Raw genomic sequence first — 57671 nt, forward strand, 5'->3', positions numbered from 1 at the left:
AAATGTACAGGCTGTAATAGCTGACCTGAAAGCGCTGGAAACGTTTCTGCTGAGCAGGCGTAAACAGGTTGCTGTTTTTGTATTCCTTCACTTCGCGGCAGTTCAGGCAGATAAAATGGTCGTGATTCTCATTGCCGTACGCCCGCTCATATTGCGAAACATTCGCCCCGAACTGGTGTTTGACGACCAATCCCGAGTCGAGCAGTAATTCTATCGTATTGTAGAGGGTTGCGCGGCTTACCCTGAAATTCGAATTCTTCATGGAATTGAAAAGGGTATCCATATCGAAATGACCTGATATCTGATAAATATGTTCTAATATAGCAAACCTTTCCGGCGTCTTACGATGCTTATGCATGGTGAGGTAGCCGGTAAATTCTGCTTTTACTTGCTCTTGCAATTTTGATTTATCCATTTATCAAAATATCATATAAATGAGCGGCAATAGGATATTGAAGAATCAATATTGCCAAACCAAACAAAAATACATCATTTTTAAGGAATATGCGACAATTTCGGGTAGAAAATTCCTGCTTATTTAAAATTGCGGGAGAGAGTGTTCTCACGAACATTCTCTCCCTGAAAGGAAATCAAAAAAGAATATCAATAAAGTATTCAAAAGTATTACTTAAGTATCTCAATAAATAATTGAGTTATTATGATTGTTATGGTTTATATTTGATTTGGTATGTTCTTTCTCCGTCCGGAGTTTTAAATTTGACGTTCAATGTCACTACATCATTCGTCTGCAATTGGAAGAACAGCGAGTTGAGGTCGAAACAAACAGTTTCCGTCTTTTTCCATCTGTCCGTATCACTTCCGGCATCGTGATAAAACTCTAACCCGACTTTGTTATCAGTCTGTGGTGATCCCAAAACAGACCTTCTCCTATACAATTCCACTTCGTGCGTCGATTGCGAGCCGTATGGGAAAGTGTATGTGACGTTGAGATACCCATCGCTCACGCTTATTTCATTCACTTCCACCGGATCGTTATCCATCGTTATGGGACTGCCTTGGTCGATTGTCTGGATTTCCTTTGTCAGGATATCCTTCATGCCGTTCAGTTTTATATAATATCCGTTCCTTTCTTCGAGCCAGCCGAGTAGAGTATAGTTTATCTTTACCCGTGAATATTCAGGCGTGATGTCCGGTATATTATTTGCGGCAACGACCAGTTTTGTCGAATCCCCGATACGAAAGGCGTAAACCCCTGTTTCGCCCGTCTCAAGAACAGTCGCAATATTTTCGGCTCGCTTATCTAATGAAAACTCTGCATCGTCGGAGCATGAATTAAAAATATATCCACTTGCCAACAAAGCAAATGCCAGAGCTATAATTCTCAAATTTTTCATAATGATGAATAATGAATTCCCTAATTCTGTTGCGAGCAATTTTGTCTTGATATAGATAAGATGCGGTATAGGGTAAATTGCTGCTTTGAAATTATGTTAAATTACGTTAAATTAATATTGTTAGCGTTTTGCCCGAAAAAAGTCTTTCATCAGACGGGCACATTCTTCTTCGAGTATTCCTCTTTTTATCTGTGTGCGCGGATGCAGCAAATTGGGTTTGAATGTCGAATATCCGCGTTTTTCGTCACTTGCCCCGAATACAAGAGCCGGAAGTTGTGCCCAAGCCAATCCTCCAGCGCACATCGGGCATGGTTCTAATGTAACGTACAAGGTGCAATCGGTCAGGTATTTGCCCCCGAGAACGTCTGCTGCTGCCGTGATTGCCTGAATTTCGGCGTGCGCCGTAACGTCGTTGAGCGTTTCCGTCAGGTTGTGTGCCCTCGCTATTATCCTGTCTTGACAGACTATTATGGCGCCCACGGGAATTTCGCCTTTGTCGAAAGCTTTTTGGGCTTCCTGCAATGCCTGCTGCATAAAGTATTCATCGTTCAGGATATTGCTCATCGGCGCATTTCGTTTTCGTCAAAGAGCGTAGGGTGGTCCTGCTCCAGATTCTTTAATATGAAACTGATTATCGTTTCCCTGAACCAGCGGGAACGATTCTCGATGCGATATTTGCGGATATAAGATTCGATAAGCGCATATTCCTTTTCGTTCAGTGAAAAAGTAACATGTTTATCCCTGTTTCCGCACTCTGATTTCTTTTTCAGATTCATAACAATGCAAAAATATATACTTTATCCGATATTGTAAGGAAAAGACAAGCAAAAATTCAACTAAAGTCGAAATCTATAGTCAATTGAATAGCGTCGTTCCAGTCGGTTTCGTCATTTCTCTTTACGGTCAATCCTATCAGCCGCACTTTGGGTGTAATGTCTACTTGCGCGAGCAATTCGACGCCTGTCTGGTATAGTGTGTCGTAATCTTCTACCGGATAAGGGAGTGTTTTGCTGCGGGTGATGATTTTGAAATCGGCATATTTGATTTTCAACGTGACGGTGCGCCCTTTAAAATCTTTTTTGCCGACGCGCTCTATCACCTCTTTGGCGATGGCTTGCAGTTCGAAGCTCAATTCGTCGAAAATGTCGATGTCCCGTTCGAATGTCGTTTCCGCGCCCAGCGATTTGCGTATGCGGAACGGCTCTACTGCCCGTTCGTCGATTCCCCGCGCGTTCTGGTAATATATATGCCCGGCTTTGCCGAAATGAGCGACTAATTCCTGCTCTGTCCGCATTTTCAGGTCGAGTCCCGTGCGTATGCCCATCTGGTGCATGTATTGGGCTGTTACCTTTCCCACGCCGAAGAATTGCTCTACGGCGAGTGTCTCGATAAAGCGTTCGGCAGCCTTCGGGCGAATGACGAATAGTCCGTCGGGCTTCTGGTAGTCGGAGGCTATTTTTGCCAGAAATTTGTTGTATGATACACCGGCGGAGGCTGTTAAGTTGGTCTGTTCCAGTATGCGGGCTTTTATTTCCTGTGCTATTTGTGTGGCTGAGGGGATGCCTTTGTGATTTTCCGTTACATCCAGAAAGGCTTCGTCCAGAGACAGGGGTTCGACTAAGTCGGTGTATTCGTGGAAAATTTCCATTATTTGTCGCGAAATGTCCCGGTAGACATCGAACCGGGCAGGGACAAAAATCAAATGTGGGCATTTTCGCAAAGCCATTTGCGACGACATGGCCGACCGCACGCCATAACGGCGTGCTTCGTAGCTGGCGGCAGCAACTACTCCGCGGGGGCCGGAATAGCCCACGGCTAATGCCTTGCCCCGGTAAGCTTCATTGTCGCGCTGCTCTATCGAAGCATAGAAGGCGTCCATATCGATGTGGATAATTTTTCTCATCCTTTTGTTGTGTAAACAAGCAAGTGCTTGTTTTAGTTGATTTTAGCGAAAAAAGTAAGGAATAGGAACAAAGGTAGATAACTTTTGGGAGTTTTGGGAATTGTTTGTTTTATTATTCTTTTAATTTTATCTATAAGTTGAAGAGTAGACAAGTTTATTAGTTACGAGTTACTTCGCCCTACGGGCAGTTACAAGTTACGAGTTACAAGAAGCTTTATCTATATAGGTAGCCTCCCCTTGTGGGGGAGGTTGGAGGGGGTGGAAAAAAAACACTGTATCGCGTCAAATCTGTCAAGAGTGTCAAGTTTTAACTAAATTTTGGTTGATTATCAGTGAAGTAAGGTTTTTGACAGAACTTGACAGCCATATCAGCCCTGTAAAGAAATGCTTTGCAACTTTCGTGGTTAAGTAGTAAAAAATAGATGACACTTTTGTTGCTTACAGCGAAATGCCGAACGCTGTTATTAACTAAAATAACTGTATTTAACATGCTATTATGCTGATAAACATTCTTTAGATATAGGTCTGATGAGCTTTTTTAAGATTTTTAAAGACCTGTTATTTAGAATAATTATAGTATATTTGCAAAAATATTTTCAAAATAACGTCGTTTATTTTGTTGGGTAAAAATAATTTTATGACAGAAAAAACATTGGTGATACTTAAACCATCTTGTATTCAACGCGGATTGATGGGGGCAGTTATCTCACGTTTCGAGCAGAAAGGCTTGCGTCTGGCAGGTATGAAAATGGTTCAGCTCGATGATGCTGTTTTGGATGAACATTATGCCCATCTCAAAGATAAACCGTTTTTTCAATGTGTCAAAAATTCGATGAAATCCATTCCGGTCGTTGTCCAGTGTTGGGCAGGGAAGGATGTTGCCAATGTTGTGCGCCGCCTGATAGGCGTGACGAACGGGCGCGACGCATCAGCCGGAACTATCAGGGGCGATTTCTCGGTGAGTATGCAAGAGAATATTGTGCATGCTTCCGATTCGGCACAGTCAGCCAAAGTCGAATTGAAACGATTTTTTAAAGAAACAGAGATCTACGAATATACGTTATCAGTAGAATCCAATTTATACTCAGAAGATGAAATTTAACAAGAACAACAAAACGAGAAAGACATTATTACGACGGTTTCTACCTGTGACGGTCGCTCTATTATTGGCAGCGCCGGCGTTTGCACAAGATGGAGCCGGAGACGAGACGAAAGATAGCAGGGCTATCGAATTTGAATACAAACAGCGCCACAGCAATATAGTGACATCACAACAGCACCTCTTTGCCGATGGTATCAAAATCAAACGTGACCTTTCGTTGTTGAAAGAAGTGCGTGAGCAGCGTGTTTTAGCGGCTGACGAGATTCCGGCGGAAGACCTTTACGGTGGTATCTGGGTGAGTAATAAGGTTGCTGCATATAATGATATTCTGAAACAATCGCCCGACACGTTCGATGTCGACCTGTCAGGTTTCACTATGCCTGCCATGGGGCATGTAACTTCGCCGTTCGGGATGCGCCGTCGCCGTATGCATTACGGTATGGATATAAAAGTGCAGACAGGCGATACGATATATGCCGCTTTCGACGGGAAAATCCGTGTACGTCAATACGAACGCCGTGGATATGGTTACTATCTCGTATTGAGACATCCGAATGGCTTGGAAACAGTTTATGGACACCTTTCTAAGTTCCTGGCCAATGTAGATGATGTAGTTAAATCAGGGCAGCCTATTGGGTTGGGAGGAAACACCGGACGTTCGTTCGGTTCGCATTTGCACTTCGAAGTCCGCTACTTAGGAAAGCACATGGACCCGCGCGAAATAATCGACTTCAACAACAAGGTATGCCACAAGGATAGTTACACGATAACTCCTTCGACCTTCAATTATTACGGTTCGAAATACCGCACATATGATCCGAAAGCTCCGAACAAATATACTTCGGGCGGAATGGCCTATCACCGTATAAAGAGCGGAGATACTTTAGGTGGTATTGCCCGTAAGTACGGAACAACCGTTTCGCAGCTTTGCCGCCTGAACGGGATGAAATCGACTTCGGTGCTGAGGATTGGAAAATCGATTCGGATATCTTAATCTGTCTTTGGATAGAATGAAATAGAGAGGCCGGAAAACATTTTCCGGCCTTTATTCTTACCACTCGATAGGTGTCAGTCCTTTTGATTCGAGGTATTCGTTCGCTAATTTGAAGTGATTGTTCCCCAAGAATCCGCGATGTACTGATAGTGGGGATGGATGCGGCGAAGCCAGTATCAGATGCTTATTCGGATCGATAAATGCCGTCTTCTTTTGGGCATATGAGCCCCATAGCATGAATACGATATGTTCGCCGTTTTTTGCCAGTTGACGTATGGCTGCATCGGTGAATGTCTCCCAGCCGCGTCCCTGATGAGAACCGGCCTTGTGCGCTTCTACGGTGAGGGTTGCATTCAGCAGCAACACGCCTTGATCTGCCCAGCGGATGAGGTTTCCCGATTGTGGGATAGGTGTGCCGAATTCTTGGTTTATCTCTTTGTAGATATTGACTAATGACGGAGGCACTTGTACGCCTTCATTTACGGAGAAAGCCAATCCGTGTGCCTGTCCGTCGTTGTGATAGGGATCTTGTCCGAGGATAACGACTTTTACTTTGTCGAAAGGTGTATGGTCGAACGCATTGAATATGAGTTTAGCCGGAGGGAATATCTTCTTTGAGCGGTATTCTTCATGTATAAATTTCACCAAATGCTGGAAATATACTTTCTCAAACTCTTCGGCAAGCTGGGCTTTCCAGCTCTCGTCAATTCTTACGTCCATAATTATATATAAAGTGAATCGTTAATTATGTAAAAGTATTCTCCGTCAAAAATACGGTTTTTTGTATAAAACTGGGAATTATTTTATACTTTTGTGCTTGTGAAAATGACGGCTCTGTAGTTTAATGGATAAAATGGAGGATTCCGGTTCCTTTGATGTGGGTTCGATTCCCGCCAGAGTCACGAGGTAAGCACGCTTAAAGGGCGTGCTTTCTTATTTAGGCTTCGCTGTGTAGTTACTCTAATTAAAGGAAGCGGAGAACTTAATCTGTCTTTTTGTTGTTTATTTAAGTAGAAAATAAACCAAATACAATAAGATATGAAAAAAGAGACGAAAGAAGAAACCGGAAAAGATACGAATGCTTTCGAAGAAGTAAAGAAAAGTGTTATGCAGGAGGATGAAAACGAAACTCCTGTAGAAGCCACTGATTGCGAAGTGGAAGAAGCCACTGATATTATCAACTTAGATAAAGAGACTTCGGACAGAGGATAAATATGTGCTCTACTTATTCCTTTTCGCTCTTGCCCATTCCAAAATATCTGTTAACTTTGCATCCGCTACAACCGTAAAGGACTGGAAAGGTGCTCGAGTGGTTGAAGAGGCATGCCTGGAAAGCATGTATACGGGTAACCGTATCGAGAGTTCGAATCTCTTCCTTTCCGCTGAAAGCAGACAATTCTATGGTCTGCTTTATTTTTTTACTAAAACTAAATCCTATTTATAGATAGATTATGGCTATATTAAACTAAAAATCTAAAACAATGAAAAAATTATTTTTTATCTGTATTTTCGTTTTATTTTCCACTTCAATTTTTGCGCAATGGAATAATAATGGAGATAATAACTCTTCGGGAAACTTAACCCTATATGGGCGATATATTGAGCTTGGAAAAGTATATCACAATACTTTATCTCAATTGTATCTGCATCTAAATAAAACTACAGGAGCATATGGTGAAATTGCTTTTCGATATGCAAATACAACAGATCCATATATAGAAAAATGTTTAATGCTGAGCAGGTATCGTGCTGATGGAGGTACTTTAGAGTTTTGTACAGCCCCCAAAGGAGCTACAGAATACCATCCTCGATTAGTTATAACATCTGATGGGAAAATAGGTATAGGAACATCCTATCCTAATACTAAATTAGACGTGTTAGGAGCTATAAGAAGTACTCAATTAGATGTTAATGGAACAATACGGGCGAAAGAGGTAAAAATTGAGCTAACAGGATGGTCAGATTTTGTTTTTGATAATAACTATAGGTTACCCAGTTTGAAAGAGGTAGAATCATATATCAATAGACATAATCATCTTCCGAATATACCATCTGAAAAAGAAGTGTTGGAAAACGGAATTGATGTGGGTGAAATGCAAGCTAAACTTCTTCAAAAGATAGAGGAGTTAACTTTGTATATGATAGAACAACAGAAGGAAATAAAAGATCTTCAAGAAGAGAACAAAAAGATAAACAAAGAATTAGATAATCTACGAATAAGCAATTATTAGATCTATATTATTAAATAGTAGTCTTCTTAATAAAAAAGGCACTTATTCCAAACATAAGGAATAAGTGCTTTTTAGTTATCTTACTTTGACTTTGTGAATACAAGCACAATGCTTCCACCTTGCGAGAAAGATAAAGCATCGCCGTCGATAGTCGCTTCTATAGGATTAGAAAGGAATGACAAGAACAACGTTTCGCCATCCATGTTCGGACAAGCCATCTTGGTAGATATGGCAGGGCCGAATGTCAATGTGTTATTGTTTGTAATATCCACTTTCGAGCGGAAATTGTTACAACCGGCATTTCCGGTGACAGCACCTTCTGCCGAGATTTCCACGAAAGGTGTTTTGTCTTTGAACATTTCTGAAACATTCACCTCGCCAATAGAAACCAGATTCCATTTACCTGCAAGATTTTCCATTGTTACGGGCTGCATTTCCTTTTGAGCAACTTCTTTCTCTCCCTGCACGAATTGCAAAGAGACTTTGTTGTTTTTAGTAAAAGTCAATACACCATTCTCAACCGACATAGTAGCTGTGTCGCCTAATGCCTTTAAGAAGTCGCCTTCCTTGTTAGCATGGATACACATCTTCATGGTAGAAGCTAAAGGAGGAGTAACCAATTTATTCTCGGCGTCGATAAAGAATTTGCCGAAATATCTGTTGCAACTTCCCGAACCGGCAATTGTAGAATCTGCGAAGTTGAATTCGAGTGTAGGAATAGGACCTTTGAAGGCCTCTTTAGCATCCTCCCCGTTTAGTTGGGTCAATACCCAATAACCTTCGAGCTTGGTCTTGTCTATTGGTGTTGTGCAGCTTTGCATACCCAAAATCATAGTTAATGTCGCTACCAATATTGTAGCAGAAAAGAATAACTTTTTCATAACTTTCTTTTTAAAGCAATTAGTATAATTAATAAATTAGTTTAAACTTGTCGGCATCTCTCCATGCCGGAAACTTACTCCTGAAATCGGTAAGCTTGTCTTTCGATATAGCAACCGTTGTTGCTGTCTCATCTGCATCTGATGCATCTAAAATGTTCCCTTTGAAGTCGATTAATTTAGATTCTCCTTTATATTTCAGCTTGTTACCATCCGTTCCACTTCTGTTTACTCCGCAAACGTAACACATGTTTTCGATAGCTCTTGCCTCGAGCAAAGTGTTCCATACCTTGCTTCTGGATTCGGGCCAGTTTGCTGCATAAACAAGTAAATCGTACTCATTGTCTACGTTACGTGCCCATACGGGAAATCGTAAATCGTAACATATTAACAAACAAATATTGAAGCCTTTATGTTCAACGATTAAGCGTTTATTTCCAGCCGAAAAGTAGTTTGCTTCTTCGCCCATTCGAAAAAGGTGACGTTTATCATAAAAATGGCTGGCTTCCGGTGTAATAAAAAATCCTCTATTGTAGTATTCACCGCCATCTTCGGCGATGAAGCTTCCGCAAATGGCTACGCTGTATTCTTTAGCCCAATGCTTCAGTTTATTTACCGTATTACCTTCGTTCGATTCTGCCAGTGCGTGGCTGTTCATCGAAAATCCGGTAGAGAACATTTCAGGCAGGACAAACAAATCGGTGACAGCTGCCTTTTCTTTGATAAAAGCATGTACTTTGTCGATATTCGCAGCTTTGTTTTCCCAGATAATGTCCAATTGTACTAAGGTGACCCTTAATATCGTTTCTGTCATAGAGTAAAATTTTTGCAAAGGTACTACAAAGAGATTGATTATAATAATCCGTCGGGACTAAAAAATATTTCTCCGATAAGGGAAAAATATTACCTTTGTCAACATTAATAAAAAATGAAGCATTATAAGATAAATAGTACCGGGTTGTACTATTAACACATTAATTTGATTATTAACATGCATGATTCTCCACATTGGATGTATCGCTGTAACACAATTAAAGTATTTATTTTATGGTATTTAAATTACGTCTTGTTGTAATTCTATTAGCCATGATTACAACTGTTAGTCTTTATTCTCAGAAGAAAGAGAATATCCTTGTTCCCGAAGTTCCATACGACAGTACAGCCAATTATCTTGGCGCTGATCCTGCCCAATACACAGGTCAGGAGTTGTGGTTGAAAAGAATGCCCGAAATACAACGGGAAATGGGCTATGGGAATTTTATCCTGAATTATAAGAAAGTTGCTGACATTAACGATTCGAAGAATGTCTACAAATGCTGCGACGGCTATAATTCGATGTATTATGAATTGCAAAATAAGCATTTCCTTGTTGAACAGGTCTTCAAGGAGAAAATCAAAGATAAAGAAGAATATTTCCTCAAACTGAAAGAGTTATCCGACGGCGATATTGTCTATTACCATTACGACCCCGAATCTGTTTACTCATTCCCTTTTGCGGTGATGGGTTATATTGAAAAGCAAAAAGAATTGCTGAAAGGAAAAGAGTTTGTCTTTTCAGATGCCGTTTTGCTGAATGCTGTCGATATGGAAACACTTGACCCCATTAAACCTGTTGTGGGGCAGAAATGGGTATATGAAGACGTAACGGTAGACAACTACCATTTCGAAGTATCTCTTATAGCAAAGAACTCGAATGGGACGAAAATTGCTGTTCCACTGGCGGATGTCTACAATGAGACTCTACCCAGAAAAGTGTATACATGGAAAGAGGCGAATGATATGCAGCAGAAATTCGGGATATACAACTATAAACGCATCCTTCAGCAGAAGATAGCATCTAACATGAACAAAGAATCGCTGCGATTATCCTGGGGCGAACCATTGGAAGTGATAAAGAAAGGAAATACCGAGGAATGGGTATATACTTCGGGTTCGGTCGTTTTTAATGGAAATAGTATCGCGAAAATAAATTAGAATAAGATGAAATAAGTTGTCTTTTTCCAATCTATATATAACCTCCGACGCTTGTTCGGAGGTTTATTCTTTCCATCCGCCGCCTAAAGCCTTATACAGTGTAACGGTCGAATTCAGTTCGTTGAGGATAGCGTTATTCAGCGCAATTTCGGCATCGAAAAGCTGACGCTGCGAGTCGAGGACGTCGATGTAGTTGACATACCCGTTGATATACTGCAAACGTGCCAGCTTGTAATACGAAAGAGCCGAGTTGTAAAGTTCCTCGTTCGACTTACGCACCTCCTTTGCCTTATCGAATGTAATAAGCGCGCCATTTACCTCTTTAAAGACATTCATAATCGTTTTCTCGTAATTATATGCCTCTTGCTCATAGGCAGCCTGTGCGGCGTTATATTGTGCCTTATTCTTGCCGAAATTGAAAAGCGGGCCGATCAGGCTTCCCGAAATCCACCATGCCGGATTGGAGAATAGTTGTGCAAACTCCCTGTTTTCGAATCCATACCTGCCTGTCAGTACGAAATTTGGGAATATATCCGTATAGGCAACTCCTACTTGGGCATTTGCCTGAATCAAGCGTTGTTCTGCTTGTAAGACATCCGGGCGGCGTTTCAGGATAGTCGTTGCCAGTCCGGCAGGCAATTCGGCAGGCATCCGCTGCTCTATCAGGTCTGTCCCGCGCGGGATGAGCGTAGACGGAAACTCGCCGACTAAAATAGCCAAATCGTTCTCTTTGAGCTTTATCTCATTCTCTAAGTTCGGGATAAGCGTCTCAGTACGTGCTAATTCTACCAAACTCTGCCGGTAAGGGATTTCGGAGGTCAATCCGCCTTCGAATCTCAGCTTGGCAAAATTAGCCCCTTCCTTGCGGGCTTCGAGGGTTTGGCGGACGATTTCCAACTCTCGGTCTAAAGCCTTCAGTTCGAAATACGTTTGAGCAACCTGCGATACCAGCGTGAGGTGCAATGCCCGCTGAGCCTCTACGGTCTGCATATAGGCGGCAATATCTGCATCCCTTTGCCAGCGTAGATTACCCCAGATATCCAATTCCCATGCTACGGTAAACTGTGCCCTTACTTCGCTGCTGTTGGACGTATAATTCAGCCCCTCCTTCTGGTAATAAGTGGTAATCCCGAATTCGGGTAGCAGGTTAGCCTCGCTTATGCGCTTGCTTGCCAGCATCTCCTTGATGCGGGCGGCGGCTATCTTCATATCCTTATTGTTAGCCAAAGCCCTTTCGATAAGAGACTGCAAAACCGTATCCTTATAAAGCGTACTCCAACCGATGTCGGCAACGGCTATCCCCGTCGAATCGTATCGCTCGAAATGTTGCGGCATGGTGGTTATCTCGGGCTGTTTGTAGCGATGCCCGATTTTGCACGATTGCACCGCAACCGATACGAGTATGATAAGCAATATATAGTTAAATCTGTTCATTATTTCTCTTTTTTAATCTTTTTCCAAAGTTTAGACGTGTCAGGAAACTTGATGTCGGGAATACTCAGTTTCTGCTTCAATTTGTACACCATGACAAAGAAGAACGGCACAAAAACAATTCCCACAGTGGTGGCTACAATCATCCCGAAGAATACGCCCGTACCTATCGAGTGGCGGCTCGCCGAACCCGGGCCGGATGCAATGACAAGTGGCAACAATCCTAAAACGAATGCCAGCGAAGTCATCAGAATCGGGCGGAAACGCAGCTTGGCTGCCTGCATGGCTGCGTGCATCGGCTGCATACCGTTGTCTACCTGTATCTTGGCAAATTCGACAATCAAAATCGCATTTTTAGCGGCTAATCCCATGAGTGTAATCAGTCCGATTTGGAAGTAAATATCGTTCTCCAATCCCAGAATCCGTATGCCTAAGAATGCGCCGAGCAAGGCAATCGGCAGCGAAAGCATCACCGAGATAGGCACTGTCCAGCTCTCGTATAAGGCTGACAGGAACAGGAATACGAAGATGAAAACTAATAGGAAAACTAAGCCTGTTTCGCCTCCTGCTTTTTGCTCTTGAAACGATAATCCACTCCATTCCAAGCCGATATTCTCGGGTAGTTTGTTTTTTACGATGCTCTCGATTTCTTCCATTGCTTTTCCCGAGCTATTTCCTCCGGCAGGAGAAGCCTGCATAGAGGCTGAGGTGTACATATTGAACCGCGTAATATTACCCGGGCCGGTGGTGTAGCTCGTCGTACCCAACGCCGTGAGCGGAATCATACTTCCTCCCAAACCTTTGACGTAGAACAGGTTGATGTCGTTGACATCCTTTCTGTACGATTCGTCGGCTTGTATATAGACCTTGTATATACGGTTGAACATATTGAAGTCGTTGACATAAACCGAACCTAAATAGGATTTCATTGTCGAAAAAATATCGGACATCGGCACTCCCAACAACATTGCCTGGTCACGGTCTACATCGAAGTACAGTTGCGGGATATTCGACTGCAAAGAGGTCGAAGTTCCGGTCAGTACATCCGATTTGTCGGCATAATAGAGGAAGGTATCGGTGGCCGCAACCAAATCATCCCATGAGGCACCCGAACGTGCCTGCAACTTAAATTCGGCTCCTCCGGCGCTACCCAATCCGGGTATGGATGCCGGACGGCTGAGGAAGGTGCGGGCTTCGGGATAATCGGCAAACTCGTTCCTTACATCCTCCATCACTTCTTCTACGCCCATATCCCGTTCTTTCCATGCTTTCAGGATAACGGTGAGGGTTGTACGTCCTTGATTGCTTCCTACGCGTGGGCTCGAACCGGTCACGTTCTGTACATATTCTACCGCCTCGTGATGGTCGAGATAGGCAAGCGCCCTATCTGTTATGACGCGTGTTCTTTCGAGGGTAGTACCTTCGGGCATTTCCAGCTCGACAGTGAAATATCCTTGGTCTTCCTGCGGGATAAAGCTGGAAGGGGTTATCTTGTTGAGGACAAAAATCAGGATTAATATCATCCCGAATGCAGCCAATGTACGGTGTGGATTATTCATCACCTTGGTCAGTATCTTGCTGTATTTTCCGTTTCCTTTATATAGCCATGCATTGATTTTGCGGAAGACTAATTTCTTTCTTTTATGGTTGGATGGGCGCAGTAAAATGGCGCACATAGCGGGGCTGAGCGTGAGTGCGACCACGCAGGAGATGAGTACGGAAACGACTATCGTGACCGAGAACTGACGATAGAGAGAACCCGTAATCCCGTCCAGAAAGCTTACGGGGACGAATACGGCTGCCAACACCATCGATGTGGCAATCAGTGCGCCTGTCAGTTCTTTCATGGCGAGGTGTGTTGCTTCGCGGGCGTTCAATCCTCTTTGCTCCATAATGCGCTCGACGTTTTCCACTACTACGATGGCATCGTCCACGACGATACCGATTGCCAGAATCAGTCCCAACAAGGTCAGCATATTGAGCGAGAAACCCATAATAAGCATAAAGCCGAATGTTCCAATCAGCGAGATAGGAACGGCTATAATCGGTATGACGGCTGCCCGCCAGTTTTGCAACGACAGGAATACTACGACGATAACCAGAAACAAGGCTTCGAATAACGTTTTATATACCTCGTGAATGGATTCGCCGATATACTCGGTCATATCGAAGGGGATGAGATACGTCATGCCTTCGGGGAAATCCTGTTCGATTACCTGCATTTCCTTTTTTATCTGTTCGGCTACCTCCATCGAGTTAGCACCCGGCAGGGTGTAGATGCTCAATATGGCGGCATTCCCGCCGTTTAAACCACTTTCGGTAGTGTAGGATGAAGCTTCGAGCGAAACACGGGCAATATCGCGTATGCGGATAAACGAGCCGTCGGGGTTGGCCTTTACGACAATCTCTTCGAACTCCTCGGCAGAGGAAAGCCTTCCTCTCGCCGTGATGGAAATAGCCACATCCACATTGCCTACCGGTTGCTTGCCCAGTTCGCCTGCTGCCGATTCGCGGTTCTGGTCTTTAAGGGCTTTTTGCAGGTCGGCGACAGTCAGCCCGAAACTGGCTAATTTATCAGGATAGACCCAAATCTGCATGCCATAGTAGCGGCTTCCGACATTGGATATACGCCCCACGCCCGGGATACGTTTCAGTACGTCTATCACGTTGATAGTGGCGTAGTTACTCAAATATATTTCGTCGTATTTGGGGTCGGAAGATACCAATGCTACGGTCATTAGCTGATTGGGAGCTTGTTTTTCTACGCTTATACCGTTTTGCAAAACCTCGGCGGGTAAACGGTTCTCGGCTAATTTTACCCTGTTTTGTATTTCTACGGCAGCCAAATCGGGATCTGTTCCTACGTCGAAGGTAACGGTTATACCTAATCCTCCCGAGTTGGAACTGCTCGATTCCATATAGATCATGCCCGGCGTTCCGTTCAGTTCCTGTTCGATAGGCGTTGCTACCGCTTCGGAAACGGTTGTCGCATTCGCTCCGGGATAGGAGGTGCTGATTCGGACAATAGGCGGCGTAATCTGCGGATACTGCTCGATTGGGAGCAATATCAGCCCGATAATCCCTATGATGACAATCAATATGGAAATGACTGTCGACAGAACGGGACGGTCTATAAAAAATCCGCCTTTCATTTCACTTCCTCCTTGTTTTCTAATTCTTTGGCTCTTTGCTCCAATATCTTTTGTTCCTCGTCGTGTGTACGAGGGATTACTTTCTGCCCTTGCGTCAGTTTCTGATAACCTTCGGTCACAATATGCTCCTTCGGAGATAAACCTCTGGTGACGACAACCATGTTATTCTGTTCGTTTCCGATTTCGATAAAACGTTTTTCGGCTATACTATCGGGGCGTATAACAAAAATATAGGCTCCCCCTTTATCTATAATCAAGGCTTTGCGTGGAACGACTGTCGCGTTTTCTACAACATCAATCAATAGCTTTACCCGTGTAAATTGTCCGGGTAACAATACCTGATTCGGGTTAGGCAACTCGGCACGCACGCCGAATGTGCCCGTTTCGGGATCTACCTGCGGCGAGGCAAAGTCTACTATCCCTCTTTCGCTGTATGGTGTATTATCGGCAAGGGTAATTTCTATACTCGGCTGCCACGAACGTGTAGAGTCCTGTTCGCCCAGATGGACGTTCCGGCGCTGGCTGCGCAGATAGTCCAATGCTGTCAGTTTGAAGTCGACCAAGACGGTGTCGCGCTTCACGACATTTGCCAATAACGAGGCATTGGAATTGCCCACCAGCGAGCCTATATCCACATATGCCTCGCTGATATAGCCTGTGAGCGGCGAACGGACAATGGTATAGCTCAATTCCAGCATTGCCTGATCCAAGTCGGCTTTACTCATCGCTACATCGGCCTGTGCGATATTATAAGCCGCGGTAGCATTGTCCAAGTCGAGCTGGCTGGCGGCATTGAGCTTATAGAGTGGCTCGATACGCTCCAGATCGCGTTTTGCTTTGGCTTCCTGCGCCTCGTTTCTTTTCAAGAGCGCTTTGGCTCTTTCGGCTTTTGCCTTATATTGTTTGTCGTTGATGTAGAAAAGTACCTCACCTTCATGTATAAGCTTTCCTTCGTCGAATGTTCTCCGTTCGAGGTAACCTTCTACACGTGCGTGTATTTCCACACTGCGCGAAGCCTTTATCAGCCCTACGTAGGAAGAGTAGATCTCGATATTCTGGGTTATGGCAGGTTCTACCTCCACCACGGGAAGCGGAGCGGTAGTTTCTTTACATGCATTGAATCCGGCTATTGCTGCAATGATGATGAATAATATGAAAGGTATGTTGGATTTGCCCATATTATTAAAATTCTAATGTTTAACTATATGAAATTAACATTTGACCTTCGCTTTTTGTTTTAAGCAAGGTAAAGAAATTGAAAGAATTGTAAAAAGTAAGGTAGTGGGGACTTACAGGCTTGCTCTGTTACTTCCCGAGAGCATCTCTCTGATGCTGTTATTCAGTTCGCTTGCAGCCGTCAGATCCTCTATGTTCAGGTGCATACGATAGCGCCAGTAGTGTTTCGGGTTGGCAGGTATATTGATTCTTTCTTCCTCCGGATTGGGATTTCTGTATTGTTCGCTCATCGAGAGCCAGTCCTGCAAAGGGATAATGGTCAGCATCGACGGCGAATTCAGGTGGTTGAGTAATATCTGGTGGCAAATACCGGTAGTACAATCTTTGGGGGCTTTGCCTTCTTTCCACAACACCTCGTTGTAGTAACGTTGTATCAGTTCTTTATCTTCGCGCCACCAAAGGCGTATAGGCGACATATCGTGTGTGGAAGTGGTGCATACGCTCAAGTAAGGCAATTCCCACAATTTGGCAAACGTAAGGTTCGTTTCTTTAGGCATCCGCTCGATTTCTAACGAGAGTATTTGCAAGTCCTTCATTACCGCGGGAACGCAATCGGGTATCATCCCCAAATCTTCGCCGCAGACAAGCATTTGAGTTGCATCGATAAGCTTAGGCAATTTCTTCATGGCGCTATCTGCCCAGAATTGGGTATGCCGGCGAAAGAAAAACTCATCGTGCAACTGCGTAAAGGCTTTTTGAGCAGCATCGTCCAAATCGCGGAACAAAAAAGTCTCCTGTCCTGCAATACGTGGATGGAACAGGTCTGGCGCACCCTTGTCGCGGATGAATAATACATCGTTGCAAAAATGGTATAAGGCATCTCTTAGCTGATTACTTTTATCATTTGTGCGCTCCTGAAAGATTTGCTGTATTTTGGACTGGGTATTACAAAACTCTTTTAATGAGAATAGCCCGTTTCCGTTAGGATGCAGATATGTTGCAAGGGCCTCGTCGGTATAATCGCCGAACAATTCATGCAGGTATTTCCCGTCTACATAAGCAGTTGTCATTCGCTCCGCTTCGAACGGGAAGCCGAAACTTCCTATTTCTTCGGCGGAATAGGGCAGTGCCGGATTGAAGTAGCCTAACAATCCTTGTACGGAAGTGACAGGAATCTCCCAGATGCGGAAGAATCCCAGAATATGGTCGATGCGGTAGGCGTCGAAAAAGTCCGCCATCTTCTGAAAGCGTTTCGACCACCAGCTGTATTCGTCCTTTGCTTTTTCCTCCCAGTTATAGGTCGGGAATCCCCAATTCTGCCCGTTTGTAGAAAAGGCATCCGGCGGAGCACCGGCCTGCGCATCGAGATGAAAAAGTTGTGGCTCTACCCACGTATCGACGCTTGTTTTATTCACCCCGATAGGAATATCACCTTTCAGGATGACGCCATTCCGGTGAGCGTATTCTTTCACCCCTTTCAGCTGTTTATCAAGCAAATATTGGGTGAAGTATATAAACTGGATGGCTTTTGTTGCCTCATTGTCATACGAAATCAGGGCGCTTAGTTTATCCCGGTCATACCCGGCATATTCGTTCCATTGCCAGTATTCGGCCGTATGGAAAAAGTCGCGCAGATAACAGAAACAGGCATAAGGAAATAACCAGTTTTCATTCTCCCGAAAGAATGTCTGATATTCCTCGCTTTGTAAGATGGCATCGCCTCTCTCTACAAAAAGCTCTTTCAAATAGCTTTGTTTCAGTCGCAAAGCTGCTTCGTAATCGACCACCTTTTGCTTGTTCAGCTCGGAAGCCCACGATTCGTAGCGGGCATAAGATTCTTTATTATGCAGCGGGTAATCCTTTATACCGAAATATATCGGATGCAGCGCATAGATGGATATAGCGCTGTAAGGGTAGGAGTCTGTCCAGCTATGCGTTACGGTAGTATCATTGATGGGCAATAGCTGTATCACTTTCATCCCTGTGGCGACTGCCCAGTCCACTAACTTCTTCAAATCCAAGAAGTCGCCTATGCCGAAGCTGTCGTGTGTCCGCAGCGAGAATACCGGAATAGCTACACCCGAAGTTTTGGGATAAATGGCGGGATGATGGAACAGGAATGTATTGACTGTTATCGTATTATTGGGAGAGCGAAAAGGATGTAATATCAACGCTTCCCCTTCCCACCAATAAGTTGTTTTTTGCTCGTTGGTATCGTATATCGCGAATTTGTAGGCAGTCTCGTGCTGTATGCAGTTGGCATCCAATGCTATCTGCCATTCGCCTTCGGTGTTGTAGGACAAGGATAGTGCCTTGGATTCGTCCCAATTGCCTAAATAATCGGAGCTGCCGGATATAATCAGCTTTTGTCCCCGTGCTACATACGGACATCTGACTTTCAGTAAAACAGCTTGCGGCGGGTAAGCGTCCGTCGCTTGCGAAGCGTGGCCGTAAAAGCCACTGGTGAAAGCGGAGGAATAGAGATACTTCTGTTCGGGAGTATCGAACCAGCTATCGTTCACCTGAAAAGTACAGCCTTTTTGTAGGTGTAGGGTATGTTTGAGCGCCCCCTCTTTGCGAAAGGTTCTGTTCTCCTTTTTTACGAGGTAATAGTAGGTAATGTCGGCTATATTGTCGGGTATTTCTATCGTTACCTGCCAACGGGAAAGCGAAGCGTATTCCATGCGGACGGCTTCTCTTTCGTTGTTATTGCCCAATGCAGCTACCGAACCACAGATATATAGTTCTTCGCCCCACTGCGTTTCGTAATCGATAGAAAATAGGATATTCATATTATATGATTTTACTTGTCAACTTGTAACTGTCCGTAGGACGAAGAAATAACATTGGCTCCGCCGATTTTCCAATTCGCCGAAGCGAAGGCGAGGCAAACTTGTAACTAAATATAAAATTCAATCGGGTCGTTATTGTCTAACATACTCCTTATGCGAACTTCGGATTTCTGCTGGACGAGCGAATAAGGCACTACGCTCCGTGTAATCCAGGCGTTACCGCCGATAATGGAATCGTGCCCGATGACCGTATTTCCGCCCAGAATGGTCGCCCCGGCATAGATGACGACGTTGTCCTCTATTGTCGGGTGGCGCTTGGTATTACTAAGTTCCTTTGTGACGAACAAAGCTCCTATGGTAACCCCCTGATATATTGTCACATTGTTTCCTATAATGGTCGATTCACCTATGACGATGCCCGTACCGTGGTCGATGTAGAACGAATCGCCTATCTGTGCGCCCGGATTGATGTCTATACCGACCTTGGAGTGCGCATATTCCGAGAAAAGACGCGGGATAATAGGCACATTTATGTTGTAAAACTCATGCGCTATGCGATACACTGTCAGGGCGAAAAATCCCGGATAGGTGATAATGACTTCTTCCACCGAGTTGGCTGCAGGGTCGTTCCGGCTGAATACCTCGGCTTCCTTGTGGAGTTGCCGTTGTATTTGCGGGAGCTTGCTCATAAAGTCGTCCATGACTTTATGCGCTTGCTTCTTCTCTATCAAAGCCGATATATTTTCAACCATCGTTGTATAGAAAAAGTTCAAAGCTTTCTCTACCGGCGTTTCGGTCGAACAAATCGGAAACAGGACATTATTGATAAGCACGTCGAGTGCATATTCCAACTGAGGCTTGTCTATGGACAAACATTTCGCATTGGGAATCAATTGTTTCGATATGTCGGAGAAATCGGTCATAACAGATACAAATGTAGCAATTCTTTTCTGCAATATAACAATAAAGAGGGACGAACCTTGGCCCGTCCCTTAGGATAATATTCCTAATGAATGATTACTTCATTTTAGCCAATGCCTGCTCTATATCGGCAATGATGTCACCGGCATTCTCGATACCCACCGATAGGCGTATCAGGTCGGGAGCGACACCTGCGGCAATCAATTGCTCGTCGCTTAATTGGCGGTGCGTATGGCTTGCCGGATGCAGCACACAGGTGCGGGCGTCGGCCACGTGCGTAACGATGGAAATGAAATCGAGGCTGTCCATAAATTTGACAGACTGGTTGCGCCCTCCTTTCAGTCCGAAGGTCATAACGCCACAAGTACCGTGAGGCATATATTTTTGCGCTAAATCGTAATATTTGTTGCCCTTCAATCCCGGATAATTCACCCAAGCGATTTCGGGACGGCTTTGCAGGTATTCGGCTACCTTTTGCGCATTCTCGCAATGACGGGGCATACGCAGGTGCAATGTTTCCAGTCCTATGTTGAGTAAGAAGGCGTTTTGTGGCGATTGTGCCGAACCTAAGTCGCGCATCAACTGAACAACCGCTTTCGTTAGGAATGCACTTTGTCCGAACGCTTTGGTATAAGTCAGCCCGTGATATGAATCGTCCGGCTGCGTCAATCCCGGGAATTTATCGGCATGAGCATCCCAGTCGAATTTTCCTCCGTCGACGATAGCTCCGCCGAGACTTACGGCATGACCGTCCATATACTTAGTCGTGGAATGGATAATAATATCGGCACCCCACTCGAATGGGTGGCAGTTGATTGGGGTAGGGAAGGTATTGTCTACAATAAGCGGCACACCTTCGCTATGAGCGATACGGGCGAATTTTTCAATGTCCAGTACATTCAGCGCCGGATTGGAGATGCTTTCTGCAAAGAGGGCTTTCGTATTTGGACGGAAGGCTTTGCGTATTTCCTCTTCCGATGCATCCTGATTGATGAACGTGAACTCGATGCCGAGTTTCTTCATCGTGACGGCAAACAGGTTGAATGTTCCGCCATAAATGGCCGAAGCGCTTACAATATGGTCGCCTGCACCGGCTATATTGAATATGGCATAGAACGTGGCCGCCTGCCCCGATGAGGTCAGCATAGCTCCCACGCCGCCTTCCAAAGCGGCTATCTTAGCAGCTACGGCGTCGTTTGTGGGGTTCTGCAAGCGGGTATAGAAATAGCCCGATTCTTCCAGGTCGAAGAGTTTGGCCATTTGTTCGCTCGTCTCATATTTGAAGGTTGTACTTTGATATATCGGCAGCACGCGTGGCTCGCCTTTCTTAGGTTGCCAGCCGCCTTGCACACAGATTGTTTCGGGGTTTTGTTTCTTTTTCATTGCCTCAGTATATTATTAATCATAAATATAGTAATTCTTGTAACTTGTAACTGTTTTTATTCTTTCAAATGAAGATACCAATAGACACATCCTACAAAAATAGCTCCGCCTGCCAGATTGCCCAACGTTGCGGGGAGCAGGTTTTGTATCAGAAAATCGCTCCATAGAATATCAGCACCCGAATAGATAGCCGCCGGAATAAAGAACATATTGGCTATGGAGTGTTCGTAGCCGAGGGTGACGAATATCATCACGGGTATCCAGATGCCGACGAATTTGCCTACCATATCTTTCGAGGCGTAGCCCATAAACATGCCTAAGCATACGAGCCAGTTGGCGCCGATACCTTTGACGAATACTTTCAGGAAGTCCTGATTGACTTTAGCCTCGGCGTAATGATGGAGGTAATCCTGCCATGGATTGATGTCGAAGAAACCCAGATTGGCAGAGAGCAGGTAAGCAATGAATTGCGCTCCTACAAAGTTGAAAACAAAGGAGAGGATTAATAGTTTGACGTAGCCGCCTGTTTTTATCTTCTTTTGCAGCAAAGGGATTGTAAATGCGGTACAATCGCTGGTGAACAGGTCAGCCCCTGTAACAGAAACCATAATCAGCCCGACAGGAAAGAGCGCTCCGGCAAGGAATTTTACGATGCCCGGATTTTCGGCTCCTATGCCCGGAATCCCGCCGGCAACCATGACCGATAACAACCCGCCGAGAGCGATAAATGCCCCGCCGAGGATAGCAATGATGCAGAATTTATGAATGGGTAGTTTACTTTTGTAGATGCCCGAATGGGCAAATAGCTCGGTTGTTTCGCGAGGGTCTCTGTAGTTTGTCATACTAAAATTTCAATCCGTATTCTTTAAATATGTTTTCTGTTTTCTCTATTTCTTCCTGTGTGGGTGGTTCTACGTTTTCCAACTTATAATCCGCTCCTATCTTTTGCCATTTATGGATGCCCATCTGATGGAAGGGCAGGATGTCGACACGCGCTACATTCGGATATTGCGAAACATGCTTCGCCCAATCGTGCAAATCTTTCTCATCGTCCGAATAGCCCGGAACTAAGACGTAGCGCAGCCAAACGGGCTTATTTATATCCCGCAGGTAGTCGAAAAAACGCAAAGTCGGTTCGAGGGGTTTGCTCGTCAGTGTTTTGTATTTATTGGGGTTGATATGCTTGATGTCCAGCAAAACCAAATCGGTGTATTCCAATACCTGTTTCACCTTATCATTCAGGATAAAGCCGGAGGTATCCAATGCCGTATGCATTCCCGCTTGTTGGCATAGTTTGAACAATTCCAACACGAAATCGGCCTGTAAGAGCGGTTCGCCTCCCGATACGGTCACGCCCCCTTTGACAAAGCCTTTTACCTTCTCTACCTCCCTGAAAGCCTCTTCGGGAGTGAGTTCATATACATAATCGTTCATCCCCCACGTATCGGGATTGTGGCAGTAGAGGCAACGCAGCGGACAGCCTTGCATAAAAAATACAAAGCGTATTCCCGGCCCGTCTTTGGTGCCGAACGATTCGAATGAGTGTATCAGTCCTTTCATATATTAAAAGGAGAGAAACGTGTTCTCTCCAAATTATATTGGTATTACTTTAGTAACTCGTAACTGCCCGCAGGGCGAAGAAATAACATTCGCCGAAGCGAAGGCGAGGCAAACTCGTAACTGTTTAATATTCGTCAACTTTCAGTTTCTGGCGATAATTATCGAGCCTTTTCTGCAAGTCTGCCGTTATCTCTTCATATCCCGCTTTGCCATATAAATTGTTCAACTCGTTCGGATCGCTTTGCAGGTCATATAACTCGTTGCAGTTCAACTTATATTCTCCCGCTTTATCCTTGTCGTAGAAATGAATCAACTTATATCTTTCCGTCCTAACGCCATCGTGCCTGTTCACCTGATGGATAGCTGGATAATCGTAGTAATGATAGTACAAGTCCGTTCTCCAATCCTGTGGCTTTTCCCCGTCGAATAATGGTTCGAGCGAAGTTCCGCTCATCGCTTCGGGCTTCTCTACTCCCGCCAATGAAAGGAAAGTAGGAGCATAGTCGATATTCTGCACCAAAGCATTGGTTCTCGTCCCTGCTTTTATCGCTTTCGGATAGCGCATAACCAGCGGCGTACGGAACGATTCTTCGTACATAAAGCGTTTATCGAACCAGCCATGTTCGCCCATATAAAAGCCCTGATCGGAAGTGTATACGATGATGGTATTGTCCAGTAATCCCTGCTCTTCCAGACAGGCTATAAGACGTCCTATTTCGTCGTCTATGGATTTGATACACCGCAGATAGTCTTTCATGTAGCGTTGGAATTTCCAGTCTACAAGTTCTTCGTGAGACATGTTCTTGATATTGTTTACCAATTCCATGTTTTTGGCGTGATATGCCGCTTCCCAATTTTCGCGTTGTTGAGGCGTCATCCGGTCGAGGTCTTTTATCAACGTCTTCCAGTTCCATTCCTTATCGTATGGTGGCGTGCTTGTCAATTCGTGTACTTTGAGGTCGTAGATAAGCGTCATTGTCTTATCCACAGTCATATCCTGCGTATGTGCCGGCGAGCAGCGCGTAGCATAATCGTCGTAGAAAGTGGATGGCTTCGGAAACTCAACATCTTCGTATAGGTCGAGATATTTTTCTTCCGGCATCCAGTTGCGATGTGGCGCTTTATGATGTACTAACAAGCAGAAAGGCTTGTCTTTATCCCTGTTTTCAATGAACTCTATCGATTTGGTCGTAATCAGGTTAGTTGCATAACCTTCCTCCTGAACATATTGTCCCTTAGTCTCTTTTGTTTTGAAGGCCGGATTGTAATAATCGCCCTGATCGTATACCACCGAATAATAGTCGAATCCTTTCGGTTCGCATTGCATATGCCATTTCCCTACGACTGCCGTCTGATAATTATGTTGTTGCAGCAATTCGGAGAAAAATGTTTTGGTCGAATCTATCCCTGCCCCTAAGCGCCGTTGTCCGTTCTGGTGGCTGTACAAGCCTGTCATCAGGCACGCACGGCTGGGTGTGGATAATGAGTTTTCGACAAAAGCTTGCTCGAATAACATCCCTTCGTTTGCCAGACGGTCGATGTTGGGCGTAGGCGCCAGTTTGGATATCGGATGCCCGTATGCACTTATCGTCTGGAACGAGTGATCGTCCGTCATGATGTAGACGATATTCGGCTGTGCATCCGTTGGATTATCTTGTGTAGCGTTGCAACTACACAACAAACTTGTAGGAATAATTGCTAAAGAGAATTTGTTTATATGCTTCATAGTTATTCAAAAAAAAGATTGACAATCAGCAAATATAAACAATTCTACTTTAGATTATTCCTACAAATTGAATTATCTGGTTAAATGGTTGTTGTTATCGTTCTGTTGATAACGTCCAACTGTTGTTCTTTCGTCAGTTTAATGAAGTTTACGGCATATCCCGAAACGCGGATTGTCAACTGCGGATAGTTCTCAGGATTCTCCATTGCATCTATCAACAAGTCGCGGTTGAACACATTCACGTTCAAATGGTGGCCTGTCTGGTTGAAATATCCGTCCATCAATCCGGCAAGGTTGGCTATCTTTTCGCTGTCGTCTTTACCCAATGTATTCGGGGTGATAGCGAATGTATATGATATACCGTCGTTGGCATGTTCGAACGGAAGTTTGGCAACCGAAGACAAGGATGCTACCGCACCGCGTGTGTCGCGTCCGTGCATCGGGTTGGCTCCCGGTGCGAAAGGTGTTCCTCCGCGGCGTCCGTCAGGTGTATTTCCGGTCTTTTTACCATAAACCACGTTAGACGTAATAGTGAGTACCGATTGCGTAGGGATGGCATTTTTGTACATCTTACGCTTACGGATTTTGTTCATAAACTTCTCAACGATTTGAACCGCAAACTTGTCGGTGTTGTCGTCGTTGTTTCCGAACGGAATATAGTCTTTTTCGACGATGTAGTCTATTGCGTCGCCGTCTTCGTCTCTCACTACGCGCACTTTTCCGTATTTGATGGCGGCAAACGAGTCGGCAATAATAGACAGACCCGATACACCGAATGCCTGTGTGCGGACGATGTCTACATCGTGCAAAGCCATTTCTAATGCTTCGTACGAGTATTTGTCGTGCATATAGTGAATGATATTCAATGCTTTCACGTATGTTTCGGCTACCCAGTCGAGTGTGCGGTCAAATTTTTCCCATACCTCGTCGAAGTCTAAATATTCGCCCGAAACTTTTTCTACCCAGTGTTTAGGTAATACCTGAAGTTTCGATTTTTCGTCTTTACCACCATTAATGGTATAAAGCAATGCTTTCGGTAGGTTTGCCCTTGCGCCGAAGAATTGCATCTGCTGACCGATACGCATAGGCGATACGCAGCAGGCAATACCGTAGTCGTCGCCCAATTGAGGACGCATCAAATCGTCGTTCTCGTATTGTAGCGATGAGGTATCTATCGATACTTTAGCGCAATATTTCTTCCAGTTTTCCGGCAAACGGTCGCTCCATAGAACAGTCAGGTTCGGTTCGGGTGCAGGCCCTAAGTTGTATAGGGTGTGCAACATGCGGTAGCTGTTCTTTGAAACCATCGATTTGCCCTGATTGGTCATACCACCCAACGATTCGGTCACCCATACAGGATCGCCCGAGAATAACTGGTCGTACTCCGGTGTGCGAAGGAAGCGGACGATGCGCAGCTTCATCACGAAGTGGTCGATAAACTCTTGTGCCTGCTCTTCGGTGATGATACCGTTTTTCAGATCGCGTTCGATATAGATGTCGAGGAATGTTGTCACACGTCCCAAGCTCATTGCCGCACCGTTTTGGTCTTTGATAGCTCCCAGATAGGCGAAATATGTCCATTGAATAGCCTCTTGTGCAGATGTTGCAGGCTTAGATATATCGAATCCATAAGCGGCAGCCATATGCTTCAATGCTTTCAATGCTTCTATCTGCATGCTTAACTCTTCGCGCAGGCGGATTAGTTCGTCTGTCATCACGATAGGGTCGCACTCTTGAAATCTTTTCTGGCGTTCTTCTATCAGGCGGTCAACTCCATACAAGGCAACGCGGCGATAGTCGCCGATAATACGCCCACGTCCGTAAGCATCAGGCAGACCTGTCAAAAGGCCGCTGCTACGGGCACGACGGATACTGTCGGTGTAGGCCGCGAATACGCCTTCGTTGTGTGTACGGCGATATTTAGTAAAGATTTCCTCTGTCCGCGGATCTATTTCGTAGCCGTATTCGGCAAGGCTTTGCTTCACCATACGAAGTCCACCATTCGGGAAGATAGCTCTTTTCAGCGGTTTGTCGGTTTGTACGCCGACTATTTTTTCGAGGTTTTTGTCGATATAGCCTGCTCCGTAAGCATCTATCTGAGAAGGGAGAGAAGTTTCGGCATCGTAAACACCTTTAGCCTTTTCTTCTTTAAACATTTCGCTCAGTTGAGCCCATAATTGCTTTGTTGCTTCGGTAGGACCGGCTAAGAATTCGTCAGAACCTGTATATTCCGTGTAATTCTCGAGAATAAAGTTATTGACGTCAATTTTTTCCTGCCACTTTGTACCTTTGAAATCTTTATATGCTTCCATGTACTTATAATGTATATAAATTTAATAAACAATAAATTCTGTGTTTGTTTTTGATGGTATAGGTAAGTAACATGAAGAATATCCATTCTTTATTGATGCTGCAAAGGAAGTAAAAAAAGTCCATATACAATTATATTTTAACAATAAAAAGAAGCTGTTTCGATTTCTTCCGTTTCATTGATAATTGTTGATGTTTTTATTGCATATTTTTAAGATCTTTGGGTACTTTAAAGGTGCAGATTGCGTCCGGCGATTTGCAGGACATTATTTTTTCACTATATTTGCAGCGAATGTTTATGTTGGGTCATGAAAGTTTGAGATAAATTTAGTAATAACCCAAAAAAAATCTTATGCAAAAGAATTTGATGATTCTGCTATTGGCTTGCATTGCTTTTTGCAGTTGCGACGAGGCAGATGTTTCTAAAAGTGTGGTAAAGAGCGATCTTCGTCCACCAGCTTACCCTTTAATTACAATTGATCCGTATACCAGCGGATGGTCGTTTACTGATAACCTGTACGATGGTTCGGTAAGACACTGGACAGGTAAAAAATTCCCATTGATTGGTGCTGTTAAAGTAGACGGAGAAGTTTTCCGCTTTATGGGGACGGAGGATATTCCTTTGGTAACGGTTGCGCCGACTTCGGAGCAAGGCAACTGGAAAGGCAAATACACAACATCTAAACCGTCAGGCGACTGGATGAAGATGAACTTCAACGATGCGGCATGGAAAGAAGCTCCGGCAGCATTCGGTACAACTCACAACGAGCCTACTTCCAAAACGCATTGGGAGCAGGAGTTTATCTGGGTGAGACGTATCATCGACATCAATGAAGACCTGACAGGCAAAAAAGTATATCTCGAGTATTCGCACGACGACGATGCTATTATCTACATCAACGGCATCGAGGTGGTGAATACCGGCAATTCTTGCAAGAAGAACGTATTGGTTCCGCTTTCGGATGAAGTTATCGCTTCCTTGAAGCAAGGAAAGAATATCATAGCCGGATATTGCCACAACAGAGGCGCTAACGGATTGTTAGACTTCGGTCTGGTAAGAGACAAGGAGAACAAGCAAATCCTGAAACAAACGGCTGTGCAGAAGTCGGTAGATGTACAGGCGACGCAGACACACTACGTGTTTGAGTGTGGAAACGTTAATCTGAACCTGACATTTACTGCGCCATTGTTGATGGATGATTTGAAGTTGACTTCGCGTCCTATCAATTACCTTTCTTATGACGTATCATCGAACGACGGCAAAGAGCACGAAGTGGAACTTTACTTCGAAGCTGCTCCGGCATGGGCTTTGGACAAGGATTTGCAAATGGCTCAAAGCGAAGGCTTCGAGGATGGAAACCTTGTGTTCGTGAAAACGGGTAGCACAGAGCAGAATATCCTTGTTAAGTTCGGTGACAATGTACGCATCGACTGGGGCTATTTCTATATGGCTGCCGATAAATCGAACTCTATCTGCAATGTAGGCGACAGCGAAGTGCTGAGGAATGCCTTTGTCAACGGTTTGAAAGAGGCGTCGGCTGAGAAGCGTGAAAGCGCAACGGACAAACTGGCTATTACTACTACGGTAGGCAAGGTGAATGCGACTGTCAGCGGTAAGTTGATGATAGGATACGACGACATCTATTCTATTCAGTACTTTGGCGAAAATCTGCGTCCATATTGGAATGCAGATGGGAATGACAACATTATGAACCAGTTCCGCAAAGCAGATGATGAGTACAAAGACCTGATGAATAAATGCTATGCTTTCGACAAAGGCCTGATGGAAACAGCAACTGCTGCCGGAGGTAAAGAATATGCCGAGTTGTGTGCCTTGGCTTACCGCCAGTCTATTTCGGCACATAAGATAGTACAAGCTCCGAACGGAGATATACTCTTCTTGTCGAAAGAGAACTTCAGCAATGGTTCTATCGGTACGGTGGATGTTACTTACCCGTCGGCGCCATTGTTCCTCTACTATAACCCCGAACTGGCAAAAGGACTGCTCAATCATATCTTCTATTACAGCGAAAGCGGAAAGTGGACTAAACCTTTCCCATCGCATGATGTAGGTACTTACCCATTGGCTAACGGTCAGACTTATGGTGGCGATATGCCGGTGGAGGAAGCCGGTAATATGCTCGTGCTGACGGCTGCTATTGCTGCAGTGGAAGGGAATGCCAAGTATGCCGAAAAGCACTGGGATGTATTGACGACATGGACTGACTATCTGGCAGAGCACGGCCTCGATCCTGATAACCAATTGTGTACCGACGACTTTGCCGGACACTTTGCGCACAATGTCAACCTTTCGGTGAAAGCCATTATGGGGGTTGCTTCTTATGGTTATCTGGCTGATATGCTGGGCAAAAAGGATGTTGCCGAGAAATACACTGCCAAAGCCAGAGAGATGGCTCAGGAGTGGATGAAAATGGCTGACGATGGCGATCACTATCGCCTGACATTCGACAAGCCGGGCACTTGGAGCCAGAAGTATAATCTGGTATGGGATAAGCTATTGAAAACAAATATCTTCCCGAAAGAAGTGGCGCAAAAAGAAATAGCTTACTACCTCACTAAGCAGAACAAATACGGTTTGCCGTTGGATAACCGCGAAACATATACCAAAACCGACTGGATTATGTGGACAGCTACTTTGGCTGACGATCAGGCTACATTCCAGACCTTTATTGCGCCGGTATACAACTTTATGAACGAAACGACGGATCGTGTGCCGATGTCGGACTGGGTATGGACGGAAACGCCAACTCAGCGCGGATTCCAGGCGCGTTCGGTTGTTGGTGGTTATTACATCAAAATGCTTGAAGAGAAATTAGATAAATAATTACTTCCCGAGAATCCTTACTAAGAAGAAAGCATGTATCGTTATGGTACATGTTTTCTTTGTTTTTACCGGGTTATTTTCACTATTTAACCACTAAAGTCGCAAAGCATTTCTTTACAGGCCTGATATGGCTGTCAAGTTCTGTCAAAAACCTTACTTTTTTGATAATCAATTGAAATTTAGTTAAAACTTGACACTCTTGACAGATTTGACGCGATACAGTGTTTTTTTGTCTTGTCATTTTTTTGTCATGCTGAGGTTTATCCGAGGCTTCTTGTCACGCTATCAGCAAGAGAGCCCTTGCATCCGCCCAGGATGACAAGAGAATGGAACTGTATACCTGTTTCACGTAAACGCTTTTACTTGCAACCTGTAACTAACCATTGATAAACTTGCGCCCAAATAATAACCGCTGATTCACATTATTTACTATTTTTGTATTGCACCATGGGGAAAATACATATTGTTCGGTTTAACCCGGGAACGTTATACTGATAAATAATGATTTGCAAGATGCCAGTTATGCTTCGATATTTGATGTTTACCATTCTTTTTTGTTCCGTATCGCCGTTGCTTTATTCGCAGGGACTCAGGATAAAAGGGAATGACCACCTGATTGATGAGCGCACTTCCTATTCGGTATTCGAAACCAAGCATCCTGTTTTTTCTGATAAACTGGACATTTCTTTCGAGATGGCGATGCCTGTCCCTTCCACTGTGGGGTATATCTTCAGAATAAAAAACGAAGAAGATAAGTATATATACAATCTTCTGATAAATGATCAGGGAAGCTCTATCCGCTTCAAATTCAGCCACGAAGGGTATGATGTAAAAATAGATGCTTTGCCCGATCCGCAGAAAATACAAGAACAGCAGTGGATTAAGGTCTACCTCTCTTTCGACCTGAAAAAAGACTCCCTGATGCTGCAAATCAATGATGACCGTTACTACACCGGCGATCTCAAGTTGAAAGATAAGTGGAAACCGCAGATTCTTTTCGGGCGCAGCGATTATGTTATCGACATACCGCCTTTTATCATGAGAAACTTAGTCATAAGCGACAACAAACAGCGCTATCATTTCCCTTTAGATGAGAGTTCCGGCGAATCGGTACATAATGACAAGAAAGAAGTGATAGGGAATGTAACCAACCCCGAATGGATAATAAACGATGCATACCATTGGAAAATGGTGGATTCTTACTCTTCGAGAACGGTATCGGGAACCAATTTTAACCCGGAAACGCAGGAAATATATTATTTCAATACAGACTCTATTGTCTTTCATAATGTGCGCACAGGCACATCCCACACAATGCAATATGCCAATGATTGCCCGATGACGTTGCGGTTGGGGACGAACTTTATTGATTCTGCCCGAAAGCGGCTGTATGTATATGAAGTTTTCGATTTGCTCGCCGGAAATGTTTCGATGGCATACCTTGACCTCGAGACATTGGAGTGGACGAAGCAAAGTTCGGAAATACTTCCTACCCAGTTGCATCATCATGGCAACTATTTCGACGCTGAAAACCGTCGCTATATAATCTTCGGCGGGTTTGGGAATCTGATGTATAATAAGTATTTCTTCAGCTATAATCTGGATCGGGATAAATGGGAAACGCTGGAACTGACCGGCGATACTATCAGCCCCCGTTATTTCACGTCTATGGGTTATGACCGCTATGCCGATTGTCTGTACGTTTTCGGTGGAATGGGGAATAACTCGGGAGATCATACAGTAGGACGCCGCTACTTTTACGACCTTTACAAAATCGATTTGCGGGTTAATCATATAACAAAGCTATGGGAAATACCGTGGCGGGACGAAAACGTAGTGCCTGTCCGTAATTTGGTTGTGGCGGACGATTCTACGTTCTATACGCTTTGCTATCCCGAACATTTTTCTAATTCGGAACTGCGTTTGTACCGCTTTTCGATAAAAGACGGAGCACATCAGGTTGTTGGCGACTCTGTGCCTATCCGCTCCGAGAAGATAACGACTAATGCCAATCTCTACTATAATGAGGCATTCAGTACCCTTTTTGATATACAGCAGGAGTTCGAAGATGACGATATTGCCTCCACAACGAGGGTTAACAGGCTCTTATTTCCGCCTGTCACCTTAGAGCAATTGAGCGTTTATTCCGCTTCGAACGGGCAGGATAACAGGATGCTTATCGGAATAATTCTTGCCGTAGCAGCAATATTATCCTTTTTCGGACTGCTCATCCTCAGACGCAAGCGGAAGAAGCAACAAACCGTAGTGCAGGAAGGTTATCCTGTTAAAGAAAGCGGGAAGCCGGTTCGGTTAGATACGACAACCCGTGCCAATGCTGTTTATCTATTTGGAGAATTTGCCGTATACGATCGCTACAATAAAGATATTACATACCTGTTCAGTGCAAAGTTGAAGCAGGCTTTCCTCCTGATTTTGCAATATTCGTTCGACAATGGAATTTCTTCGCAGCAATTCAGCGAGTTTTTATGGCCTGATAAATCATCCGAAAAGGATAAGCTCAAAAATCTGAGAGGGGTGACACTTAATCACTTGCGTAAGATATTGAAAGAGCTGGACGATATAAACCTTGTACACGAAAATGGTATGTTCAAGCTCCTTTTCAAGGGAAGCAGCTATTGCGATTATGTTTGTTTGTACGAAATAATGTCATCGGTGAACGAGAATAAAGACTGGGACGAGGTCGCACGGATTATATCCCGCGGCAAATTCCTTCAAACCTTTGACGAACCGATGTTCGACCACTTCAGGGATATTGTCGACAGGAAAATAGATCCGTTCTTGTCGAACCGTATCAAAGCAGAATTTGAAACCGAGAATTACCCGATGGTTATCGTCTTGGTCGAAGCCTTCTTCAATATAGACCCTATCAATGAAGATGCTTTGCACTACTTACTTATTTCCTTGTCCAAAACGGGACGCGAAGATCTGGCGAAGAATTACTATGCCAGATTCATATCGGAATATAAGGTGATGATAGGCGAAGATTATCCGAGATCCTATTCCGACATCCTTTCGTAAAATCTCTTTCGCTTTATGGGGAATACCTGCAAATTCTTTATCCTTTGATAGGGAAAAATGCTGTGGGTTAATAAAAAAGTTTCTTCGGATTCCTTTTTTAATCTCTTTTTAACCTCTTTCTTAACCCTTTTGTTAACCTCTTTCTCATTCATTTGTATTGTTTATAATAAGCGCAAAAAAAGATACTAATACCAAATCAAATTACATCAATCATGCGAAAATTATCAATTCTATTGATTCTCTCCCTGCTTTTCTCGGTAGCTAAAGCAAGTGACGAGACAACTCCTGTCGATTATGTTAGCATTCTTGTCGGTACACAGAGCAAGCACTCTCTGTCTACAGGTAATACCTATCCGGCGATAGCCCTCCCGTGGGGAATGAATTTCTGGACACCCCAGACCGGAAAAATAGGCGACGGATGGGCATATACTTATGATTCCGATAAGATAAGAGGCTTCAAGCAAACGCATCAGCCAAGTCCGTGGATGAATGATTACGGCCAGTTTGCTATCATGCCTACAACAGGAAAAAGAATATTTGATCAGGACGAAAGGGCGAGCTGGTTTTCGCATAAAGCAGAAATCGCTAAGCCTTACTACTATAAAGTTTATCTGGCCGATCACGATGTGGTAACAGAAATTGCCCCGACTGAACGTGCGGCTATGTTTCGCTTCACTTTCCCCGATAATGAATCGTCTTCGGTTGTTATCGATGCATTCGATAATGGCTCGTATGTAAAGGTTATTCCATCGGAGAACAAGATAATAGGCTATACAACTAAAAATAACGGTGGTGTACCGGATAACTTCAAGAATTATTTTGTAATTGTCTTTGACAAACCGTTTACATACACGGCTGCGGTGGCAGATAACAGCATCAAGACAACAGCGCTGGAAGCGGATGCAAACCATGCAGGAGCTATTATAGGCTTTTCTACCAAAAAGGGTGAAATCGTTCATGCACGCGTAGCTTCTTCTTTCATCAGCTACGAACAAGCAGAACTGAACCTGAAAGAATTGGGTAATTCCTCTTTCGACGAAGTGGCAGCGAAAGGCAAAGATACATGGAATGAAGTATTAGGTAAAATTACCGTTGAAGATAATAATATAGATAACCTGCGTACTTTCTATTCTTGCCTTTATCGCTCGGTACTTTTCCCTCGCAGCTTCTACGAGATTGATGCCAAAGGAGAGGTAGTACACTACAGCCCTTACAACGGACAGGTATTACCCGGCTATATGTTTACCGATACAGGATTCTGGGACACATTCCGTTGTCTTTTCCCATTCCTCAATCTGGTATATCCGTCGATGAATGTAAAAATGCAGGAAGGCTTGGTAAATACATACAAGGAGAGCGGATTCCTGCCTGAATGGGCGAGCCCGGGACATCGTGGCTGCATGGTTGGAAACAACTCCGCTTCGGTAGTAGCAGATGCCTATCTCAAAGGCCTTCGTGGCTATGATGCCGAAACATTGTGGAAAGCTGTCGTTCATGGAGCGAATGCTGTACACCCTGAGGTTTCGTCTACCGGACGTTTAGGATATGACTATTACAACAAACTGGGTTATGTACCTTACAACGTAGGCATCCACGAGAATGCTGCCCGTACGCTCGAATATGCGTATGACGACTGGTGTATCTATCAGTTCGGTAAGAAACTGGGCAAGAAGAAAAAAGAAATAGACATATATGCTAAGCGCGCGATGAATTACAAAAACCTCTTTGACCCTGAGCATAAATTGATGCGAGGTAAAAACGAAGACGGTAAATTCCAGTCGCCGTTCAACCCGTTGAAGTGGGGTGATGCCTTCACCGAAGGAAATAGCTGGCACTACACTTGGTCGGTATTCCACGATCCGCAAGGCTTAATCGACCTCATGGGCGGAAAAGACGGCTTCAACCAGATGATGGATTCGGTATTTAATGTGCCGCCATTGTTCGACGATAGCTACTATGGCTTTGTTATTCACGAAATCAGAGAGATGCAGATAATGAATATGGGTAACTATGCTCATGGCAACCAGCCTATTCAGCACATGATATATTTGTATAACTATTCCGGCCAACCTTGGAAAGCGCAATACTGGACACGCGAAGTGATGGATAAACTCTATACTCCTGCTCCTGATGGCTATTGCGGCGACGAGGACAACGGGCAGACATCGGCATGGTATGTTTTCTCGGCTATGGGATTCTATCCTGTTTGTCCGGGAACGGATGAATATATCTTAAGTTCTCCACTATTCAAGTCGGTTACGCTGAATCTGGAAAACGGTAAACAGGTGAAAATAACGGCGCCGAATAATGCCAAATCCAACCGCTATGTGAACTCGATGACTGTCAACGGAGCATCGCATACCAAAAATTATGTGACGCATGATGTGTTGATGAACGGCGCAAAAATCAATTTCGATATGTCGCCTACTCCGAACAAGAACAGAGGAACGAGCGAAAGCGATCTACCATACTCTTTCTCGAGAGAAAAATAGATTTTAAGATATTCCCAATATAAACATTCACTTTTTAATTCCGATTGCTAACTATCTAATTGGAAGTAATATGAAAAAAAGATCAGGCCTCCTATTCACTTTTTATCCGGAGGTCTGATTGAAATCTATACCTGACTAAAAAAAACAATTATTTGATTAACCTTTTTTTTGACCTATGATGAATCTTTGAGGGACACATCAATCAGCCCTATCGACCTTTTAACCTCGGGCATAACCGGTAGATTTTGAATTGTCCTTATTTGGTAGGAATACTAAACAATAAAACAACCTAACCTTAAAAAATAACGATGAAGAATATTATCAGTATTATTCCTGTATTATTCTTGTTTACAACCTTTAGCTGTAAGAATGGAACAAATAGTGCAGAATCGGAAAATGAGAAAACCGTATTTCAAACGTCACGCGAATGGCGTCCGACAATCGACAACCGCGCAGATGTTGCTATTGTATATGGAGTAGGGGGCAACCCTTCGGATAAATCGGAGCGTATACCATTTGAAGAACGGGTAAAATCCTGGCGCGAGAGAGGATATACTGTCCATTTTATGACGGGTATCGCTTGGGGCGAATATCAGGACTACTTCACCGGAGAATGGGATGGAAAACCGCATCTGGATGAGGGACAGGTACAGCTCAGTGGAGATACTATCTGGCACGGGCATATGGTTCCTTACATTGTTCCTTCTGATAATTTTCTTAAATATCTGAAAGAGAGACACGTCAAGCGTGTTGTCGATGCAGGTATCGATGCCATTTTTATGGAAGAACCCGAATTCTGGGCACGCGCAGGATATAGCGAAGCATTCAAAAAGGAATGGAAAGAATATTACGGCTTCGACTGGCGTCCGCAACACGAATCGCCGGAGAATACCTATCTGGCTAATAAACTGAAATACCATCTCTACTACAAAGCCATTAAAGATGTCTTTACTTATGCCAAGGAATACGGAAAGAGCAAGGGCATGAATGTCCGTTGCTATGTTCCTACCCATTCGCTTGTCAATTATTCGCAATGGCAGATTGTGAGCCCCGAAGCGAGTTTGGCTTCGTTGGATTGCGTCGATGGCTATATTGCACAGGTATGGACGGGAACTTCCCGCGAACCGAACTATTACAACGGAATTAGAAAAGAACGTGTTTTCGAAAATGCTTTCTTGGAATACGGCTCAATGGAGTCGATGACTGCTCCTACAGGACGCAAAATGTTCTTCCTCACCGACCCAATAGAAGACTGGCCCCGCGACTGGGTAGACTATAAAAGAAATTATGAAGCGACCTTTACCGCGCAACTATTGTATCCGAATATTGCCGACTACGAAGTGATGCCTTGGCCTGAGCGCATCTATGAAGGATTGTACCGCACCAGTGCCGATAGCGATGTGAAAGATCGCATACCGAAGCATTATTCGACTCAGATGCAGGTAATGATAAATACGCTGAACAGCATGCCGCTTTCGGATAACAAAGTATCGGGAAGTAGCGGTATCAGTGTTTTGATGGCCAATTCGCTGATGTTCCAGCGATTCCCTACGCATGCAAGTTACGAAGATCCTCAACTTTCCAACTTTTACGGACAAGCGCTACCGTTTCTTAAACGGGGAATTCCGGTAAGTACGACGCATATAGAAAATGTGTCGTATGCCGGAACTTTCAAAAACACTAAAATCCTCTTGATGACCTATTCCAATATGAAACCTTCTTCGGCGGAAGAACACGAACATATAGCCAATTGGGTGAAAAACGGAGGAATCCTTGTATATAGCGGTTCGGATACCGATCCGTTCCAGACGGTGCAGGAATGGTGGAATACAAAAGGCAACAACTATAAAGCGCCGGCAGATCACTTATTCGAGAAAATGAATATCGCGGCGTCGCCCACAGAAGGGGAATATAGTTATGGCAGTGGAACAGTCTACGTTATCCGCACCGATCCTAAAGACTTTGTAATGAAGGAAGATTTGGATCAAAAACTGGTAGATGTTGTGAAATCTTTGTACGAAGAGAAAGCAGGAGCCGGAGAACTTGAATTTAAGAACAACTTCTATCTGGAAAGAGGCCCGTACCACTTGATCGCTGTAATGGACGAAAGCGTTAGCGAAGAACCCTATATAGCGAAAGGATTGTATATAGACCTCTTCAACCCCGAGCTTCCTGTGCTTAGGCAGAAGATTGTTCACCCCGGTCAACAGGCGCTTCTGTATAATGTAGAATCTGTTGCCGATAAGAGCGAACCACAGGTTTTAGCTTCTGCATGTAGGATATACGATGAAGAAATCAAAGGAAAATCATATTCCTTTGTTGCCAAAAGTCCTATCGATACAAAGAATTATATGCGCATATTGCTGCCATCTAAACCATCGGATTGTGAGATGAAGAAAGCGGATGGAACAGTGTTGTGTGATACAGAATGTCTCTGGGATGAGTTCAGCAAAACATGCCTGTTCGTCTTCGATAACGATCCGGATGGCGTATATGTATCTTTAAAGTGGTAAGAATATTCTGACGGAAAACGTTGTGGTTACATGCTTGTAATCCATCGTATACATAGATGATTTGGTTGGTTGACAAGGGGCTGTCGTTTCAGGACACAGCCCTTTGTCTGTTTATTCTTGCTACAGGGGTGCTTTGCTGTTTATTTTCTTCCAATAATTTATGCTGTTATTTCGACATAATTTCCTTCGGGATCTAATACCGCACTTTCATAATATCCGTCACCCGATGTCCTTGGTTCGCTCGCAATAGTATAGCCGTCTTTACGCAGTATTTCGGTAAGCCTGTTTACCTTTTCTTTTTCTCCGAGCGAGATCGCAATGTGCGCCAGTCCTTTCAAATTTCCTCTGCTTGCAGGACTTGCCATATCGGGGATATTCATCAGTTCGATACGTGTCTTGTCATCTCCGAAAGACAAAAAATATGAAGTGAAATTTCTCTTCGGATTCACATATTTTTCTCCGCAACCGAGATTAAAATACTTCATATAAAATTCGCGAAGTAATTCAATGTCTTCGGCATAAATAGCGATATGTTCTATTCTCATTTTGATATTACTCCGCATTGTTTTTCAGCCAGTTCAACCTGCGTTGATCGGGCAGGTGCTTTACCGAAAAATTTTCAAACTTGGCTGCAAATCCGTTACCGTCGGGACAGGCTCCCATCAGCCCGACCATAACTGGGCGGTTATCCTGCAACCATGCGTTGCGCATCATCACATAATTCTTGTCATCGAAAGAATAAAATACTTCTACGGCATCTAATCGTCTTACGGCCTTTATCCATACAAACGGCACGGGTTTGTCCAGAGCGATAACACTCCAGTCGCTTGTCTGGTGAGTGACGACCGTACTTAAATTATATTTGCCGTCTACATACTCGATCCCGGCTTTTATATAATTTTCGTGATCTATGCGCAACATCAGTCCCGACTGGTCGAATCTTACTTTGTAATCTCCTGATATTTTCACCTTTACTTCAAATTCTCCTCCGTAGGTCGCATAATAAAAAGGCGCATCATCCACCGTAAACCCGTAATGAGAAATACGCCAATAGTCGCTTTGTGGCGTTACGTACATAGAAAGGGAATTATTTTTAATCTCCCATTTTTCCGGCTCATTAAACCATTGCATTTTTTCCAGGTTTTGAGCCATTGTCCCTGTTGTCGTCAAAATCAGTATGCAAAAAATCAAAAACTTATTTATACGTGACATATTAAAAGGTTTTATTTATTAGTAAATATTTAAAAGAAATAACCATATAAAAAACTATCTTTACAAAGATAAAGGGCTGTAAAATAATAGGCAATACTTATTAATAACCATTTTTTTCTGAAGATGAATATCGTATCTGCATTGAATGAAGAACTTTTGAAGCAACCGTTTTCCAAAGACAAAGGAGAAACCGATTTACTTGCGCAATATCAACAAGTTGCATACAGCTATTCCCGGCTGGAGAACTCAATGGCTGTCCTTAGCGATTTGAAAGAAAATAAGAGCTATATATACAATGGCGGCGTTGCCCAAGCATTGGGTATCGGAGACAAGGGCAGTGTAAAAAATATAAATTCGATATGGGAAGAAGACATTTTTGACAGAATCCATCCCGAAGATCTCATGAAGAAGCATACTCTTGAACTTCAATTTTTTCATTTACTGAAATCCATGCCCGTAGATGAACGTCCCGATTACTATGTCAGAAGCGAAATGCGAATGAAAAATAAAGACGGAAAGTATGTAAACATACAACACCGGATGTTTTATGTCAGTGGTTGCATCGTCGGAAACTTATGGCTGTCGCTTTGCCTCTACAATTTTTCGGAGGCGAGAGCCGAACATGGACTCTCCGATGGGGTAATCATTAATTCGGCGACAGGAGAAGTCCTTCAACCCGACAGGAATAAATGTAGTAATATCTTGACAAAGAGGGAGAAAGAAATATTATCCTTGATTGAAAAAGGAAAGATGAGTAAAGACATTGCCGATATATTGTCGATCAGCATTTACACAATCAGCAGGCATCGCCAGAATATACTGGAAAAACTCCGGGTTAAAAATTCGCTTGAAGCATGCCGGGTAGCTAATTTGATGGGGTTGCTGTAAGAGTTTAGTCACCAGTATGATATAAACGCGGTATTTGCCTCGTCGATGGCTGGAATTTATTAATATAAAACTAAAGGAATTCACCGGATATTAATTCTACATAAAAATGGATTATATTTGTATTACTATGATATAACCGGCTAAATGTATAAAAATTTACTATACATAATTACTCTCCTTTTGTTTAGCCCCCATTTGTGGGGTCAAGCCTCAAATTATCAAATATTTACAAATATCATTCCCAGTACCGAAGCCTCTACTATCAATTGCTTTGCGCAAGATACTCAAGGGCTTATCTGGATTGGTACTAACAGAGGGCTGTTTAGCTATGACGGATATTCCGCCCAGCAACATTTTACTTTTGGCGAGAAGAACAATACACTTATACACTCCATGTTAGTGTATGAGGATTCTAAATTGCTGTTGGCTACTGATAATGGCTTGCTGATATATGATTATAAGACCGACCGGTACGAAGAGGATGGTACGGATTTTCCTTCAGATGTAAGGGCTATAGCCAAGCGTGACAATATCCTTTGGATTGGCTCTCTCAACGGGTTATTCAGATATAATTTAGAGACAAAAGAGATAGAGCATATCCGTAAGGGTATCTATTCAGGCCTTCCGCATAATACTATCTATTCCATAGTGACAACGCTGGATAATGCGCTATATATCGGGACATACAATGGGCTTTGTAAGTATATCCCCGAATCTGATAGCTTTGAAATAATCGCCCTGCCTGTTGACAATAAAAGGAGCAACCAATTTATAAACTCATTGCTGGAGGACACAAATACCCGGGATATATGGATAGGCACAGAAGGTGCATTATACAAGTATTCACCCGATAAAAACGAGATAGAAGAAATCAATTTCTTCCACAACAACTCCATAAAATCACTGGCTATCGACGGCGACAATAATTTAGTGTTGGCAACGGATAATGGCTTGTATACCTATAATCACGCCGATAAGAGTACTGCCCATTTTGTGCACGACTCCCGAAACAGCCGATCGCTGAGTAATAATATTATTTGGGGAGCATTCGCTGATAAGGAAAAAAACATCTGGCTGGGTACCGATTATGGTATCTCTTTGTCGCGCAACAATAAGTCTTTACAATCGATACCTATCTCACAAGTTACCGGCATTGGCGATGGCAACCGATTCCATTCCATTTTTAAAGATTCGCGAGGTAACTATTGGTTTGGAGGGACAAACGGCCTGATATTTTCCCCATCGTTAACCGAACGTACCGATAATGCAATCTGGTACAGGATGGGCGATTCGAAATATCCCATATCGCACAACCGCATCAGGCACATATATGAAGATAAGGACAACAACTTGTGGGTAGCCACAGATGGTAGTATCAACAGATATGATTATCAGCGAAAACAATTTGTGCATTACACGATAGTTGATAGTACGAATACGCTGAACTCGAACTGGGCATATCATATCTTCGAAGACGATAAAGGCCAGTTGTGGATAGCTACCTGCCTTGGTGGTATATTCGTAGTCAATAGAGATCGGCTGTTAAATTCGTCAGGCACTTATGTCGCCGAGATGAATTATTCTACCGGGAATGGGTTGTCGGGCAATTTTATCAACCAGATTATACCCGATCATTCGGGTAATGTATGGGTATTGCTCTACAATAACGGAATCAATAAAATAAACACGAATACCCACACTGTTGAAAAATTTCCAATAAAACAAGGGACAACTGATGAGAATCCCAACTATGTGATATGCGATGACGAAGGCTTCCTTTGGGGTGGCTATCGTGGCGGAATAGTGCGCATAAATACCAAGACTGATAGTTCTGATTTCATAAAGCTCGACAATTTCAGCAGCAGTGAAATCCTTTCATTGATTGAGGTCGGTAATAATATATGGATTTCAACGACGGAAGGCCTTTGGGTACTGGATAAGAAAACAAATGGCGTAAAAAGGCTGAATATCACGAATAAATCTTTTACATGCTTTTTCTTCGATAAAGACGTAAACAAAATATACATGGGCGGAGTCGATGAGTTCACCGTTTTGTCGCCGGATATACAATATGAGAATTTTACAGGCTCACAACTCGTACTCACCGCTCTTTACATTAACGATAACTTATTCCAGCCAGCGACCGCTCAAGAGGGTAATGGCATCCGCTATCTGGATGAAATAGAACTGAACCACAATCAAAATAACTTAGCTTTCGAATTCTCGGATCTAATCTATTCGGAAGAGGAGGCGGGGAAATTTGTTTATAAACTGGAAGGTGTTGACACAGATTGGAATATAATCAGACAAAATATTAATCGTATAAACTATACGAATCTGGAATATGGAAACTACAAGCTGATAATAAGCCGTCTCGATTCTTCGGGGAAACCATCGGATATTTCACGTACCTTTTTCATACGCATAAATCCGCCGTGGTATTATACGTTATGGGCAAGATGTATCTATGCAATCTTGCTGTTAGCTCTTATCGTGTGGATTATCAATTTCTTCCGTGTACGGCACAACTTGAGGATTGAACGGATAGAGAAGGAAAAGACTGTTGAACTGACAAATCTCAAGATTGATTTCTTCACCAATGTTTCGCACGAATTTAAGACACCTCTGAGCCTTATTATAGCGCCAGTCAGCAAATTGCTATTGGAGACAAAAGACGCTTCGAAGAAACGGCTATTGGAAAATGTGCAGCATAATGCCCTGAAATTAAATTCTCTTATACGGCAAGTCCTGGAGTTTAACCGGACTGACAGCGTATCCAATACCAGCCTGATGTTGTCGAGAGTAGAGTTTGTCGAATTTGCCGGAAGTCTCTATTCTATTTATCAGGAAGGATATAAAGATAAGAACCTGAACTTTTCTTTCCATACTAACCACGAGAGGATATTCGTAAATATTGATGTACTGAAAATAGAGTCGGTATTGAATAACCTGCTATCCAATGCCTGCAAATACACGAAAGAAGGTGGCCGTATAGATTTTGTGCTAAATTATAAAGATGATGAAAAGGTGCTGGACATTATCCTTTCCGATCAGGGAATCGGTATACCCGCAAATGAAATGCCTTATATCTTCGAGCGTTATTACCAGACCACTAAAACCGCAGGAAACAAAGAAGGTACAGGTATCGGGCTCTATCTGGCCAAAACTTATACGGAACAGCATGAGGGCAAAATACATATAGCGTCGGAGGAAGATAAAGGAACCACTATCACCATCTCTTTGCCTGTTTCTGTAGAAGAGAACGATATTAGCGATGAGCAAGTGGAGACTTCTGCCGATGACAGCAGTCCGTTAATATTGATTGTGGATGATAACCCCGAGATTGCCGATTTTATCGGTCAGACATTATCCCGCAGATACAGATGTATGATTGCCCACAACGGCAAAATGGGATTGGAGATGGCAACAGGCAATAGTCCCGATCTGATAGTGGCCGATATAATGATGCCTGTAATGGACGGCCTCGAGATGAGCCGGAGAATCAGACAAAATATGCCGACATCGACTATTCCTATCATTTTGCTGACCGCCAAAGATGACAAAAGCACGGAGTTGGAAAGCATAAACCTGAATGTGGATGCATTTATCCCCAAACCATTTGACCCGGAACTATTGCTTTCGCGTGTAAACCAGCTGCTGAAAAGCAAACAGCAGATAGAAACGAAGTTAAGGATAGAATCGATAGATACCCCTAAAGCAATAGAAGCCACTTCTCCGGACGAGAGGCTTCTTTCCCAGATTATTCAGATAATTGAGAATAAGATAGCCGATCCCGATCTGAATGTAAACTCGCTTAGTACGATTTCGGGGATTGGTTCCAAACAAATTTATCGTAAAATAAAGCAACTTACTGGTTTGTCTCCCGTGGAATATATAAGATCGATACGGTTGAAAAAGGCAGCTATGCTCCTGTCGCAAAATAAATTTACGGTAGCCGAAGTCATGTATATGGTTGGTTTCTCTAATCACTCATATTTTTCCAAATGTTTCCAGTCGGAGTTTGGTAAAACACCAAGACAATTTATGGAAAATACTTAAATATTACTGAAAAACAGTATTTTAAGTATATCGATGTCCGATTAGTTAAACTTTTCGGATGTCCTTTTTCTGTTCATATCTGTCTAATTTGTGCAGTATATCTACCCCATTAATCGGCTAATTTTGACTTATCCTTAAATAATCGGGAAAATCTAAATTAGATCGAATCTGCCATGAAAGTTTTTATTACGACATTATGCTGTCTGATGTTCACCTGTTCTTTGTGGGCACAAAAGGCGCAAAATATTCCTACTGTTTACGTTGATAAATCAGGTGTAATGCGCTGGTCGGATACCCGTCAGGAGGCGTCTTTTTATGGTGTAAACTATACGTTGCCGTTTGCACATGCCTACCGAGCAATGAATTATCAGGGAAAGAGCCATAAAGAAGCCATAGACAAAGATGTATACCATATGGCTCGCTTGGGTTTCAATGCTTACCGTATTCATGTGTGGGATGTAGAAATTTCGGATGGCAAAGGAAATTTAATAGCCAACGACCACCTCGATTTATTGGACTACCTCATTGCAAAACTGAAAGAACGCAATATAAGGATACTGATAACCACCATGACGAATTTTGGCAATGGTTATCCCGAAAGGAATCAGGATACGGGTGCATTTTCGTACCTGTATGATAAATGCAAAGTACATAGCGATGAGGATGCCATCGTGGCACAGGAAAATTATATTTCGCAGTTTGTGAAACATGTTAATCCTTACACCAAACAGTCTTATAAAGATGATCCATATATTGTCGGCTTCGAAATCAATAACGAGCCTTGCCATGCCGATGCACCTCAACAAACAGAAGCTTACATCAATAGGATGCTCGCAGCATTAAAGAAAGCCGGAAACTCTAAACCTGTATTTTATAATGTGAGCCACAACATGGAGCATGTGCAGGCCTATTACAACACATCGATACAAGGCACAACGTATCAATGGTATCCTATCGGCTTGGTTGCCGGACATACACGTAAAGGTAATTTTCTGCCATATGTGGACAACTACGATATCTCATTCTCCAATGTGAAAGGTTTCGCTAAAAAGGCGAAAGCTGTCTACGAATTCGATCCTGCCGACATCACATATTCCTATATGTATCCGGCTATGGCACGTACTTTCCGCTCAAATGGCTTTCAGTGGATTACGCAATTTGCTTATGATCCGATTGATATAGCCTGGGCAAATACCGAATACCAGACGCACTTCCTGAATCTGGCTTATACACCGAACAAGGCCATCAGTATGAAAATAGCGGCGGAAGCAGCCTACTCCGTACCAATGAAGAAGCAATATCCTGCATATCCGAACGATACTATATTTGATAGTTTCCGGGTTAGTTACACGCAGGATTTGAGCGAACTGAATATCCCAGAGAAATTTTATTATTCGAATAATACATCAACCATTCCTGTGAATACCGGAAAACTACAATCTGTTGCAGGTTGCGGCAGTTCGCCTATTGTTTCTTACGAAGGCACAGGAGCTTATTTTATCGACAGGTTAGAATCCGGATTATGGCGGCTGGAGGTAATGCCGGATGCAGTACAGATAAACGATCCGTTTGCAAAACCATCCTTAAATAAAGAAGTAGTAACTATCGCTTGGAATGAATGGAATATGAAGATTAGCCTTCCCGGTTTAGGTGAAGATTTTATAATTAGAACTATCAATAGTGGAAACAGTCATAATGGGTTATCAAAAGGTATTGGCTTTTCTATAAAACCGGGAGTCTATCTTCTTTGTAATAAAGATTATCAACCGAACAAGGATTGGAATGCATCTACCAAATGGGGGAATATAACCTTGGGTGAATATGTTGCTCCCGAAGCTCATGCCAAAACATTCTCGGTGGTTCATAATCCGGCGAAAATAGCTGAAGATAAGCAACCTCTGCAAATCGAAGCACAGATTGTCGGACCTTCTTTTCCCGATTCTGTAATCATTTACACGGATAAAATATCTTTTTGGTCACCAAGCAATCCATATATAAAAATGGAGAGAGTGCATGGCTACACATACAGAGCCGGCATTCCTGCAGATATGATAAAAGATAATAATCTGAAATACAACATCATTGTATGCAAGGATGATAAAAGCTTTACATATCCTGCCGGGACAGAGGGAAATCCGCTGGATTGGGATTTTTACGAGAACAAATACTATGAAACCAGAATCGTTAATACCGAAGCTCCTGTCGAACTGGTGAAGATTACTGACGGATATAGCAATATTGAAACCTATGGCATACCCGAAAGCTCTTATATAATAGGCAAACTGACAGGGAATGATTTGACAGAAACGAACAGGATAAAATACTCTTTCTCCGTTAAGGATACAGAATCCCGTTTCTACTGGCGCAAATATATTAAAGATGAAGTTTCCGCTCGAAAAGCAGTATTGCAGAACACCAAGTCTCTATACTTGAATGTAAGCAATGCAAAAGGCATAGATAGGCTTAAAGTTGGATTGGTGACTTCCGACGGTTTCACCTACACATCTGTTCTGAACCTCGATGCCGGAACCGGCTTATATAAAATATCTTTAGAAAGCCTGCAACAAGACAAAACCGTGTTGCTCCCTGCTCCATACCCCATATTCCTCGAACGTTACTTTACACCCGCGACAAAGCTCCCGTTCGATATAGAAAAAATAGAAATGCTTATACTCTCTACCATGGATAACATAGATGAAAAGTCATCGGTTGAATTGGGGGATATGTGGCTGCAATAATGTCAATGCCAATATTATACAAAAATAAATACCTTAATTTAAATAATTTATAGACATGGAAAAATACAAAAAAAATGTTCGATTCCCATTACTTTTGCTGTTCCTCATAGTGCCGCTGTTAGCAAATGCACAGAACAGAAATGTAACAGGAATTGTAACGGACGAAACGGATGAGCCTATAATTGGTGCGGTAGTTAAAGTTCCCGACACAACTGTAGGCGTAATCACCGATTATGACGGAAGGTACACAATAGAAGTGCCGGCCGGTATGAACCAACTCGAATTCTCATTTCTGGGCTACGAGCCACAGCTTATTACAATTACCAACAATAACCTCCATGTGAAATTGTTGCCAAAATCGATGGAACTGACAGATGTTGTTGTCATCGGTTACGGTACTCAGCGCAAAAGTGACCTTACAGGCTCGATAAGTAGTGTAAGCAGCAAAGATTTCAATGATGGGCTTATCAGTTCTCCTGAACAGCTTATAAATGGTAAGGTATCAGGGGTTCAGATAATGTCAAACAGCGGTTCGCCTACAAGCGGAAGTACAATCCGCATCCGTGGAGGTGCATCTCTGAATGCCAGCAACGATCCGCTCATCGTCCTCGACGGTGTGCCATTGGAAAGTGGAGGAATAAGTGGCAACACAGGCAACTTCCTCAGCCTTATCAACCCTTCGGATATCGAGAGCATGACAGTGCTGAAAGATGCCTCATCTACTGCTATTTACGGTTCCCGTGCTTCGAATGGAGTAATCATTATAACCACAAAGAAAGGAACAGGTAGCGGCATAAAAGTAACATTCAATACGACCAGTTCTGTGCAGACACGTACAAAGATGGTGGATATGTTAAGCCGGAGCGAATTTGTAGATGTAATAAACTCAAAGGGTACAAATTCACAAAAGGCATTATTGGGGACTGCATCTACCGATTGGAATGATGAGGTATTTCACACCGCTTTTGGCACCGACAACAATCTCAGCGTAGCAGGCCGTATAGCCGAAAACTGGCCTATCCGTGTATCTGTCGGCTATTATAATCAGGATGGTTTGGTTCGTACCGATAATGCCGAACGTTTTACGGGTAGTTTTTCCCTGACGCCATCATTCTTTAATGATCATCTCAAAGTTAGCGTTAACGCAAAAGGCTCACTCAACAATAACCGGTTTGCCAATACAAGTGCTATATGGGCAGCCTCAACTTTTAATCCTACTTCGCCGGTGTATTCGGGCAATAACGAATATGGCGGCTATTGGGAGGCTATCGACAGTAATGGAAAACCGGCAAATGGTGCCGTTATAAATCCACGGGGGCTGATAGACCAGAACAAATCTACCAGTAAGGTACAGCGTTTTATTGGAAATGCTGATGTAGATTATAAAATGCATTTCTTGCCCGAATTGAGATACCACCTGACTTTAGGATATGACTATGCCGAAGGAAAAGGCTCTGTATATATCCCTGCCGAGGCGGCGGAATACTATAATACAGCCGGTAAAGATTATAATTATGGACCACAGAAGAATATCAATCGCTTGCTGACAACATACCTGAATTATAATAAAGATCTCGATAATATAAAGAGTGTTGTGGATGCAACGCTGGGTTACGACCATCAATTCTGGAAAAGTACAAGTCCGGCTTATGTCGAAACTAACACCAAAGGCGAGATACAATCGTCGATCGCTGCCACCGATCAGCGACATGCTTTGATTTCCTATTATGCACGTCTGAACTATACATTCGATTCGCGCTATATGTTGACGGCAACAGTCAGAGGAGACGGAACATCGCGCTTCCACAAAGACAATCGTTGGGGTACATTCCCTTCTGTTGCTCTCGCCTGGAGAATTAATGAAGAATCGTTTCTGAAAAATAACCGTACCATCAGTAATCTTAAACTACGGGCAAGTTATGGTATTACCGGGCAACAAGATGGCATCGGGAATTATAACTATATGCCGGTTTATACGTTGAGCCAGAATGGAGCACAAGTGCAATTTGGCGACCAATGGTATTATTCGTATCGCCCCGAAGCCTATGTCGAAGACCTTAAATGGGAAACCACTACATCATGGAACTTCGGACTCGATTTTGGATTTCTGAAAGACAGAATCAGCGGTTCGGTCGACTTCTATACACGCCAGACCAAAGATTTGTTAGCAACAGTTCCATCGCCGGCCGGCTCTAATTTCAATAAAAATATTCTTACGAATGTAGGGAATGTAGATAGCCACGGTATCGAGTTTTCGTTAAACGCAACGCCTATAGACACCGAAGACTTTACCTGGAATGTGAGTTACAATATGACGTGGCAAAAGATGAAAGTAAAAAACCTCTCACTGATAGATGGCGGAGCTGCAACCAATACATTAGTAGGCCCTACGATAGATAGCTACCAGTTCCAAGTGCTTTCCGAAGGCTATGAACCATATATGTTCTATGTGTATCATCAGCTTTACGACGAAAATACAGGGATGCCTGTGGAAGGAGCATATGCCGACTTGAACAATGATGGTGAAATCAATTCTTCCGACTTGTATCGCTATCACTCTCCGGCGCCCGATTTTATTTTCGGTCTCAGCACTTCGCTCCGCTACAAGAAATGGAATCTTGGAATGAGCTTCCGCGCCAATGTGGGCAACTACGTATACAATGGTATGGCTATGAACACAGGTGCGTGGAGTACAGTGAGCTATAACGATGCTCAAATCAACAATCTGAACAAGAGTTATCTTAAAACAAGATTCCAAAACCGTCAGTATCTATCCGACTACTATGTAGAGAATGCCTCGTTCCTCAAAATGGACAATATTTCCTTGGGATATAATTTCGGACGTATCAACGATTGGTTTAGCCTCAATGTGAGCGCCATGGTACAGAATGTATTTTGTATAACCAAATACAAAGGCGTAGATCCGGAGGTGCCAAATGGGATGGACTTATCATTCTATCCGCGCCCACGCATCTTCTCCATTAGTTTAGGGTTCGATTTTTAATTTCTTTAAACAAAACAGCAATGAAAAAAACAATATATATACTATTATTTGCAGGCCTTGTGGCTATGAGTTCCTGCCTGGACGATCTTGACCAAACACCTCATATCGAGGATACTACCGAAAATGTATATAGTTCCGCTGCTAATTACAAATCCGTGCTGGCCAAACTCTATGCCGCCTTTTATACTGCAGGACAGGAAAAGGGAGGAAATAAGCCCGATCTGGATAGCAATAGCGGACAAGACTATATGCGCTGCTATTTCAATTTGCAGGAATGCGGCACCGATGAAATTGCTTCTACCTGGCTCGAAGGCGATAAAGTCTCCGATCTCACCTATCTATCGTGGGATGCAAACGACCCGTGGGTATCGGATATGTATTATCGCATATTTTATAATATCTCGCTATGCAACGAATTTCTTCGCAATGCCGGGGATGAACAAATAGCTAAGTTTACGGAAAGCGAACAGGCCGATATACGCCATTATCGTGCCGAAGCCCGTTTCCTGCGGGCATTAGCATACTATCATGCAATGGATCTCTTCCGCAATATCCCCTTTGTGACCGAAAACGATCCGGTAGGGACATTCATTCCGCCACGTTACGAAGCGAAGCAGGTATTTGAATTTATTGAAGCAGAGTTGACTCAGATTGATACTGATTTACTTTCCAGAGGTGACTGTGAATACGGGCGCGCACCTAAATCGGCTGCTTATGCATTATTAGCAAAAATGTTGCTGAATGCAAAAGTATATATCAATGAAGAGCGCTATACAGATTGTATTACGAATTGCAAAAAAGTGATTGCCGAAGGTTATACTCTCGAACCCGAATACCAGAAACTATTTAATGCAGATAACCATAAACGCACGAATGAAATCATCTTTGCCTATGCTGTGGATGCGGAAAAGGCTGTTACATGGGGATCTACCACTTACATCATATGTGGTGCTGTCGGCAACAGTTCCGATTATCAGAATCCGGGAGATTATGGTGTAACCAGCGGATGGGGCTCGTTCCGCGTGCGTGGCGATATACCTAAGCTTTTCAAGGCTGGAGACGAACGCGCTTTGTTTTTCACTACAGGGCAGACTCTTGAAGTAGATATCGTTGATGATCAAAGCAACGGCTATTTTGTAACCAAGTGGACTAACCTGACTGATGCGGGAGAGCAAGCTTCGAATACGGCTGAAGGAGGTGTAAATACCGATTTCCCTGTCTTTCGTCTGGCGGATATATATCTGATGCTGGCTGAATCAGTAGCCCGCGGAGGTTCAGGAAGCTCTACAAGCGAAGCCTTGGGATATGTAAATGACCTACGCCAACGTGCTTTTGGAAGCGCATACGCAACTGTCGGCAAAGTGACTGAAAGCGAAATGTTGTTGCCCAATTTTTTCCTCAATGAACGGGCAATGGAATTATATTGGGAGTGTACCCGCCGTACCGACCTTATACGCTTCGGAAGCTTTACATCCTCAACATATCGCTGGGAATGGAAAGGTGGTGTGAGAAATGGTAAAGCTGTAGATGAGAAATATAATATCTACCCGATTCCAGCAACTGACCTTACGGCAAATCCGAATCTATACAATGAAAATTATTAATTGACAAATAACTGTTTGCATATGAAAACAATAAACAATATATATAAAACATTCTCGTGGCTGTTGGTCATGCTGATACTGATGACGGCCTGTAAAAATGATGGCGACACGATATATCTTTCCAGCACCGAAAGTAGCGATTTTGTTATTACCGAAAGTAATGTGAGACTATCAAAGGAAAATTCTACAGCTATTGTCCTTTCTTTAGCTTGGACTAAAAATTCATTTTTGGCTGTAAGCGATCCTTCAATGTCAACTACGGCAACTGTTTCTTATTATATCCAGATATCAACGACGAGCGATTTCAGCTCGAACATTATTGAAACTCTGGACAATAATTTCTCGAAGGCATATACCGGAGCCGAACTTAATACAATCGCAAAAAATCTGGGAATAGAGCCGGACAATGAGACGCCTGTCTATTTCCGTATAAAGTCCGTTACCGGGGTAAATATGGATGGGCCTTACAGCGATGTGGAAACCGTGAATATAACCTCTTACCTGATAGATATGTCAGTCGGGTATGTACTCGATACCGATAAAGTGGAAACAGGCACAACGCTTCATTCTCCGTCGATAGACGGTATATACACCGGCTTTATGGGAGCTTCGGGGTGGTCTAACTTCTATTTACTCGAAGGGGATGGTACTATCTGGGGCAATGATGCTGTGAGTGGTACACCTTTCATTATGTCATCCGAAAATGATAATAACAAACGCTGGAATTTCTGGTTCCCTGGTGTTACAGGATGTTATTATACCGAAGTGAATACAAATATGAAACAATGGTCGGCTCTGTTGCTTCCTTCATTGACTGCAAGTGGAGATATCAATGCCGAAATGACTTTCGACCGTCCTAATGTAAGATGGACTACCACTTTTAACGCAACAGTGGCTGCAACATTGAATGTGAAATTGAATACTGTTGGCAAACAATATGATTATTCAACAGGAACAGATGATAATGCAGCAAAAATTACCCCGGTTGCCTTTGCACAGGAGGGACAAAATATAGTATTTGCACCTCAAGCCGGAGATATAACAGTGACAGTGCCCGAAGCAGGGACTTATACACTGGTAGTAGACCTGAAGCAGCCGGGAGCATGGACATGTACAGTTGTAAGTGGATCGGAAGAGCCTGATCCTGTGATTCAAAACCTCTATCTGCCGGGAATAGATGATGGTATAAGCGGAAGTTGGACTTTCGATAATTACATGAAGCTCTACGATGAAGATGAACTGAATTATGCAGGTGTATTCAATGTCAACTCGCTATGGGGATATAGTATCAATATAGAAGAAGATAATTGGGACGATAAATATACAATGGTAGAAGGTGGAACAGCATATGCAGGCTCATTAGAATTCAAGGGGCAGAACAACGTTGCAGCTCCTACAGCCGGACTATATTTGATAGAAGCCTCTTTGATTCAGTTTACCTATAACCTTACAGCAGTGGGAAATCAGGTTTATGTAGTAGGATTGCATGACGTATGGGATTTCAATACTCCATTAGCTGCAACATCTACACCGGGAGTATATGAAGGGCAAGTTGCAATCAACAGCGCCTCGTCGTGGGGTTTTGCCATCCATCTGGTAAACGGCGACTGGGATCGTAAATTTGGCGGTTCGGAAGGCAAGTTGTATTACCGCGGAGATAATATAAAAGACGATGCCTCACTTTCCGCAGGTACCTACTTGGTGAAGGTAGACCTTATCAATGAAACATATAGTATCACTCAATAACAGAATGGCCATGAAACTGAAAAATAGTATATTAGCAATAGTAATAGCTTTATTTGCATTTACATCGTGTAGTGATGATGACAAGCCTACATTTCCCGATCCACCTGTGGTTGAATACGATATGACCGGTTTTGCAAAAGGCGCGGATGTGAGCTGGCTCACCGAAATGGAGAAAGCCGGCAAGAAATTCTATAATTCTGATAATGAAGAAATGGAATGCCTGACTTTGTTGCGCGATCTTGGATTTAACTCCGTACGCTTACGCGTATGGGTTGATCCGGCTGATGGTTGGTGCAATACCAGCGATATGCTTGTAAAAGCATGGAGGGCAAAAAATCTGGGTATGCGTGTTATGGTTGACTTCCATTATAGTGATAGCTGGGCCGATCCGGGGCAACAAACCAAACCTGCGGCATGGGCAGACCTTAGCTTTGAAGACTTGAAAAAAGCGTTGGCAGATCATACAACAGAAGTGCTCGCAGCATTGAAAGGGATAGGTGTTACTCCCGAGTGGGTACAAATAGGTAACGAAACCATGAACGGTATGCTTTGGGAAGATGGCAGCTTGCTGGCGAATGTGAGGAATTATGCGGAGTTGAACAATGCCGGATATGATGCCACCAAAGCTATCTTTCCGGATGCTAAGGTAATCATTCACCTCGACCGCGGACATCGGAATGACATGTACCGTCCGCGTTTCGATGCCCTGAAAAATAATAATGCCAAGTGGGATGTAATCGGCATGTCGCTTTACCCGACCGAGAATAATTGGGAAACGCTCGTAAACGATTGCTATAATAATATGCTGGATATGGTAGAACGCTACGGTTCGGATGTAATGATATGCGAAATAGGAATGGACTGGGATCAGGCCGAAGCTTCTAAATCGATGCTCACTGCATTGATCGGGAAAACCAAGGCTGTGCCCGACGGAAAAGGCTTGGGCGTTTTCTATTGGGAGCCGCAATCGTATGGCAGTTGGAATGGTTATACCAAAGGAGCCTTTGACGAATCGGGAAAACCGACTGTAGCTCTCGATGCTTTCAAATAACATTTATCAGTAATTGCAGGGGCTATTTGCTTATCAGCAGTAAAAAGAAACTAAATAAGGCGACACGGGAAAAGACGGAAAAGTGTTACTTTTACATACGCTTCGCTCCTGTGATTGTTAATTGTCACTTTTTCTTCTCTGTAGAATAATTAAATAATTATATATGAAATATTTAAGATATATATTCTTTTTGACGACTTTTTTCTGTTTTGCTACAACTTACTCCCAATCTGTCAGAGATGAATTTCTGATAGAGAAGAATTGGAAATTCAGTAAAGGAGATTTTCCGGATGCAAAAAATAATCATTACAATGACACAAACTGGGAAACAGTCACGGTCCCTCACGATTGGGCTATATATGGACCTTTCGACAGGAAATATGATTTGCAGGAAGTCGCTGTTACACAGAACGGAGAGACAGTAGCAACGGTTAAAACCGGACGTACGGGGGGACTGCCTTACATAGGCATCGGCTGGTACAGGAATACATTTGATGTAAGTAACTTCTCGAAGGCAAATAACCGGGTGACGCTTCTGTTCGATGGGGCGATGAGCGAAGCACGGGTATATGTGAACGGTAAGGAAGCCGTTTTCTGGCCTTTCGGTTATAATTCTTTCCATTGCGATGTGACGGATTTGCTGAATGCCGATGGAAAAGCTAACACGCTTGCCGTACGGCTCGAAAATAAACCTGAATCTTCGCGTTGGTATCCGGGGGCAGGGCTCTACAGGAATGTACATGTCGTTGTAACAAAAGATATCCATGTCCCGGTTTGGGGAACATATATTACAACACCCTTTGTCTCCAAAGAGTATGCTTCGGTTAATCTGAAGACAGAAATTGAAAATAGTAATGGGGCGGATGTGAGAATAGTGACCGAAATTCGCGATGCGGATAATAAAGTAGTATCAACAAAGGATAATACACAGAAGATAAATCACGGAAAACCTTTCGAACAAAACTTTATTGTAGACAATCCTCAATTATGGTCGCCGGAAAGCCCTTATCTATATCATGCCGTTTCAAGCATATATATCAAAGATCAGCTGGTCGATGAATATACTACCCGTTTTGGTATCAGGGATATAAAACTGATCGCCGATAAAGGCTTCTTTCTGAACGGAGAGCGCCGGAAATTTCAGGGAGTGTGTAACCATCATGATTTAGGGCCTTTGGGCGCTGCTATCAATGTTGCGGCATTGCGCCGTCAACTTACCATGCTTAAAGACATGGGGTGCGATGCCATCCGCACGGCACATAATATGCCGGCTCCCGAACTGGTAGAGTTGTGCGACGAAATGGGTTTTATGATGATGGTAGAGCCTTTCGATGAATGGGATATTGCTAAATGTAAGAATGGTTATCATCGCTTTTTTGGTGAGTGGGCAGAGAAAGATATGGTAAATATGCTTCGCAACTATCGCAACAATGCCAGTGTAGTGATGTGGAGCATCGGCAACGAAGTTCCTACCCAATGTAGCGATGAGGGATATAAGGTTGCTTCATTCCTGCAGGACATTTGTCACCGGGAAGATCCTACCCGTCCTGTGACCTGCGGCATGGATCAGGTTACATGCGTATTGAATAACGGCTTTGCTGCAATGATTGATGTGCCGGGCTTAAATTACCGGGCGCACCGCTATCAGGAAACATATGAGAAATTACCTCAAAATCTGGTATTAGGCTCCGAAACTTCATCTACCGTTAGTTCGCGTGGTGTATATAAATTCCCTGTGGAGAAGAAAGCCGATGCTGTATATGATGACCATCAATCGTCGTCGTACGACCTCGAATATTGTTCCTGGTCTAATATCCCTGACGAAGATTTTGCGTTGGCTGACGATTATAACTGGACAATGGGGCAATTCGTCTGGACAGGATTTGATTATCTGGGAGAGCCATCTCCTTACGATACCGATTCATGGCCAAACCATAGTTCTATGTTTGGAATTATCGACTTGGCAAGTATTCCCAAAGACCGGTATTACTTGTACAGAAGTGTATGGAATAAAAATGAAAATACATTACATATCCTTCCTCACTGGAACTGGAAAGGCCGTGAGGGACAAAAGACACCAGTTTTTGTTTATACCAATTATCCTTCGGCCGAGCTTTTCATCAATGGAAAAAGTTATGGCAAGCAGACTAAGAATAATTCAACATTACTCAACCGCTATCGCTTGATGTGGATGGATGCTATATATGAGCCGGGCGAAGTAAAGGTAGTTGCATATAACGAGCAGGGAGTAGCTGTGATGGAAAAAACGGTTCGCACAGCAGGCAAACCTCATCATATCGAATTAGTGGCGGATCGCACACAGCTATCGGCTGATGGAAAGGATTTGGCATACATCAACGTGCGTGTTGTGGATAAGGATGGAAATCTTTGTCCCGATGATCAGCGTATGATTACTTTCTCTGTAAAGGGTAACGGTAAATATAGAGCTTCGGCAAACGGAGATGCTACAAGCCTCGATTTGTTCCATCTGCCGCAAATGCCTGTTTTCAACGGACAGCTGACGTCGATAGTACAAGCAGGGGAAAATGGTGGCAAAATTGTTTTTGAGGCAAAGGCTAAAGGCCTTAAAGCCGGAGTAATTGCGATAGAGGTAAAATAATGAGATTATTATATGAAAAAACTAATATTTCTAATTTGCATTATATTTATATTCCTTTCCGGCTGCGAATCCAAAGGAACATTCGAAGCCGGTGATAAAGCCTTCTTGCTGAACGGCGAACCCTTTGTCGTTAAGGCTGCTGAACTCCATTACCCCCGTATCCCCAAAGAATATTGGGAACATCGGATACAAGCCGCAAAAGCATTGGGCATGAATACCATCTGCCTGTATGTATTCTGGAACTATCACGAACCCGAAGAAGGCAAGTATGATTTCTCGGGACAGAAAGATATAGCCGCCTTCTGCAAACTGGCACAAAAACACGATATGTATGTCATTGTCCGTCCCGGACCGTATGTATGCGCCGAATGGGAAATGGGCGGCCTGCCTTGGTGGCTGTTGAAGAAGAAAGATATAAAACTTCGTGAGCAAGACCCATATTATATGGAACGCACCAAACTGTTTATGAACGAGGTTGGTAAGCAGCTTGCAGACTTGCAGATAACCAAGGGTGGGAACATCATTATGGTGCAGGTGGAAAATGAATATGGCTCTTTCGGCACAGACAAACCGTATGTTGCTGCCATTCGCGATATAGTAAAAGAAGCCGGATTCACGGATGTGCCTTTATTCCAATGCGATTGGAACTCGAACTTTGAAAATAATGCACTGGAAGATTTAGTGTGGACTATCAACTTTGGGACAGGAGCCAATATCGATGACCAGTTCAGCCGGTTACAGGAACTTCGCCCCAATACTCCGCTCATGTGCAGTGAATTTTGGTCGGGATGGTTCGACCATTGGGGGGCAAAACACGAAACACGCAGTGCCGAGGCCTTGGTGGGCGGCATGAAAGAAATGCTTGACCGCAATATCTCTTTCAGCCTGTATATGACGCACGGAGGAACCAGCTTCGGGCATTGGGGTGGTGCCAATTTTCCTAACTTTTCACCGACCTGTACATCTTACGAT

The 57671-nt window shown here is 43.5% G+C and carries 38 protein-coding genes and 2 tRNA genes (2 of these 40 running past the window's edge); 20 read left to right on the plus strand and 20 right to left on the minus strand.

The genetic code is table 11. The features are described from left to right. The 5 genes from D0T66_RS04135 to dinB all read right to left on the minus strand — a co-directional run. Window positions 1-415 carry the 5' portion of a Fur family transcriptional regulator gene (locus D0T66_RS04135; protein ID WP_163355905.1) on the minus strand. The gene continues 95 nt to the left of window position 1, outside the view, so only the first 415 of its 510 coding nucleotides appear in the window; it begins with the start codon at window positions 413-415; the stop codon falls past the left edge of the window. A gap of 250 nt (window positions 416-665) precedes the next feature. Beyond that, window positions 666-1355, minus strand: coding sequence for a NigD-like C-terminal domain-containing protein (locus D0T66_RS04140; RefSeq protein ID WP_163355907.1), 690 nt, complete (start codon window positions 1353-1355; stop codon window positions 666-668). 120 nt (window positions 1356-1475) lie between these two features. Continuing rightward, window positions 1476-1910, minus strand: a complete 435-nt coding sequence (locus D0T66_RS04145; protein WP_163356270.1) for a nucleoside deaminase — start codon at window positions 1908-1910, stop codon at window positions 1476-1478. Window positions 1911-1915: 5 nt separating this feature from the next. Beyond that, complete coding sequence (locus tag D0T66_RS04150; protein ID WP_163355909.1) at window positions 1916-2131, minus strand: hypothetical protein; 216 nt, start codon at window positions 2129-2131, stop codon at window positions 1916-1918. 56 nt (window positions 2132-2187) lie between these two features. Next, the gene (gene dinB / locus D0T66_RS04155; RefSeq protein ID WP_163355911.1) at window positions 2188-3258 is read right to left on the minus strand and encodes a DNA polymerase IV; all 1071 of its coding nucleotides are present in this window, start codon (window positions 3256-3258) and stop codon (window positions 2188-2190) included. Between the two features lie 637 nt (window positions 3259-3895). Between dinB and ndk the strand changes: the two genes are divergently transcribed. Beyond that, window positions 3896-4360 carry a nucleoside-diphosphate kinase gene (gene ndk, locus D0T66_RS04160; RefSeq protein ID WP_163355913.1) on the plus strand — a complete coding sequence of 155 codons (465 nt, stop codon included), beginning with the start codon at window positions 3896-3898 and terminating at the stop codon, window positions 4358-4360. Further along, window positions 4350-5354 (plus strand): M23 family metallopeptidase, encoded by a 1005-nt coding sequence (locus D0T66_RS04165; RefSeq protein ID WP_163355915.1) that lies wholly within the window; start codon window positions 4350-4352, stop codon window positions 5352-5354. Before ndk ends, D0T66_RS04165 begins: the two co-directional genes overlap by 11 nt. Before the next feature lie 57 nt (window positions 5355-5411). Here the strand turns inward: D0T66_RS04165 and ung are convergent, their stop codons facing one another. Further along, window positions 5412-6074, minus strand: a complete 663-nt coding sequence (gene ung, locus D0T66_RS04170; protein ID WP_163355917.1) for a uracil-DNA glycosylase — start codon at window positions 6072-6074, stop codon at window positions 5412-5414. Between the two features lie 110 nt (window positions 6075-6184). Between ung and D0T66_RS04175 the strand changes: the two genes are divergently transcribed. The 4 genes from D0T66_RS04175 (at window position 6185) to D0T66_RS04190 (ending at window position 7585) form a co-directional block, all read left to right on the plus strand. After that, window positions 6185-6256, plus strand: a tRNA-Arg gene (locus tag D0T66_RS04175). A gap of 136 nt (window positions 6257-6392) precedes the next feature. Continuing rightward, window positions 6393-6566, plus strand: a complete 174-nt coding sequence (locus D0T66_RS04180; protein ID WP_163355919.1) for a hypothetical protein — start codon at window positions 6393-6395, stop codon at window positions 6564-6566. Window positions 6567-6649: 83 nt separating this feature from the next. Further along, window positions 6650-6736 (plus strand) — tRNA-Ser (locus tag D0T66_RS04185). A 99-nt stretch (window positions 6737-6835) separates the two neighbouring features. Continuing rightward, window positions 6836-7585 (plus strand): hypothetical protein, encoded by a 750-nt coding sequence (locus tag D0T66_RS04190; RefSeq protein WP_163355921.1) that lies wholly within the window; start codon window positions 6836-6838, stop codon window positions 7583-7585. 80 nt (window positions 7586-7665) lie between these two features. On the opposite strand, the gene D0T66_RS04195 is transcribed toward D0T66_RS04190, so the two are convergent. Both D0T66_RS04195 and D0T66_RS04200 read right to left on the minus strand, forming a co-directional pair. Next, the gene (locus tag D0T66_RS04195) at window positions 7666-8466 is read right to left on the minus strand and encodes an META domain-containing protein (protein WP_163355923.1); all 801 of its coding nucleotides are present in this window, start codon (window positions 8464-8466) and stop codon (window positions 7666-7668) included. 28 nt (window positions 8467-8494) lie between these two features. Continuing rightward, a complete protein-coding gene (locus tag D0T66_RS04200; RefSeq protein ID WP_163355925.1) occupies window positions 8495-9277 on the minus strand; it encodes an amidohydrolase in 783 nt (260 codons plus the stop codon). A 233-nt stretch (window positions 9278-9510) separates the two neighbouring features. Here D0T66_RS04200 and D0T66_RS04205 point away from each other — a divergent pair, with 233 nt between their 5' ends. Then, the gene (locus D0T66_RS04205; protein ID WP_163355927.1) at window positions 9511-10437 is read left to right on the plus strand and encodes a hypothetical protein; all 927 of its coding nucleotides are present in this window, start codon (window positions 9511-9513) and stop codon (window positions 10435-10437) included. Window positions 10438-10500: 63 nt separating this feature from the next. On the opposite strand, the gene D0T66_RS04210 is transcribed toward D0T66_RS04205, so the two are convergent. From D0T66_RS04210 to pflB, 10 genes are all read right to left on the minus strand, one after another. Further along, a complete protein-coding gene (locus tag D0T66_RS04210) occupies window positions 10501-11871 on the minus strand; it encodes an efflux transporter outer membrane subunit (RefSeq protein WP_163355929.1) in 1371 nt (456 codons plus the stop codon). Next, window positions 11871-15020: an efflux RND transporter permease subunit gene (locus D0T66_RS04215; RefSeq protein WP_163355931.1), complete on the minus strand. Its 3150-nt coding sequence runs from the start codon at window positions 15018-15020 to the stop codon at window positions 11871-11873. The genes D0T66_RS04210 and D0T66_RS04215 overlap by 1 nt, the downstream gene beginning before the upstream one ends. Next, complete coding sequence (locus D0T66_RS04220; RefSeq protein ID WP_163355933.1) at window positions 15017-16198, minus strand: efflux RND transporter periplasmic adaptor subunit; 1182 nt, start codon at window positions 16196-16198, stop codon at window positions 15017-15019. Before D0T66_RS04220 ends, D0T66_RS04215 begins: the two co-directional genes overlap by 4 nt. 111 nt (window positions 16199-16309) lie before the next feature. Then, the gene (locus tag D0T66_RS04225) at window positions 16310-18988 is read right to left on the minus strand and encodes a 4-alpha-glucanotransferase (protein ID WP_163355936.1); all 2679 of its coding nucleotides are present in this window, start codon (window positions 18986-18988) and stop codon (window positions 16310-16312) included. A 107-nt stretch (window positions 18989-19095) separates the two neighbouring features. Beyond that, a complete protein-coding gene (gene epsC / locus D0T66_RS04230; protein WP_163355938.1) occupies window positions 19096-19911 on the minus strand; it encodes a serine O-acetyltransferase EpsC in 816 nt (271 codons plus the stop codon). Between the two features lie 94 nt (window positions 19912-20005). Further along, window positions 20006-21292, minus strand: a complete 1287-nt coding sequence (locus tag D0T66_RS04235) for an O-acetylhomoserine aminocarboxypropyltransferase/cysteine synthase family protein (RefSeq protein WP_163355940.1) — start codon at window positions 21290-21292, stop codon at window positions 20006-20008. Between the two features lie 56 nt (window positions 21293-21348). After that, the gene (locus D0T66_RS04240; protein ID WP_163355942.1) at window positions 21349-22134 is read right to left on the minus strand and encodes a formate/nitrite transporter family protein; all 786 of its coding nucleotides are present in this window, start codon (window positions 22132-22134) and stop codon (window positions 21349-21351) included. Between the two features lies 1 nt (window position 22135). Next, entirely contained in the window at window positions 22136-22852 is a 717-nt protein-coding gene (pflA, locus tag D0T66_RS04245; RefSeq protein WP_163355944.1) for a pyruvate formate-lyase-activating protein, read from the minus strand. A 124-nt stretch (window positions 22853-22976) separates the two neighbouring features. Then, window positions 22977-24578: a sulfatase gene (locus D0T66_RS04250; RefSeq protein ID WP_163355946.1), complete on the minus strand. Its 1602-nt coding sequence runs from the start codon at window positions 24576-24578 to the stop codon at window positions 22977-22979. A gap of 80 nt (window positions 24579-24658) precedes the next feature. After that, on the minus strand, window positions 24659-26890 hold the full coding sequence (gene pflB / locus D0T66_RS04255; protein WP_163355948.1) for a formate C-acetyltransferase: 2232 nt from the start codon (window positions 26888-26890) through the stop codon (window positions 24659-24661). Between the two features lie 350 nt (window positions 26891-27240). Here pflB and D0T66_RS04260 point away from each other — a divergent pair, with 350 nt between their 5' ends. From D0T66_RS04260 to D0T66_RS04275, 4 genes are all read left to right on the plus strand, one after another. Further along, on the plus strand, window positions 27241-29733 hold the full coding sequence (locus D0T66_RS04260; protein ID WP_163355950.1) for a glutaminase domain-containing protein: 2493 nt from the start codon (window positions 27241-27243) through the stop codon (window positions 29731-29733). A 522-nt stretch (window positions 29734-30255) separates the two neighbouring features. Beyond that, window positions 30256-32772 carry a DNA-binding transcriptional activator gene (locus tag D0T66_RS04265; protein WP_163355952.1) on the plus strand — a complete coding sequence of 839 codons (2517 nt, stop codon included), beginning with the start codon at window positions 30256-30258 and terminating at the stop codon, window positions 32770-32772. A 212-nt stretch (window positions 32773-32984) separates the two neighbouring features. After that, entirely contained in the window at window positions 32985-35264 is a 2280-nt protein-coding gene (locus tag D0T66_RS04270; RefSeq protein WP_163355954.1) for a GH92 family glycosyl hydrolase, read from the plus strand. Window positions 35265-35572: 308 nt separating this feature from the next. After that, window positions 35573-37777, plus strand: a complete 2205-nt coding sequence (locus D0T66_RS04275) for a hypothetical protein (protein WP_163355956.1) — start codon at window positions 35573-35575, stop codon at window positions 37775-37777. Between the two features lie 158 nt (window positions 37778-37935). Here the strand turns inward: D0T66_RS04275 and D0T66_RS04280 are convergent, their stop codons facing one another. Both D0T66_RS04280 and D0T66_RS04285 read right to left on the minus strand, forming a co-directional pair. Next, window positions 37936-38322, minus strand: a complete 387-nt coding sequence (locus D0T66_RS04280) for a VOC family protein (RefSeq protein WP_163355958.1) — start codon at window positions 38320-38322, stop codon at window positions 37936-37938. 7 nt (window positions 38323-38329) lie between these two features. Then, window positions 38330-38929, minus strand: a complete 600-nt coding sequence (locus D0T66_RS04285) for a DUF1349 domain-containing protein (protein ID WP_163356271.1) — start codon at window positions 38927-38929, stop codon at window positions 38330-38332. 183 nt (window positions 38930-39112) lie between these two features. On the opposite strand from D0T66_RS04285, the gene D0T66_RS04290 reads away from it, so the two are divergent. The 9 genes from D0T66_RS04290 to D0T66_RS04330 all read left to right on the plus strand — a co-directional run. Next, on the plus strand, window positions 39113-39877 hold the full coding sequence (locus D0T66_RS04290; RefSeq protein WP_163355960.1) for a response regulator transcription factor: 765 nt from the start codon (window positions 39113-39115) through the stop codon (window positions 39875-39877). Window positions 39878-40021: 144 nt separating this feature from the next. After that, window positions 40022-43936, plus strand: coding sequence for a two-component regulator propeller domain-containing protein (locus D0T66_RS04295; RefSeq protein WP_163355962.1), 3915 nt, complete (start codon window positions 40022-40024; stop codon window positions 43934-43936). Window positions 43937-44109: 173 nt separating this feature from the next. Continuing rightward, complete coding sequence (locus D0T66_RS04300; protein WP_163355964.1) at window positions 44110-46674, plus strand: cellulase family glycosylhydrolase; 2565 nt, start codon at window positions 44110-44112, stop codon at window positions 46672-46674. A 55-nt stretch (window positions 46675-46729) separates the two neighbouring features. Then, window positions 46730-49678 (plus strand): TonB-dependent receptor, encoded by a 2949-nt coding sequence (locus tag D0T66_RS04305; RefSeq protein ID WP_163355966.1) that lies wholly within the window; start codon window positions 46730-46732, stop codon window positions 49676-49678. Between the two features lie 20 nt (window positions 49679-49698). Beyond that, entirely contained in the window at window positions 49699-51282 is a 1584-nt protein-coding gene (locus D0T66_RS04310; protein ID WP_163355968.1) for a RagB/SusD family nutrient uptake outer membrane protein, read from the plus strand. A 21-nt stretch (window positions 51283-51303) separates the two neighbouring features. Further along, complete coding sequence (locus D0T66_RS04315) at window positions 51304-53028, plus strand: DUF5114 domain-containing protein (protein ID WP_163355970.1); 1725 nt, start codon at window positions 51304-51306, stop codon at window positions 53026-53028. Window positions 53029-53038: 10 nt separating this feature from the next. Beyond that, window positions 53039-54079: a glycosyl hydrolase 53 family protein gene (locus D0T66_RS04320; protein ID WP_163355972.1), complete on the plus strand. Its 1041-nt coding sequence runs from the start codon at window positions 53039-53041 to the stop codon at window positions 54077-54079. 163 nt (window positions 54080-54242) lie between these two features. Continuing rightward, window positions 54243-56699: a DUF4982 domain-containing protein gene (locus D0T66_RS04325; RefSeq protein WP_163355974.1), complete on the plus strand. Its 2457-nt coding sequence runs from the start codon at window positions 54243-54245 to the stop codon at window positions 56697-56699. 12 nt (window positions 56700-56711) lie between these two features. Next, window positions 56712-57671, plus strand: partial view of a beta-galactosidase gene (locus tag D0T66_RS04330; protein WP_163355976.1) — the start only. The gene runs 1371 nt beyond the window's last position; only the first 960 of its 2331 coding nucleotides appear in the window; its start codon is at window positions 56712-56714; the stop codon falls past the right edge of the window.

Source organism: Dysgonomonas sp. 25 (genome assembly GCF_010501075.1).
Lineage (GTDB): Bacteria > Bacteroidota > Bacteroidia > Bacteroidales > Dysgonomonadaceae > Dysgonomonas.

Bases quoted from the DNA above. Each gene is read 5' to 3' on its own strand.
- D0T66_RS04140 (WP_163355907.1), bottom strand. From the start codon at position 1,355: ATGAAAAATTTGAGAATTATAGCTCTGGCATTTGCTTTGTTGGCAAGT.
- D0T66_RS04150 (WP_163355909.1), bottom strand. From the start codon at position 2,131: ATGAATCTGAAAAAGAAATCAGAGTGCGGAAACAGGGATAAACATGTT.
- dinB (WP_163355911.1), bottom strand. From the start codon at position 3,258: ATGAGAAAAATTATCCACATCGATATGGACGCCTTCTATGCTTCGATA.
- ndk (WP_163355913.1), top strand. From the start codon at position 3,896: ATGACAGAAAAAACATTGGTGATACTTAAACCATCTTGTATTCAACGC.
- D0T66_RS04165 (WP_163355915.1), top strand. From the start codon at position 4,350: ATGAAATTTAACAAGAACAACAAAACGAGAAAGACATTATTACGACGG.
- ung (WP_163355917.1), bottom strand. From the start codon at position 6,074: ATGGACGTAAGAATTGACGAGAGCTGGAAAGCCCAGCTTGCCGAAGAG.
- D0T66_RS04180 (WP_163355919.1), top strand. From the start codon at position 6,393: ATGAAAAAAGAGACGAAAGAAGAAACCGGAAAAGATACGAATGCTTTC.
- D0T66_RS04190 (WP_163355921.1), top strand. From the start codon at position 6,836: ATGAAAAAATTATTTTTTATCTGTATTTTCGTTTTATTTTCCACTTCA.
- D0T66_RS04195 (WP_163355923.1), bottom strand. From the start codon at position 8,466: ATGAAAAAGTTATTCTTTTCTGCTACAATATTGGTAGCGACATTAACT.
- D0T66_RS04200 (WP_163355925.1), bottom strand. From the start codon at position 9,277: ATGACAGAAACGATATTAAGGGTCACCTTAGTACAATTGGACATTATC.
- D0T66_RS04205 (WP_163355927.1), top strand. From the start codon at position 9,511: ATGGTATTTAAATTACGTCTTGTTGTAATTCTATTAGCCATGATTACA.
- D0T66_RS04210 (WP_163355929.1), bottom strand. From the start codon at position 11,871: ATGAACAGATTTAACTATATATTGCTTATCATACTCGTATCGGTTGCG.
- D0T66_RS04215 (WP_163355931.1), bottom strand. From the start codon at position 15,020: ATGAAAGGCGGATTTTTTATAGACCGTCCCGTTCTGTCGACAGTCATT.
- D0T66_RS04220 (WP_163355933.1), bottom strand. From the start codon at position 16,198: ATGGGCAAATCCAACATACCTTTCATATTATTCATCATCATTGCAGCA.
- D0T66_RS04225 (WP_163355936.1), bottom strand. From the start codon at position 18,988: ATGAATATCCTATTTTCTATCGATTACGAAACGCAGTGGGGCGAAGAA.
- epsC (WP_163355938.1), bottom strand. From the start codon at position 19,911: ATGACCGATTTCTCCGACATATCGAAACAATTGATTCCCAATGCGAAA.
- D0T66_RS04235 (WP_163355940.1), bottom strand. From the start codon at position 21,292: ATGAAAAAGAAACAAAACCCCGAAACAATCTGTGTGCAAGGCGGCTGG.
- D0T66_RS04240 (WP_163355942.1), bottom strand. From the start codon at position 22,134: ATGACAAACTACAGAGACCCTCGCGAAACAACCGAGCTATTTGCCCAT.
- pflA (WP_163355944.1), bottom strand. From the start codon at position 22,852: ATGAAAGGACTGATACACTCATTCGAATCGTTCGGCACCAAAGACGGG.
- D0T66_RS04250 (WP_163355946.1), bottom strand. From the start codon at position 24,578: ATGAAGCATATAAACAAATTCTCTTTAGCAATTATTCCTACAAGTTTG.
- pflB (WP_163355948.1), bottom strand. From the start codon at position 26,890: ATGGAAGCATATAAAGATTTCAAAGGTACAAAGTGGCAGGAAAAAATT.
- D0T66_RS04260 (WP_163355950.1), top strand. From the start codon at position 27,241: ATGCAAAAGAATTTGATGATTCTGCTATTGGCTTGCATTGCTTTTTGC.
- D0T66_RS04265 (WP_163355952.1), top strand. From the start codon at position 30,256: ATGCTTCGATATTTGATGTTTACCATTCTTTTTTGTTCCGTATCGCCG.
- D0T66_RS04270 (WP_163355954.1), top strand. From the start codon at position 32,985: ATGCGAAAATTATCAATTCTATTGATTCTCTCCCTGCTTTTCTCGGTA.
- D0T66_RS04275 (WP_163355956.1), top strand. From the start codon at position 35,573: ATGAAGAATATTATCAGTATTATTCCTGTATTATTCTTGTTTACAACC.
- D0T66_RS04280 (WP_163355958.1), bottom strand. From the start codon at position 38,322: ATGAGAATAGAACATATCGCTATTTATGCCGAAGACATTGAATTACTT.
- D0T66_RS04285 (WP_163356271.1), bottom strand. From the start codon at position 38,929: ATGGCTCAAAACCTGGAAAAAATGCAATGGTTTAATGAGCCGGAAAAA.
- D0T66_RS04290 (WP_163355960.1), top strand. From the start codon at position 39,113: ATGAATATCGTATCTGCATTGAATGAAGAACTTTTGAAGCAACCGTTT.
- D0T66_RS04295 (WP_163355962.1), top strand. From the start codon at position 40,022: ATGTATAAAAATTTACTATACATAATTACTCTCCTTTTGTTTAGCCCC.
- D0T66_RS04300 (WP_163355964.1), top strand. From the start codon at position 44,110: ATGAAAGTTTTTATTACGACATTATGCTGTCTGATGTTCACCTGTTCT.
- D0T66_RS04305 (WP_163355966.1), top strand. From the start codon at position 46,730: ATGGAAAAATACAAAAAAAATGTTCGATTCCCATTACTTTTGCTGTTC.
- D0T66_RS04310 (WP_163355968.1), top strand. From the start codon at position 49,699: ATGAAAAAAACAATATATATACTATTATTTGCAGGCCTTGTGGCTATG.
- D0T66_RS04315 (WP_163355970.1), top strand. From the start codon at position 51,304: ATGAAAACAATAAACAATATATATAAAACATTCTCGTGGCTGTTGGTC.
- D0T66_RS04320 (WP_163355972.1), top strand. From the start codon at position 53,039: ATGAAACTGAAAAATAGTATATTAGCAATAGTAATAGCTTTATTTGCA.
- D0T66_RS04325 (WP_163355974.1), top strand. From the start codon at position 54,243: ATGAAATATTTAAGATATATATTCTTTTTGACGACTTTTTTCTGTTTT.